Below are 52,983 nucleotides of genomic sequence, written 5' to 3' on the forward strand. Positions count from 1 at the left end.
GCAGCCGACGGCTCACACTGAGCATGGTCAGCACCGCGAGCAGTGTCAGCAGCAGGGTCCCCACGGCGAGATCGAGCCGCAGGGCCTTGGCTATGCCCTTCTGCAGCGCGTCGGTGGAGGTGGCGAGCAGCACATAGGTGCCGTCGGCGAGCCGGGCGCCGGTGGCGCGGTAGGCGGCGCCGTGCACGGTGATGTCGTGCAGCGCCCTGTCGCGGACGAGGGCGCGCGGGTCGTCCACCGCGGCGACCAGTGCGCGCTGGGTGCCGGTCGGCTTGAACCCGCCGATGCTGAGCGGCCGCCCCCGGCCGTCCACCGCCGCGAAGATCGAGTCCGGCTGCGGGGAGCCGTCCGCGCGGGGGGTCAGGTGGTTGCGGACGAAGGACAGCGCGGTCAGCGAGTCGATCTGGTGCAGCGTGAGCTGTGAACCGGTCAGCGAGTCCCGCGTCTTGACCAGCTCCGTGTCGACCTGGTCGATCAGATAGTGCCGCATGCCCATCAGGCTGACGGCGGTCGCCACGATGATGCCCACGGCCAGCAGCGCCACGTTGGCGAGTGTCAGCTTGCCGCGCAGCGAGTGGATCCCGTGGTGGCGGCGGGGACGCCGGATGCCCACCCGGGCCGCGAGGAGGCGATCGGGGACCTTCATGCGAGCCCGTACCCGACACCCCGCCGGGTCTGGATGACCGGTGGTCCGAGGGGTTCGAGCTTGCGCCGCAGATAGCTGATGTAGGTCTCCACGACGGTCGACTCGGCCGAGTGCTCGTACTGCCACACATGCCGCAGGAGTTGCTCCTTGGGCACGATCCGGCCGCCGTTGCGCACCAGGAAGCGCAGCAGCGCGTATTCGGTCGGGGTGAGTTCCACGGTCCGGCCGCCGCGGTGCACGGAGTACGTCGTCTCGTCCAGTTCCAGTTCGCCGTAGCGCAGTGGCGGGCGCTGCGGCAGGACGTCGGCGGGGCGGGTGCGGCGCAGGACGGCGGTGATACGGGCGACGACCTCGTCGATGTTGAACGGCTTGGTGATGTAGTCGTCGCCGAAGCCGAGCGCGCCCACGATCTCCGCGGGCGCGTCCCTGGCGGTGAGGAAGACGACCGCAAGATCGGGCTGCCGCAGGCGCAGTTCACGGCCCAGGGCCCGGCCGTCGCCGTCCGGCAGCATCACGTCGAGGAGGGCCGCGTCGGGGCGGGTGCGCTCGGCGAGCGTGAGCGCCCGGCGGACGGTGCCCGCGGTCATGACCTCGAAGCGGTGGTAACGCAGGGCGATGGCGAGGACGTCCGCGATGCTCGGCTCGTCCTCGACGACGAGGACGGTGGCACCCTCATGAGCGGTCATGCCCCCAGTATCCGCACGTACGTCCCGCCGGGGGCGGCTCCCGTCTTGGAGTTCCTTGAGAGTCATGGCCGGGTCGTTCATCGTGCGAGCACGCCGTTCGATGGTTCTTCCAGGACCTGGGGGACCGACCGACCGACTAAGGAGTGTTGAGCGTGGCGACATTGGCACGGTGGTGCTATCGGCACCGGCTGGTGGTCCTGTTGTTGTGGGTGGGGGCGCTGCTCGGACTGGGGACCGCGGCGACCACCGCGGGCACGGACTACGCGAACGTGTTCTCCCTGCCCGACACGGATTCCAAGCGCGCGTACGACCTGATGGAGAAGGCCTTCCCGGACCGCGCGGGCGACACCGACACGGTGGTGTGGAAGGTCGACGCGGGCACGGTCCGGGACCAGGCCGTACGCTCCCGGATCCAGCCGGTGCTCGAGAAGATCGGCGGGATGAAGGGCGTCGGCGGCGTCACCAGCCCGTACACGGGCGCGCAGGGCGCGGCGCAGATCAGCGAGGACGGGCGGATCGCCTACGCCCAGGTCACCTTCGCCGAGCAGGCCAACGCCGTGCCCAAGGAACTGGTGCAGAGCGTCGTGGACACGGCGCAGGGCGCGGAACGCGCCGGTCTGCGGGTGGACCTGGGCGGCCAGGCGATCCAGCGGGTCCAGGAACCGCCCACCGGGCTCGCCGAGATGGTCGGCATCCTGGCCGCGGCCCTCGTCCTCTTCCTCGCCTTCGGCTCGCTCTTCGCGATGCTGCTCCCGATCGGCATCGCGGTCTTCGGCGTGGGCACCGGACTGTTCTCCACCCAGCTGGTCAGCCATGTCACGGACGTGCCCGACCTGGCCCCGCTGCTCGCCACCCTGATCGGACTCGGCGTCGGCATCGACTACGCGCTGTTCATCGTCACCCGGCACCGGCGCGGCATCCTGCGTGGCGCGGACCCCGAGGAGTCGGCGGTCACGGCGCTCAACACCTCGGGGCGGGCCGTGCTGTTCGCGGGCGGCACGGTGTGCATCGCGCTCGCCGGGATGCTCGTGACCAACCTGCGTTTCCTGGACGGCGTGGTCATCGGCACCTCGCTGACGGTCGTGTTCAGCGTGCTCGCGGCGGTCACCCTGCTGCCCGCGCTGCTCGGCTTCCTCGGCCCCCGGGTGCTCAGCCGCCGGCAGCGGCGCAAGCTGGCCGCCGAGGGAGGCCGTGAGCCGGAGTCCGCGAGCGGCCCGGCCGCGCGCTGGTCGGCGGGCGTGCAGAAACGTCCGCGCACGATCGCCGCGGTGGCCGTGGTCGTCATGGCGGTCCTCGCGCTGCCCGTGCTGTCGCTGCGGCTCGGTGCCACCGACCAGGGCAACAACGACGCGACCACGACGACGAGGAAGGCCTACGACCTGCTCGCGGAGGGCTTCGGCCCCGGCTTCAACGGCCCGCTGCAGGTGGTCTCGTCGGGTGGTGACACGGACGCGCTGGTGCGGAACATCCGCGCGACCGACGGTGTCGCCCAGGTCGCCGCGCTGCCGCCCGCCGGGGGCGTCACGGTGATCCAGGTCGTGCCGACCACCTCGCCGCAGTCCGAGAAGACGGACCAGCTCATCGACGCCCTGCGGGACAAGGCGATCCCCGACGCGGGCGCCCAGGCACACGTGGGCGGTGTGACGGCGATCTCCAAGGACTTCTCCACGGTGACCGGGGACCGTCTCCCGCTCTTCGTCGCGACCATCATCGGCCTCGGCTTCCTGCTCCTGATGGTCGCCTTCCGCTCCCTGGTGGTGCCGCTGACGGCCGCCGTGATGAACCTGATCGCGGCCGCCGCGTCCTTCGGCGTCCTCGTCGCGATCTTCCAGTGGGGCTGGGGCCTGGAGCTGCTGGGCCTCGGCAAACAGGGACCGATCAACGCCTTCCTGCCCGTCATCATGCTCTCGCTGCTCTTCGGCCTGTCGATGGACTACCAGGTGTTCCTGGTGAGCCGGATGCACGAGGAGTGGGTGCACACCAGGGACAACGCGCGGGCGGTGCGCGTCGGTCTCGCGGAGACCAGCCGGGTCATCAACTCCGCGGCCCTGATCATGGTCTGTGTCTTCCTGGCCTTCGTCCTGAGCGGCGACTCGGGGGCGGCGATGGCGGGCGTCGGCCTGGCGGCGGCGGTCGCGCTCGACGCGTTCATCCTCCGTACGGCGCTGGTGCCGGCCGCGATGCATCTGCTCGGCAACTCCAACTGGTGGCTGCCGGCAGGCCTCGACAAGCGGCTTCCGCATCTGGCGGTGGAACCGGCGGAGGAGACGGAGCCGGTGGCGGTGCCCGCGCAGGGAGGAGCGAGCGCCGTCCACGGTTTCGTCCGCGACGCGACGGGCGAACCCCTCGACGGGGCGGTCGTCACGCTGCTCTCCAAGGGCGGGCGCCAGCTTGACCGGGTGACGTCACTGGCCGACGGCTCGTACATCGTCTCGGTGCCGGCCCCGGGGACGTACCTCCTGGCGGCGACGGCACCCTCGTACGCGGCCCGTGCCGGACATGTACTGGTGGGCGGCGAACCGCTGGTGCACGACGTGGAGTTGACCGAGGACGAGGTGGACGCGGTCAACTAGCCGTGAGCTGACCGGCCTTCAGGACCTCGTCGACGTCCAGGGTCACCTTGGCGCCGATCGAGTCGGGCAGCACGGCGAGTTCCCCGGGGGCGTGGACGCGATGACCCGCGTACTCGTCCCCGAGGGGCTCGGTCAGCACGTGGAGCCGCTGGTGCCTGCGGTCGACGATCACATAGACCGGGATCCTCGCCTCGGCGTACGCCGCGACTTCGGTGCGGAGGTCGGTCTGGTAGTTGCTGGAGGTGACCTCAAGGACCAAGCGGAAGCAGTCTGGGTCGTAGCAGTTGTTCTCGACGAGGTGGTCCTCGATGTCGGCGTCGACGACAACGAGATCGGGTACCGCGTAGTCCTCCGAACCGGTCGGGAGCCAGAGACCGACTCCTTCGAGCACCGCGGTCTCGCCGCCGTCAAGTCCGGCGGTCCATGAGCCGGTTCGCCTCCGCGGTCAGCGGACGGTCGCCATGGGGCCGCTCGACGGATGCTGCGGACATCACGTACCTCCTGCGGGCTGGTGTCGAGGACAGCGTCGTAGAGCGGGCGGGCCCCCGGTGTCCGGTTCGCGCCGCCTCACCCGATGGTGATCACTCGGTCCGCCCCTTGACCGCCGGATCGGGGAGCAGCCTCGTCATCCCCGGCAGGAAGTCCGTGAACAGCTCGTGCACCTCGTGGACGAGCGGCCGCAGCACCCGGAAGCGGGCCAGCGAGACCCCTCGGGTGGTGAGCCGGGCGCCGCGCTCGGCGAGCCGGTAGCTGCGCTCGCGTCCCTCCGTGCGGTCGAAGACCCAGTACAGGACGAGCCCCATCTGCGACAGCCACATCAGCTCGGGCAGGACGTCCCGCAGCTCCTCGGGGACCTTCGCCTTCGACCCCGCGAGCACCTTCCGGTGCAGGGCGATGGACTCCTCGCGCGGTCCGGCCGACTCGGGGGAGAAGGGGCTGAGCGGGCTGTCGGGATCGGCCGCGTTCTTGAAGAACTGCGCCGCGAACTCGTGGTACGGCTCCGCCACGTCCAGCCATGCCTTCAGCACGCCCGCGATCCGCGCCTCCAGATCCTTCTCGCGCTCCAGGACCGGCCGGACCGCCACCTGGTGCTCCGCGGCGATCCGGTCGTAGAAGCCCTGGATCAGGTGCTCCTTGCCGGCGAAGTAGTAGTACGCGTTGCCGACCGAGACCCCGGCATCCTTGGCGATGGCCCGCATGGTCGTCTTGTCGTACCCCCGCTCCTGGAACAGCCGGAGAGCCGTTTCCAGGATCAGGGCGCGGGTCTGCTCGCTCTTCGCGGGGCCTTTGTCCGGGCTCTGGTCCGGGCTCTGGTCCGGGCCCTCGGAGTCCTTGCCGGGGCCGGGGTCCTCTGTCGGTGCTGGCACGGTCATGAGCCTAACGAGTGGAACAGGTGCCGCCGGCACAGCCGGGAGGGTTGTACAGCCATCCGATGGTCGGCTCGTACGTCCATCCGTCGCCCCGCTGGTAGGCCTGCCCGCCCCACCCCTCGGCGCGGCGCCGGCCCGCGCGCCACTTGGCGGCGGCGAGCAGCGCGCCCCTCGCGAGCAGGGCGCCCGCCGGGGTGCTCAGCCGGTGCGCGAGCGACCGGTACTCGCGCAGCGCCCACAGGCAGACGACCCAGGCGGCGGCCCCCTGGTAGACCTGGCCGGCGTCGCCCACGACGGTGATCTCGTCGAGGGTGGCCCGGTGGTCGAGCGCGGGGAAGAGTCCCCGGGCCTCGTCGGAGGCGGCCGGTACCAGCCGCAGCGGCACCAGCTGGGGCTGCTTCGCCAGCCAGTCGCGCAGGAAGGCGCAGAGCGAGCACCGCGCGTCGTAGAGAACGGTGAGCCCGCGGACCGGGACGCGCGCGGCGTCCCGGTCCCGGGTGCCCGAGGATGCGGTCACCGGGGTCACACCCCGGCCGCGGGCGCGACCCAGTCCGTCGGTCCGACGGGCGGCAGCTGCTCCCGCTCCATCACGCCCCGCCGCCGGATCCTGTTGAGCACGTACACGTTGCCGAGGTGCATGACACCGAGGACGAGCAGGACGACGCCGAGCTTGGTCGACAGGGCCTCGAAGACCCCGCGGGCGTTCTCGATGTCGTCGTCCCCGTTCAGGTAGAGCGCGACGAAGCCCAGGTTGATCAGGTAGAAGCCCACAACCAGCAGGTGGTTGACGGCTTCGGCGAGCTTCTCGTTCCCGTGCAGCACGTCGGCGAGGAAGATCCGCCCGTTGTGGCTCAGTGTGCGCGCCACCCAGACCGTCAGCGCGATGCTGACCAGCAGATAGATGACGTACGCGACGACCGTGAGGTCCATGTCCCCACCCCTTCTTGAACGCGTTCAAAACGCTGTCGAGTAGGAATGTAGACCTGCTTTTGAACATGTTCAAGTCAGGGGTGGGGATGTGCCCGGCGTCACGCCCGCGATGCCTCCGCGCGCGTTCCGCCGCATGATCCGGACGGCGGCCGTCAGGGGCGGCGGGCGAGTTCGGGCCGCTTGGTGTAGTCCGTGAAGCCGATGACGTTGCCCCAGGGGTCGGCGATCTCGACGGTTCTCCCGGTGGCGACCGTGAACACGGGGGCGAGCGGCCGGATGCCGGCCGCGGTCAGCGCGTCGGCCGTGGCCCGCGCGTCCCGGACCTCCAGCCACACCCGTGCCGAGGCCCATACCGGCGGCCGCGGGCTGAGTTCCTCCTCCAGGCGCAGCAGCAGCCCCGGAGTCTCCTTGCCCACCTTCAGCAGGGCGATGCCGGCCTCGTCGAGCCGGAACGCCACCGGGAACCCGGCCTGTTCGTAGAAGCTCACCGCCGCGCCGAGGTCACCCACCGGCAGCAGTACGTTGTCGAGGCCGAGCAGCTCATGTGACACGTCATCTGACATGCCGTCAGATTAGGTGTTCGTCCGCCTTCGCCCACGGGGGCTGACCGTGCGGGTCACTCATTGAGCGGAGACCGGGCCCGCGGGAGCGTGCCGTCCGTGGCGCGTGTCCCGCGTGGCGCGGACGGGGCGGCGGGGGTGGGCTGCCCGCCGGTCCGCGGACAAACGCACTTCTCCGTACCGGGTTTCCTGCTGCAAGATGGCCTGACCTGTTTTCGACTTTCGTACGAGTCCTCCGCCCCCACGCACGCGCCTACCAGGAGCCAGCACCTTGACCGATCAGCCGCAGCAGCCGCAGCAGCCCCCGAACCAGCCGCCCGGCTACGGCTATCCGCACGCCGGCGCGACTCCGCCCGGCGGCCCCGGCCCGTACGGCCCCGGACCGCAGGGTCCTTACCAGCAGCCGGGGCCGCACGGGTACGCGCAGCCCGGTGGCTACCCGATGGGCGCCCTTCCGCCCGGCACGTACACCGGCGACCCGAACGCGCCCTACGGCTACGACCCCTACGGCCGCCCGTACTCCGACAAGTCGAAGATTGTCGCCGGTGTCCTCCAGCTCACCCTGGGAAGCCTCGGCATCGGGCGCTTCTACATGGGCAGTGTCGGCATCGGCATCGCGCAGCTCTTCACCTGTGGCGGCTTCGGCATATGGGCCCTGATCGACGGGATCATGCTGCTCACGGGCAACAGCGCCACGGACTCCGAGGGCCGGGTCCTGCGTGGCTGATTCCGTCGCGGCGCGCGGGGTCGCGCCGCGGCACCCGGCGGCGGCACCCCTCGCGGTGCTCGCCGCCGGGGCGGCCGGGGCGGGCTATCTGTACGTCACCGATCCGCACCAGCCCGGCCATGTCCTGCCCCGGTGCCCGTTCCGTCTGGTCACCGGGCTGCTCTGTCCGGCCTGCGGCGGTACCCGCATGGTGTACGACCTGATGCACGGTCACCTCGCGGGCGCCTGGCTGGACAACAGGGCGCTGCTGCTCGCCTCGCCGTTCGCCCTCGTACTGCTCGCCCGCTGGGCTTCGGAGGGGCTGCGCGGACGCCGCTGGAGGCCCCAAACGAAGCCGCGCACACAGGCGATGATCCTGCTCGCGGCGGTGGCGTGGACGGTGGCCCGCAACCTCGTCTAGACGCGGGGAGGCGTCGGCGGGTTGATCCCCGGAGGGCGAGTGGCCGGAAAATGATCACGGGATGGGAACGATTGATCCATTTCTCTCCCCTGGAGTTCATTGATCTCCGTACGCTCCCACGGCACAGGGGGGATGACGCGCACGTGATCCGTGGGCGATCTCTGACATGAGGTCCCTCCTGGACTCCGGCCGGAGCACTCTGTTCCGGTTGTATTTCAGCCATCCAGGAGCAGCTCTCATGACCGTCCCCACCCCTGACGCCCCCTTCGGCTACGACCCGCAGGGCCGTCCCTACTCCGACAAGTCCAAGATCATCGCGGGCGTTCTCCAGCTGTTCCTGGGCGGCTTCGGCGCCGGCCGCTTCTACGTCGGCTCCACCGGCGTGGCGCTCGGCCAGCTCTTCACCTGCGGCGGCCTCGGCATCTGGGCCCTGATCGACGCGATCCTGTTCTTCACGAGCAACGACCGCACCGACAAGCAGGGCCGCGTCCTGCGCGGCTGACGGCCCCGCACACCCCGTAGGGCCCCGTTCCCCTCAGGGGGAGCGGGGCCCTACGCGCAGGACCGCACCGCACGTCGCGGAGACGGCGAAGGCCCCGCTCCCCCGGAGGGGAACGGGGCCCGGAGCGCCGTACGGCCGGCTGCGGCGCCGGCCGGAAGGGGCGGGGGTCCGGATCAGAAGCGACGCGTGATCAGCGCGCGCTTGACCTCCTGGATCGCCTTCGTGACCTCGATACCGCGCGGGCAGGCGTCCGTGCAGTTGAACGTGGTGCGGCAGCGCCACACGCCGTCCTTGTCGTTGAGGATCTCCAGACGCTGCTCGCCCGCTTCGTCACGGCTGTCGAAGATGAAGCGGTGCGCGTTCACGATCGCGGCCGGGCCGAAGTACTGGCCGTCGTTCCAGAACACCGGGCAGGACGACGTGCACGCCGCGCACAGGATGCACTTGGTGGTGTCGTCGAAGCGCTCGCGGTCCTCGGCGCTCTGCAGACGCTCGCGCGTCGGCTCGTTGGTGTCCTTCGTGATGAGGAAGGGCATCACGTCGCGGTACGCCTGGAAGAACGGGTCCATGTCGACCACGAGGTCCTTCAGCACCGTCAGGCCCTTGATGGCCTCGACCGTGATCGGCTTGCCGGGGTTGATGTCCTTGATCAGCGTCTTGCAGGCAAGACGGTTCTTGCCGTTGATCCGCATGGCGTCCGAACCGCAGATGCCGTGCGCGCAGGAGCGGCGGAAGGTGAGGGTGCCGTCCTGGTCCCACTTGATCTTGTGCAGCGCGTCGAGGACACGCTCCTTCGGGTCGATCTCCAGCTGGAAGTCTTCCCAGACCGCGTCCGCCGAGACCTCGGGGTTGAAGCGGCGGATGCGGAACGTGGCGGTGATGTACGGCGAGTCGGCGAAGCCCGCCTCGGGCTGGCCGGCGCTGTCCGCCTTGTCGAGGGTCGGGGTAGCCATCAGTACTTACGCTCCATCGGCTGGTAGCGGGTCTGGACGACCGGCTTGTAGTCGAGACGGATGGACTCGGTGCCGTCGTCGCCGACCTCGCGGTACGCCATGGTGTGGCGCATGAAGTTGACGTCGTCGCGGTTCGGGTAGTCCTCGCGGTAGTGACCGCCGCGGGACTCCTTGCGGGCGAGCGCGGAGACGGCCATGACCTCGGCCAGGTCGAGCAGGTTGCCCAGCTCGATGGCCTCGAGGAGGTCCGTGTTGAACCGCCTGCCCTTGTCCTGGATCGAGACGTTCCTGTAGCGCTCGCGCAGCTCCGCGATCTTCTCGACCGCCGTCTTGATCGTCTGCTCGGTGCGGAACACCATCACGTTGGCGTCCATGCACTCCTGCAGTTCGAGGCGGAGAGCCGCGACCCGCTCGGTGCCCGTGGACTCGCGCAGGCGCTCGACCTGGGCCACGACCTTCGAGGCCGGCTCCTCCGGCAGCTCGATGTGGGCATCGACCTTCGCCGAGTACTCCGCGGCGGCGATACCGGCCCGCTTGCCGAACACGTTGATGTCCAGGAGCGAGTTCGTGCCGAGGCGGTTGGCCCCGTGCACGGACACACAGGCGACCTCGCCGGCGGCGTACAGGCCCGGCACGACGGTCGTGTTGTCCGTGAGCACCTCACCCTGGACGTTCGTCGGGATACCGCCCATGGCGTAGTGCGCGGTGGGCTGGATCGGGATCGGGTCCGTGTAGGGCTCGATGCCGAGGTACGTACGGGCGAACTCGGTGATGTCGGGGAGCTTCGCGTCGAGCTGCTCCGGCGGGAGGTGCGTGAGGTCGAGGTAGACGTGGTCGCCCTCGGGACCGCAGCCGCGGCCCTCACGGATCTCCGTGTAGATGGAGCGGGACACGACGTCACGGGACGCGAGGTCCTTCATGACCGGCGCGTACTTCTCCATGAAGCGCTCGCCGTCCTTGTTGCGGAGGATGCCGCCCTCACCGCGGGCGCCCTCCGTCAGCAGGATGCCCATGCGCCAGATGCCGGTCGGGTGGAACTGGAAGAACTCCATGTCCTCCAGCGGCAGCCCGCGCCGGTAGACCGCCGCCTGGCCGTCACCCGTCAGGGTGTGCGCGTTGGACGTCACCTTGAAGAACTTGCCGGTGCCGCCGGACGCGTAGATCACGGACTTCGCCTGGAAGACGTGGATCTCACCGGTCGCGAGTTCGTACGCGACGACACCCGCGGACTTCTTGACGCCGTCGACCTCGACGAGGAGCTGGTCGAGCACGTAGAACTCGTTGAAGAACTCCACGCCCTCCTTGACGCAGTTCTGGTACAGCGTCTGGAGGATCATGTGGCCCGTGCGGTCCGCGGCGTAGCAGGACCGGCGGACCGGGGCCTCGCCGTGGTTGCGCGAGTGACCGCCGAAACGGCGCTGGTCGATCCGGCCCTCGGGCGTCCGGTTGAACGGCAGGCCCATCTTCTCCAGGTCGAGGACCGAGTCGATGGCCTCCTTCGCCAGAATCTCGGCGGCGTCCTGGTCGACCAGGTAGTCACCGCCCTTGACCGTGTCGAAGGTGTGCCACTCCCAGTTGTCCTCCTCCACGTTGGCCAGCGCGGCGGCCATGCCGCCCTGCGCCGCGCCCGTGTGGGAGCGGGTGGGGTAGAGCTTCGTCAGCACGGCGGTGCGGCTGCGCTTCGTCGCCTCGATGGCGGCGCGCATGCCGGCGCCGCCTGCGCCGACGATGACGGTGTCGTACTTGTGGATCTGCATGAGTCGGTTACCTCAGCCCCGTGCCTAGCGGATGTTCGGGTCGAAGGTGAAGATCACCAGCGTGCCCAGCAGGATGGTGAACACCGTCGCGGTGTAGAGCAGGCCCTTGAGCCACAGGCGGGTGTTCGCGCGCTCGGCGTAGTCGTTGATGACCGTGCGCAGGCCGTTGGCGCCGTGCAGCATGGCGAGCCACAGCATCGCGAGGTCCCAGGCCTGCCACCAGGGGGACGCCCAGCGGCCCGCGACGAACGCGAAGCCGATCTTGGAGACTCCGCCGTCGAGGACGAGCTGGATGAGCAGGTGGCCGAGGACCAGGACGACGAGGACGATGCCGGACAGGCGCATGAAGAGCCAGCCGTACATCTCGAAATTGCCGCGTGTCGACTTCGGGGTCTTCTTGGTGCGCTTGCGGGGGGCCTCGATGAGCGGCGCCGGGTTGTCGACGCCGTACGCCGAGTACGCGCCCGCGCCCTCGACGGGGCCGATGCCGGAAGCGGCGGTCTCTGTGGTGGACATCTGCGTCAGCTCCCGAAGACTTCGCGGAATGCGTGCCCGAGGACGGGGTACAGCGCCCCGGCCATCAGCACGACCCAGATTCCGACGACGGACCAGAGCATCTGCTTCTGGTAGCGCGGGCCCTTCGACCAGAAGTCGACGGCGATGACACGCAGGCCGTTGAGCGCGTGGAAGAGGATGGCGGCGACGAGGCCGTACTCCAACAGCGCGACGATCGGATTCTTGTACGTGGACACGACCCTGTCGTAGTCCTCGGGGGAGACACGGACGAGAGCGGTGTCCAGCACGTGTACGAACAGGAAGAAGAAGATGAGGACGCCGGTGACTCGATGAGCCACCCAGGACCACATTCCTTCCCGGCCGCGGTACAGCGTTCCAGCCGGCACGGAAGAACCCTCCGGGAGCGGGGATTGGGGCCTGCCGGCTTCTGTGTCGGTCGGCCCGGCCGGGTACGGTCCACCGGCCCCGGCCATCGTAGCGACGAGTTGTCGGAACGTTTACAGCGGCCCTATCTATGTGATCAAACTGGCAGACAATCAGGCACGGACGGGCTACTGCGGACGCGGTTCGGGGGCCGGAGCGCGGCCGCGTGCCCCGACATTCCCGGGGATGGCGTTCCCGGAGGCGGAGTGTCTGAAGGTGGAGTGTCTGAAGGCGCCGCTCCCGGAAAGGGTGCTCCTGAAGGGCGCTGCTCCTGGAGGTGGCGTTCCTAGAGGGGGCGCTCGCGTACGGGCGGCGCGCTGAAGTGCTGTACCAGGCGGGCCAGGCGGCCTCGGGCCAGGCGGCGCAGTTCGTCCGCCGTCGTCACCCGCTCCTCCTCCCGATCGTTCGTCAATCGTGACCGGATGGCGTCGAGTACCCGGTCGAGGGCTTCTCCGGGGGCGATGCCGTCCAGACAGATGACGAACACATGCCCGAAGCGGCTTTCGTACGCGGCGTGCGCGGCGCTCAGCGCGGTGTGGGCGGCGGAGTAGCCGCCCTCCGGGAGCGGGGTGAGCGACTCGCCGGCCAGCGCCTCGGTGAGGTCGCCGGGCGTGAGGTCGTACGCCGCCTCGTCGGCCGCGGCCAGCAGGGCGTCCAGGTCCGGGTAGGGCCGGTGGGCGGCCAGCCGGTGGGCCCAGCGTGGATTGCGGCAGCACGTGAGCAGGGCGCGCTCGATGTCGTGCGCGGGCGCGTTGTTGAAGTGATGCAGGCGCCCCGGGGACGGTGGCGCGCTCTTCTGTTCGGGTAGGGCGACCTGGCCGGGGAGGCGTGGGAGACGGTGCGCGGGCAGCGTGGGTCCTCGGCGATGGGGTGGCGGCGGGTATGTGCCGTGGCGTCCTGTGGACGTCACGTGTGGTGTGGCAGGGGATGAAGTGAGAAGTGTGCCGCCACGGTATCGACGATTGACGGGAGCTGTCCGTCCGATGCCTGAATTTCACCCGGACGGGAGAGTTTCGGAACGTGCGGTGGACGGTTGTGAAGGAGAAGGGGACCGTGGTTCATGCGGGGGGTGTACGACGTGAGGTGTACGGGGTGCGGGATGCGTACGTGAAGGTGCGGGTCTCGACGGCCGGGGCGCGAGTGTGATCGTGAAGGGCGTGGTGCGGTGAGCACGGGCAGGCGGCGACGGGCGCCGGTGCGGAGCGGGAGGCGGCCGGCGCTGATGGCCGCCGGAGTGGTGGTGGCGGCGGGTGCCGTGGTGGCGGCCGTGGTGCTGTGGCCCTCCGGTGACGGGGAGTCGACCGGGGCGAGCGTCTCCTCGGCGAGCAGGTCCGACGCCGCGAGCCGGTCCTCCGCGTCCGCCTCGCCCACCCGGACCTATCCCCTTTCCCAGGCCCCTCGCACGATCCCCGCCGTGCGGGAGCACACGCCCGCCCGGGGGCCCGGCTGGCGTCCCGCCGCGGGGGGCCGGGTCGTCGTGGACGACGCCGGCCTCGCCGACGAGGGGAAGCTGATGGCGGGGGAACTCGAACTGTCCTACGCGGGGCGGGCACAGGCCCGGGACGGTGATGTCGAACTCGCCCTGAACGGCACGGCCGCCGACCCGGAGTCGTACACCCTGACGGTGCGGAACCGCCGGGTGACCATCTCCGCGCCCGGCCAGGCGGGCGTCTTCTACGGCACGCGCACCCTCAAGCAGGAGGTGCACGGCGGCGGCACCGCGCCGGAGGGAGTCGTACGCGACCGGCCCGCGAAGCCACGCCGCGGGTTCATGCTCGACATCGCCCGCAAGCACTTCACGGCGGCCTGGATCGAGGACCGCGTCCGCGAACTGGGCGATCTGAAGTTCAACGAGCTGGGCCTGCACTTCTCCGACGACCAGGGCTTCCGCATCCAGTCGGACACCCACCCGGAGATCGTGTCCAGGCAGCATCTGTCCAAGACCGAGGTCAAGGACATCGTCGAACTCGCGGCGAGCCGGCACATCCACGTCGTGCCCGAGATCGACTCGCCGGGTCACCTCGGCGCGGTGATCGCCGCCCACCCCGACCTCCAGCTCCGGAACGCCTCGGGGGTCCCCACCCGGGGCGCCGTCGACATCTCCAAGCCCGCGTCGGCGGGCATCGTCGACGACCTGCTCAACGAGTACGCGGGTCTCTTCCCCGGCCCGTACTGGCATCTCGGCGGCGACGAGTACCAGGCGCTGACCGTGGCGAACCCGGCGGCCTCCTATCCGCAGCTGGCCACCGCGGCCAGGAAGCTCTTCGGGGCCGGCGGGAGCGTCGCCGACCTGGCGACCGGCTGGCTCAACGACCGCGCCGCGGTGGTGCGCGGACACGACCGGACCTCGCGGGCCTGGAACGACGGGTTCTTCCGCGGGGGCGGCGTCCAGGCCGCCAAGGACATCGAGGTCGCGTACTGGACCGGGAAGGAGATCGGCGCGCGCCCGCCGGCCGAGTACCTGAGCGCCGGCCGCGAACTCATCAACTACAACGACGAGTTCCTCTACTACGTCCTCGGCGAACCGCAGACCTTCGTCTATCCGACCGGGCGGCGCATCTACGAGCAGTGGACCCCGCTCGTGCTGCGCGGCACCACACCGGTCCCGTCGAGGTACGACGGCCGGATCCTCGGCGGGAGCTTCGCCGTCTGGTGCGATCTCTCGGCCTCGCAGACCCAGGACCAGGTGGCGGCGGGCATCAGGATGCCGTTGCGCGCGACCATCCAGAAACTGTGGGATCCGGGCCGGCCCGCGCTCTCCTGGACCGGCTTCAAGAGCCTCGCGGACCGACTGGGCTGAACCGGCCCCGCCGGGTGGGTCGGACCACTGTCGGCGGCCGCCGCGGGGGCGGCGCAATCGGTTGGACGCCGGGGCCGGATGAACGTATCTTCCGATGGTTCGTGTGCCGGGTGTGCCCTCTGGGGAGGGAGCGCACCCGGCTTCTTGTACCGGTACCGCCTCGCGTGCGTGCCGGAGATCCGGGGGGCTTCATGTCCAGTACACCCATGTCCGGTGCGCCCGTGCCCGTACCCGCGCCCCTGCCGACGGGCATCCCGGTGTTGCCGCACGGTCCCGCCTGGCTGAGGTCGCCGGTCGGCCTCGGAAGGGCCACCGCCGCCCTGCTCGGCCTGGTCATCGCGACCGACCTCTTCGCGATCTGGGCGGACCGCGCGATGTACGACGTGGCGTCCGCGGTGGTGGACGGCCGGACCGGGGAGGACACCCAGCGGACGGCGGACCACGCGGACTCGCTGTACTCCGCGGCCGGGTACGCGCAGACGGGCGCCCTGCTCGCGACCATCGTCGTCTTCCTCGTCTGGTTCCACCGGTCGCGGGTCAACGCCGAGGTGTTCGACCCCTTCGGTCACAGCCAGGGCCGCGGCTGGGCGGTCGGGGGCTGGTTCGTGCCGGTGCTGAACCTGTGGCGCCCGCGCCGGATCATGCTGGACATCTGGGACGCGAGCATCCCGCAGGGCTCCCGGATCTCGCACAGCCTGGTCAACGTCTGGTGGGCGCTGTGGCTGACCTCGCTGGCCGCCGACCGGGTTTCCACGGTGGAGCACCGCGACACCCGGACCGCGCTGGAGGTCCGCCACGCGGCCGGCCAGGCGACGTTCGCGGACGCCGCCGACATCGCCGCCGCCCTGCTGGCGATTCTCGTCGTCCTGCGGCTGACCCGGATGCAGCACGAGAAGGCGCTGCGCGGACCGGCCGCGGCAGCCGTCTGACACCCGCCGGTGGGGACACCGGGGGGAGCGGCACGGGCTGCCGGGTGTATTCCCTCGTGGGTGCGGTGGGTGCGGTGGGTGCGGTGGGTGCGGTGGGTGCGGTGGGCGCCGTGCGCAGGAGCGGGCGTCCCGCTCGCCGTACCGATGGCGGGGGCCACGTCGTTGGCCGAAAATCCGCGCTTTCGCCCCCTGGACGCGCTCGGCGTGGTACCCCTGTGACACTCCCGCTGCTGAGCACGCAGTAAGGGAAAGTGCGGGCTCCGTAAGGGGGAGCGCCCTGTCGAGGGGAGGCGTGATGAGTCTGATGGACCTGATCGCTCAGGCCGACGAGCGTGGCCTGGCGGCCAGCGGGCTGGCTTGTTTGGATCGGTGTGTGCCTCTGCTGGGTGGTGACGACGAGGTTCTGAGACCGCTGTGGTCGAGCCTCGCGGACGGTGGCGCCTGGGGTGAGTACCTCGCACGGGCACGGACCGAGCTGGAGGTCGTCGTTCCCGGACAGGCCGCCGACGGTGACGGCGACGGCGACGGTGACGGTGAGGACGAAGCAGCCGTCCTGGTCCGGCGTATGCTCGCCGCCGCTCCCGACGACCCCTTCGCGCCCGACCTGCGGGAGTGGGCCGACGTGTGTTCGGTGGCGGCCCTGCGGATCCACCGGCTGCTCGACGCGGCCGCCGGTGACGTGGACACGTGCCCGGTCTCGGCGCACCGTGAGGGCCGCATGGACGGCATCTCCCCCCTCGTCGCCGCCGAACTGCGCCGCCAGGTCACCGTCCTGGAGCTGCTGGCGGGCCGGGGCGCGAGCGGACTGCGCCCCGCGCTGGAGGTGTCCACGGAGGGGCGGCGCGTGCTGCGCGCGGTGGTGTCGCGACGGGCCCGAGGACGCGCCTGACGCGGAACCCCGGGACCGGGGCCCGATGTTGGACGGAAGGGCCCGGTCGGCCGTAAACCTGATTCCTGCGGGGTTCCTGTGACTGTCCTGCGCGGGCGGATGGGGGTCCTGGGCCGGTGTCGCGGATGTGCCCGGAACGCGTGACGAATCCCGTCCGCCGGGCGCTTTCCCGAGTGTGAACGCACAGCGAACAACCAGGCCCCAGGCCGCGACGAAGCCCGTGCGCTGGGCGGCGGACGCCGTCGCCACGATGCGTGAGGGCGCCCGGCTGCGCCTCGACTACTCGGCGCAGAGTCTGTGGCGCGTAGACCGGCTGATCGACGAGATACGCCGTGAACGGGCGCCGTACGCCGCCGTGGAGAGCGCGCTGCGCGGCTTCGGCGCGTACGCCGGCGAGGTCGTCGCCCGGTACACCGGCGCGGAGTGGTGGGAGACCGGCGGCGAGCACTGGCTGCGGACCCCCGACGGACGGCTGTGGGACCCGATCGACGAGGCCCGCCGCTGCTACGGGGGCGACGGCTCGCTGCGACTGCTGTGCCGGGAGGCCACCGGGGACAGGGCGCGACGCTGACGGGCTCGTACGGGCCGGCCCGGCGGAACAACCACCGTGGGGGAGGGCCTGACGGCCTGTGACATTTCCGTGCGGGGTGACGCTGATGACCACGGGGACGTCGACACGGCCGGCCGTGTCGCACGGTGCGCATTCAGGCGAACTCGGTATGAACGAGGACAGTGTTGGGCCAGGGAGGGGAATCCCGTCGCGTACAGGTGTACGACGGTGAGCTCGGTGCGGCCGTGGCGCGGGCGCAGGAGGGGGACGAGGCCGCCTTCGCGGTCGCCTACCGGATGGTGCAGCCGGGCCTGCTCGGCTATCTGCGCGGGATCGTCGGGGACGACGCCGAGGACGTGGCGTCGGACGCCTGGCTGGAGATCGCCCGTGACCTCGGACGGTTCCGGGGGGACGGCGCCGGGTTCCGCGGCTGGACCGCGACCATCGCCCGGCACCGCGCGCTCGACCATCTGCGGCGCCAGAAAGTACGGCCCCGGGCCACCCCGCTCGAGAACGAGGCGCTGGAACTGCCCGGCCGGCACAGCACCCACGACCAGGCGCTGGAGAGCCTCGGCACCGAGCGCGCCCTGGAACTGGTCGCGCGGCTGCCCCGCGACCAGGCCGAGGCCGTCCTGCTGCGCGTGGTCGTCGGCCTGGACGGCCCGGCCGCCGCGCGTGTCCTCGGCAAGCGCCCGGGCGCGGTGCGTACCGCGGCCCATCGCGGTCTGAAGCGACTGGCCCAGCAGATCGGCGCCGACGGGACGGACAACGTCACGGGCGAGGGCGAGGGTGAGGGCGGGAGCGCGGACGACGGCGGGACGATCGGCACGGACGACGGCGCGACGGGCGAGGTGACGCCCGAAGGCCGCCGGACGCCGGGGGATTCGGGATGAACGCCAGGAGCGGTCGGTGAGGGGCGGGCGGGTACATGGGTGAACGGCACGCGGACACCGATCCCTTCCTCGGCCCTTCCCCCGGTCTCTCCCTCGACATGCTGCTCGCCGCCGTACGGACCGTTCCCGTCGACCCCGACGCGGAGGGGCGGGCCGTCGCCGCGTACCGGGCCGCGCGGGAGCGGGGGGCGCACGGCGCGCGGACCCGGCGGCGGGACGACTGGACCGACCGGACCGACCGGACCGACTGGGACCCGGACGCCGAGGCGGAGCCGGAGAAGCCGGCGAAGAAGAAGTAGGAGCGGGGGAGCAGTCGGGGCCCGGTCCGCGGCGGGGCCGGGCGTGTCCCACGAGAAGCGGTGGCGGCCTACCGAGGACGGCCGTCCGGAGAGCCGATGGCAACGGCCGGGGCCGCCACCCCCCACAGGAGAGGCCCCGGCCGTCGCGCGGCACGGGCCGCGCGGCGGCCCGTACTCTCTACAGCGCCGCCACTGCGTTTTGTGTCACACCTCGCTCCGTCACGACATAGTTGCAAGTTGTACGGACGTGGACGGGGAGCTGTTTCAGGCCGTAACGTGCCATTCGCGCCGGTGCGCGGAGGACAGGCAACCACAACGGCGAGAGCCCGGTCCGCGAGAGCGGCGCCGGTTCAGGCGCAAAGAGGGGCGCGCGGGTGCTGGGGGACGACGCGGAGCTGACCACCGCGGTGCTTGCGGCGCAGGACGGGGACGAGACCGCGTTCCGGACTGTGTACCGCGCGGTGCACCCACGGCTGCTCGGGTACGTACGGACGCTGGTCGGTGACCCGGACGCGGAGGACGTCACCTCCGAGGCCTGGCTGCAGATCGCCCGCGACCTGGAGAGGTTCAGCGGTGACGCCGACCGCTTCCGCGGGTGGGCGGCCAGGATCGCCCGCAACCGCGCCCTCGACCACATACGCATGCGCGGGCGCCGCCCCGCGATCGGCGGCGACGAGACCGAACTGACCGGCAGGGCCGCCGAGTCGGACACCGCGGGCGAGGCCATCGAGGCGCTGGCCACCGGCAGTACCCTCTCGCTGATAGCCCAGCTCCCGCAGGACCAGGCGGAGGCCGTGGTGCTGCGGGTCGTCGTCGGCCTCGACGCCAAGTCCGCGGCCGAGACCCTCGGCAAGCGGCCCGGAGCCGTCCGCACCGCGGCGCACCGGGGTCTGAAGCGGCTCGCGGAGCTGATCGGCGGCGATCCGGAATCCGCGGTCGCGCTCGGCGCGGTCCCCCCACCAAGAGCGTCGCGCACACGCGCGGTGACGTCCGCCGGTGTGACGCATACGCGTTCGCGGACGCAGAAGGACATGTGATGGCCGACGAGGACTACAGGTGGCTGGACCGCGAGGCCGCGGAGCGTCTGCTGCGCGGCGAGCCGCTGGAGACCATCGACGCCGGCACCAAGGAACGCGTGGAGCGGCTCGCCGAGGCGCTGGCCTCGCTGGTCGTAAAACCCGCTCCGGGTGGTGCCGAACTTCCGGGCGAGGCCGCCGCGTTGGCCGCGTTCCGGGCCGCCCGCGCCGGTCGCGACGCAGTGCCGGTCCAGCTCGCCGCGGGCCGGGACCCACGGGCCGCCGCGCACTCCGCCGACGCCGGTCTGGTCAGTCTGGGCGCCCCCGTTCCGGGCGGTCACCGGGTCCGCTGGGGTCGTCCGGTGCGCTTCGGGCTGGCCGCCGTGCTGGCCGTCGGCATGATCGGCGGGGTCGCCGTCGCCGCCGGAACCGGAGTGCTGCCGACTCCGTTCCGTGACGACAGGCCGCACCCGGCCGCCACGGTTTCCGCGGCGCAGACACCGCAGCACCCGCTGGCCTCGCCGTCGCCGGGGGAGTCGCAGGCCGACGGTTCCGAAGTACCGCTGCCCGGTGCCACGGCGAGCGGGCCGGCCGGTTCCGGCTCCTCCGGCGACGTGGTGGCCGGCGACTCCGCGGGCGGACAGTCCCACTGGTCCGGGCCGGGTCGGCCGGCCCGCTCCCACGAGTGGTGGAGCAGGACGCGCTCGTCCTGCCGGGATGTCCTGGGCGGCAAGAGCCTGGAGGCCGGCCGCAGACGCGTCCTGACGGACGCGGCGGGCGGGGGCGGCCGGGTGAAGACGTTCTGCAAGCGTGTCCTGGGCTGGACGGGAGCAGGTTCCGGCGAGGGCCGGGACGACCGGGGCGGTCAGGGTGACGGGCAGGGCGGCTCCGGCTCCGGTTCCGGTTCCGGCCACGGTTCCGGGCACGGCTCCGGCGGCGGCAGCGAAGGCGGCGACGGCGGAGACGGCGGCGGTCACATGGTCCCGGGCGACAACGGCCACCACCACAGCGGGGTCTTCGCCCCCGCATCGCCGTCGGCCCTGGCACCGGAGCCGCCGCTCAAGTCGGCGCTGTCCTCGGCCGTGCGGGTCGCCGCGCGGGCGGACGACGCGTCGCCGCGTCGGTCGGCCGTCTGAGCAGCTTCCCGGCCATCGGTTCCCGGCCAGGCGGCGGACCCCGCCGTCGGTCACCGGGCGGCGAGGCCTCTTCCCTCACCCGCTCTGAGCTGCGGTTTCGTATTCCTTGGAACTTTCTCCCGCGCCGGTGTGACGTTTTCGGCCGCGTCGACGCAGTACTGATTGAGCCGACTGGTCATCGGCCGTCGCACCGAGCCGGGGTTCCCCCCGTACCCAGGCTCGGTGCACACCGGCGCGGGCGGGACACGTTCCCCCGGTCCCGCCCGCGCCCAGCACACATCGAGAGACCCGCGCACAGGGACCGACCCGCACCGGCCGTCACCAGTAGACGACGACCTTGTCCCCCGTGCGGACCTGCGCGAACAGCGCCGCGATCTTCGCCTCGTCCCGTACGTTGACGCAGCCGTGCGAGGCGCCCGCGTAGCCGCGGGCCGCGAAGTCGGCGGAGTAGTGCACCGCCTGGCCGCCGCTGAAGAACATCGCGTACGGCATGGACGTGTGGTAGATCGTCGACACGTGGTAGCGGGACTTGAAGTTCACGCTGAACACGCCTTCGCGGGTCGGGGTGTACTGCGCGCCGAACCGCACGTCCATCACCGAGACGGTCCTTCCGTCGACCATCCAGCGCAGGGTGCGGCTCGTCTTGCTGACGCACAGCACCCGTCCGGTCAGGCAGCGCGGGTCGGGCGGCGCCGCGGGCCGGCCGCCGAACGCGTACAGCTCCCACCGGGCCGGTTCGCGCGTCATCGACAGCAGCCGCTGCCAGGTCACGGCGTCCAGCTCGCCGGTGCGCGCGAGCCCCCGCTTGCCCTGGAAGCCCCCCACGGCGGTGACGGTCGCGGAGTCGTACGTCCCCGTCGGGCCCTCGAAGAGCCAGGCGAGCTGGCGCAGCCGGGCCTGGACCTCGCGGACGTCCCGGCCGTGGTCGCCGCGGGACCACAGCACCTTGGGAGGCGGTGTCCTGGAAGCGGTCGGGTCCGGCTCCCGGGACGGGGAACCCGGCACGGCGCTCCCCGCACTCGGCTTGGCGTCGTCCGACGCGGCCCCGGAGCCGCTCGTCGCGCCGCTCGTCGCGCCGGTCGTCGCCCTGGCCGGCGTCCGCGTCCCGTGCGCGTCGACGGCCTGGGCCCGGCAGCCGCTCACCGCGATGAGCGCCAGCAGAGCGGCCAGTGATCTTCCCCTGCCCGTGGTGCGCATTCGAACCCCCGTCGTCTCACCCGTCCACCGCACGCCGATGTGCCAGGTATACCCCTGGGAGACACCCTGAGAATGTTCCCCGCGCGTGACCGTTCGTGAACCGCGCGGCATGGTGGAGAGCGAAGGCGTGCGCCACGAGAGGGGAACAGGTACGCGCGCCGGTCTGTGAGCAAGGTCCCAGCCCGGGTCTCTCCACCGGGCGCACGGCCACCACTACAGTCCGTCGCGAGGGTCGGACCTACCAGCGAGTAACCCAGCGGGAGGCACAGCGATGTCGCGCGAGTCGGAGTCCGGACTGCCCATCGAAGCGGTCTACGGACCGGAGGTCCTGAAGGACTGGGACCCGGCGGAGAAGCTGGGCGAACCCGGCGCCTACCCCTTCACCCGCGGCGTGTACCCGTCGATGTACACCGGCCGTCCCTGGACGATGCGCCAGTACGCCGGCTTCGGCACGGCGGTGGAGTCGAACGCGCGGTACAAGCAGCTGATCGCGAACGGCACGACGGGCCTCTCGGTCGCCTTCGACCTGCCCACCCAGATGGGTCACGACTCGGACGCCGCCCTCGCGCACGGCGAGGTCGGCAAGGTCGGCGTCGCGATCGACTCGGTGGAGGACATGCGGATCCTGTTCGGCGGCATCCCGCTGGACAAGGTCTCCACCTCGATGACGATCAACGCCCCCGCGGCGCTGCTGCTGCTCATGTACCAGCTGGTCGGCGAGGAACAGGGTGTCCCGGCCTCGCGGTTGACCGGCACGATCCAGAACGACGTGCTGAAGGAGTACATCGCGCGCGGCACGTACATCTTCCCGCCCAAGCCCTCCCTGCGTCTGATCGCGGACATCTTCAAGTACTGCCGGACCGAGATCCCGAAGTGGAACACCATCTCGATCTCCGGCTACCACATGGCCGAGGCGGGCGCGACCCCCGCGCAGGAGATCGCGTTCACCCTCGCGGACGGCATCGAGTACGTCCGCACCGCGGTGGCGGCCGGCATGGATGTCGACGACTTCGCCCCCCGCCTGTCCTTCTTCTTCGTCGCCCGTACGACGATCCTGGAGGAGGTGGCCAAGTTCCGCGCCGCGCGCCGCGTCTGGGCCCGTGTGATGCGTGAGGAGTTCGGCGCGAAGAACCCCAAGTCGCTGATGCTGCGCTTCCACACGCAGACCGCGGGCGTGCAGCTGACGGCCCAGCAGCCGGAGGTGAACCTGGTGCGCGTCGCCGTCCAGGGCCTGGGCGCGGTCCTCGGCGGCACCCAGTCGCTGCACACCAACTCCTTCGACGAGGCGATCGCGCTGCCGACCGACAAGTCGGCGCGTCTGGCCCTGCGTACCCAGCAGGTGCTCGCCTACGAGACGGACGTCACGGCGACCGTCGACCCCTTCGCGGGCTCGTACGTCATCGAGAAGATGACCGACGACGTCGAGGCGGCCGCCGTGGACCTCATGACGAGGGTCGAGGAGATGGGCGGCGCGGTCAGCGCCATCGAGCACGGCTTCCAGAAGGGCGAGATCGAGCGCAGCGCGTACCGCATCGCGCAGGAGACCGACTCCGGCGAGCGGGTCGTGGTCGGCGTCAACCGTTTCCAGCTCGACGAGGAGGAGCCGTACGAGCCGCTCCGGGTCGACCCGGCCATCGAGGCCCAGCAGGCCGCACGCCTCGCCGGGCTGCGCGCCGGGCGCGACGGGGCGGCGGTCGAGGCGGCGCTCGCCGGCCTGAAGGAGGCGGCCGGGGGCACGGCGAACGTCCTCTACCCGATGAAGGACGCCCTGCGCGCCCGTGCCACGGTCGGCGAGGTGTGCGGCGCGCTGCGCGAGGTCTGGGGGACCTACGTACCGACGGATGCCTTCTGACCTGGGCGATTCCTCCGCACGGGTGATCAGGGGCGGAAGTCGCACGCCCCCGGTTACGTTCATGGAGAGTGACTCCTGAAAAGGAGGATGCCGTGGCCGTACCGCGAGCCCGTCGGCGTCACTCTCGAACCCTCCGTGGACACGCTCCTCGACGGTGACTGAACCGCGGGACGGGCACGCGGGGTGTCGTACCCCCGTGCGACACTCCTCCTCATGCTTGGTGTCATCGACCTCCCCACCTATCTGGCGGGCCTTGTCCTGATCGTTCTGCTCCCCGGGCCGAACTCGCTCTATGTGCTGTCCGTCGCCGCCCGCCGTGGCGTGCGCACCGGGTACAGGGCCGCCGCGGGTGTCTGGTGCGGGGACACGGTGCTGATGACGCTGTCGGCGGCCGGTGTCGCCTCGCTGCTGCAGGGCAACGCCGTGCTGTTCGGGATCGTGAAGTACGCCGGGGCCGGCTATCTGACGTGGCTGGCGTTCGGGATGCTGCGGGCCGCGTGGACGATGTGGCGGACCCGGCGGGAGCGGGTCGAGGAGGAACTTCCCGCGCAGTCCGCGACCGAGGAGCGGCCGTTCCGGCGGGCGCTGGTCATCAGCCTGTTCAACCCGAAGGCGATCCTGTTCTTCGTCGCCTTCTTCGTGCAGTTCGTCGACCCGGGATACGCCTACCCGGCCCTGTCCTTCGTGGTCCTCGGAGCCTTCGCCCAGCTCGCGAGCTTCCTGTACCTCACCGCGCTGATCTTCGGCGGGACGAGGCTCGCGGCGGCCTTCCGGCGGCGCAGGCGGCTGTCCGCGGGCGCCACGACCGCCGCGGGCGCCCTCTTCCTCGGCTTCGCGGTCAAGCTCACGCTCGCCGGCGCCTAGGTCGCTCACGCTCGCCGGCGCCCGGGCCGCGACGGGGGACGCCCCGTCGCGGCCCGGCACGCGCTCCCGTCCCGTCGTCCCGAGGCCGTCCTTCTGACAGCCGGGGCCCTCAGCGGGCGAGGAAGGGGCCGAGCAGTGCGGTGAGTTCGGTGGGGGTGTCCAGTGCGATGAGGTGAGCCGCGGTGGCGAACTCGACCAGGGTGGCGCCGGGGATCTCGGAGGCGTAGCGCCGGCCGATGTCCTGGAAGTCGGCGACGTCGAGCTTGCCGATTCCGACCAGGGTGGGGACCGAGACGGACGCGAGGTCGCCTGTCGCGGTGCCCTGGGAGAACTTCCCGACGACGTCCTGGTTCACCAGCGACGTCCGCAGCGGGCCGCGGAGCCCGTCGGCCAGTCCGGGGGCGACGTCCTCCCATGCGCGGGCCGGCCCGCGCAGCCACATGTCCAGGTTGATACGGACGGCGGCGTCCAGGTCGTCCGCGTCCAGGGCGGCCGTTTCCGCCTCGTCGTACGCGATCATGTCCGCGGACCAGTCGTATCCCGGCCACGGCGCGGCGAACAGCGCCAGGGAGTGCACCCGGTCCGGGTGGGTGAGGGCGAAGTCGACGGCCACGCGGCCGCCCCAGGACGCGCCGACGAGCCGTACACGGTCGTGGCCGAGGTGGTCGAGGAGACGGCGCAGGTCGTCCGCCTCGCTGAACGGGCCGGTCGGCGGCGCGGACTGGCCGAAGCCGCGCAGGTCGTACCGGACGACGGTGTGCCGTTCCGCCAGGGCGGGTACGACCGCGTCCCACATGCGGTGGTCGGCGATGCCGGCGTGCACGAGCACTACGGGCGGTCCGTCGCCGGTGACGACGTAGGAAAGGTGTCCGAGATCATCATCTAGTGTGAGCATCGGCTCGATGGTCGCAGAGTGCCCCCACGGGTGCCACCCGTTTGCGGGGGACGGGAGGACCTGCCGAGTGCGCGCCGCACCGCGGGGCCGCCGCCTGAGCGGGGCGGCCCCGGGCCGGGACCGCGTCAGCTCGTCGCCGCGCGCCGGGCCGTGCGGAGGGCGCGGGTGAGGACGGGCGGCAGCAGGTCGGCGGCGATCCGCCGGGTGCGGTTGCGACGGACGCCCGGCCCCGACGGACGCCCCGAGGAGTCAGCGGGCCCCGCCGCGTCGAGGGCGTTCACGCCGTAGCGGGAGGCCGGGAAGGCCGGGGCCCGCATGTCCTTGGACTTGAGCCGGATGATGCGGTGGCCGGCCGCGTGCTGCACGCTGAGGTGGCAGTCGTCCCGCTCGCGCACCGCGGCCAGCAGCTCCTCCTGGACCGTCTCGGGATCGTCCCAGGTCCCGTACAGCTTCTGTGTGCTGAGACAGATGGGGCGCAGGCCCCGGTTGAGCACGGCCTCCCAGGCGGCTATCGAGACGCCGGGCGTGTGCTCCGAACGGAAGTCGTCCAGGACGACGATGCCGCCGGGCAGCAGTGCGTCGCTGGCCGCGCCGATGTCCCCGTGGACGTGCTCGTACAGGTGGGAGGCGTCGATGTGGACGAACCGGCAGGACCGGGGTTCGACCTCGGCCGGGACCAGTGAGCTGGGGCCCGGCAGGACGCGGGGCAGTTCGTCGTGGAAGGAGAGGTAGTTCTCCTCGAAGACCCGCTGCGTGAGCGCGCTGTAGGACTTCGTCGACTCCGCCCGGTTGGCGCCGTCCGGAGCGTCTCCCTCGAAGAGGTCGCACACCGTGTACCGCTCGCCCTTGCGCAGGTGGTTCCCGAGGAAGATCGCGCTCTTGCCCATGTACACGCCGACCTCCAGCAGGTCGCCCCGTGTTCCGGCGGCCTCCTGCCGGTCCAGGAACCACTTGAAGAGCATCTGGTCGAGAACGGGGAACCACCCGGGGACGTCGTCGAGACGGTGGGGCGGCCGGATCGTGTCTGGTGCGGCGGTCATGAGAGAGGGAGCTCCCTTGCGCGGACGGGGCGAGCAGCGTCCCGGAACCTATGGGACGCCTATGACTCGGTCAATGCCTTTGCGGCGCCTGCCCGTGGCGGTTCCGCCGAACCTGCGGGGAGATGAACAGCGGGCCAACTCCCGCTGTTCCGCGGGTTCTTTCCGGGTGTCCCGGACGGATTCCTACACCCGCGGCTTCGCCAGCGCCGCGCGGAGCTTCGGGGTGAGCCAGTTCTCGACGTAGCGGTTGAGCAGCCAGGCCAGTAGCAGCATCGTCGCGACGGTCAGCGGGAGGGCGCCGTACGACGGGATGTGCAGGGTGCGGTGGTAGGCCTTGATGACGACCCAGCCCAGGTGCTCGTGAACCAGGTAGAAGGGGTACGTCAGGGCGCCCGCGACCGTGAGCCAGCGCCAGTTCGCCCAGTTCAGGTAGCCCAGGGCGATCGCGCCGACGGCGAGGTATCCGAGAGTGACGACCAGGATGATGCCGAACGAGGTGCGGTAGGAGAAGAAGTCCGGGTTCGGCGCGTGCCACAGGCGGTCCACCGCGTAGTGCTGGCCGATCAGCCAGCTCACGCCCACGATGCCCCAGGCGTACGCGTCACGCCGGTTGCGGTGGAGGAGGTAGAGGCCGACACCGCCGATGAAGTACGGGGCGTACTCCGGCATCAGGACGGTGTTCAGGAGCGGTTCGTTCGCCGTCTGGGCGATCGCCGCCGCCAGGGTCCAGCCCGCGCAGAAGAGGATGACGCGCTGACGGTTGGCGCCCGGCAGGACGATGCAGAGCGCGAAGAGCGCGTAGAACCGGACCTCGGCCCACAGCGTCCAGCAGACTCCGAGCACCCGGTCCACACCCAGCGGCTGCTGGAGCATCGTCAGGTTCAGCAGGGCATCGCTCGGCCCGACCGTCTTGTACGCGACCACCGGCAGCGCGAACACGGCCGTCACGATGATCACCGCCGCCCAGTAGGCGGGCAGCAGCCGGGACGCGCGGGACGCGAAGAACGACCGGAGCGGCCGGCCCCAGCCGCTCATGCAGATCACGAAGCCGCTGATCACGAAGAAGATCTGGACGCCGAGACAGCCGTACGCGAAGTACGAGTGCAGGCTGGGGAACTGGTGTTGGGGGGAACTGCCCCAGGCCTGGGTGACCTCGCCGTCGCGGCCCCCGTAGTGGTAGGCCGCCACCATCAGCGCGGCGATCAGCCGCAGTCCGTCCAGGGCGCGCAGACGGGACTCCCGGGGCTTCGCGCGCGAGGGCGGGCGGGTGTCGGGCGCCGGAAGGACGGCGCGGATCGCCGGACCCTCGGACGTCACGCGCGTGTCCTGGGGGGTGTTGGTCACGGAATTCCTCTTCGCGGGCGGTTCATGCTGACGGGTTACACCCAGCACGCTAGTCCGATTCGGAGGAAGCATCCGATTGTCCAGGTGACGATTCCCCGTACGGACGCCATGAGTTCACCCGCCCGTCGCTCACGGTTCCCCAATTCCCCGGCCGCCCCCCATTCACCGATAAAGGACCGGCTCGGCAGGGGGAGGGGACGAACCCGGTCGCAGACGGGCGGACGACTTCGCCGACGGGCGAACGCGAAACGGGCGTGGGGGCCGGTTCGTCGTGAACCGGCCCCCACGCCCGCGGGGATTTCTGGGTGGGACGCTCAGCGCCGTACGGCCCGGCGCAGACTGCGTGCCCGGCGCGCGACCCGGCGGACCGTGGCGTTGCGCGGCAGGAAGGCCAGCTGGGCGGGGACCGCGCCGGGCAGCGCCAGCGAGGTGAGGCGCTTGCGCTTGAAGTACCGCCAGGTGTGGGTGTTCAGGTGCTGCGTCAGATAGCGCTCGGCGGCCGGGCGCAGGTCCGGCAGGATCTTCGGCTGCATCGCGTAGCCCACGGCCCGTACGAGCCCGCTCAGCGCCTCCGTGGTCATGCCCACGCGCTGTTCGGTGACCGCCGACCTGTCGGTCAGTTCCGGCAGCAGGGCGTCCACGATCGTGACCGGGACGCGGTTGCTGTTCTCGTACGGCACCAGCCGGTCCAGCAGCGTGTCGGTGCCGACGCGGGCGACGGGCAGGCCGTAGAGCGCGGACGCGGTGAGCAGCGCGGTGGAGAAGCAGCCGACGACGAGCGCGGGACGCATGCGCTGGTACAGCACCTCGGCGAGCACGGGCGTGTCGAGCACCGTCAGCTCGACGTCGAGCTTCCCCGCCTCCTTCTCCAGGACGCGCGACCAGCGGGCCGGCGCCGTGGGGTGCGGCTTGAACACGACCCGGGTGTGGCCGAGCGCGACGGCGCCCTTGAGCATCCGTACGTGCAGATCCTCCTCCTGCTCGCCGGTGAGGATGCCGAGCGCGGAGAGGTACTGGCCGAGCAGCAGCGCGGGCTCGTCGATCGAGGGGAGTTCGTCGCCGGTGTCGACGAGTTCGGCGAGCACCTTCGAGAACGCGTCCGTCGGAACGATCTCGGGCTCGACGCCGAACTCGGTCAGCAGCAGCGGCGTCAGGCCGGGCACCAGGTCCAGGTGGAGCAGACGGGTCACCCGGGTGCCGACCAGCGGGTCGATCTTGTTGCGGGTGGGGCCGTAGCTCATCAGGCCGTCGGCGTACACGGTGACGGGCGCGCCGGTGAAGATCTGGGCGAGGCCGAGCGCGGGGTTGACCTGGATCGACTCGACGGCGAGCTCGATGTCGTCGTCGCCGAGGTTCCAGGCCAGCCGCAGATGCCGCTCCCACAGGGGCGTGTCGTCGAGGCGCGGGGCCCAGCCGCCGGGGTGGAACGGCGTGATCGTCTCGTTCCACGACAGCACGTCGTCGAAGCGGCCGCGCAGCCGGCCGAAGCCGGGCATCTCGTCCACGGCGGGGGTCGTCTCCGGCGTCGCCGCGTTGTTGGAGACGAGCAGGATGCGGCGGTCGGCGGGGCCGAAGCAGTCGGCGTCCAGGGCCGCGGCGAGCGTCGCGGTCCCGTACAGCGTGGACGCCATGAAGATCTGGGTCGTCACGCTGCCACCCCTGCGCCCGAGGTGGGACGGCGGCGCAGCCGGCGCAGCCGGGTGGCCCGCTGGACGTCCATCGAATCGAGGGCTTCGTCGAGCACGTCCTGAGGCATGCGCTGCAGTGCCGCCGCACTCATAGACTTCAGTTTCCGCGCCACGGGCGGCTCGAACCTTTCCATGGATCCCAGATGGTGGGAAATAATCGCGCAGTACGTGCGCACGGCTTTGGGCAGCAGTCTCGACGCGTCGGGATCCTCGGCGGTCTCCGCCACGACCTGGTCGAACGCGCGGATGAAGTCCAGCTGGCGCACGTCCCCGATCTGGGTGAGGGAGGAGGCGACACCACGTCGGTAGAACACGCCGAGCAGGCTCACCGCGGCGAAGGACTCGGCCTCGCGGTGCAGTTTCCAGATCCACGGACGGTCCTCGGCCGTACGCAGTCCGTGAGTGAAGTGCAGCAGTCCGCGGTCGACCAGGCGGCGGTGGTAGATGCCCGCCCAGGCGTACGCGTAGTCGACGGAGGTGGACCGGTCGGAGGGCAGTATGGCGTCACGGGGGTTCATCACGACGCCCCGGCGGCCGTGCGGGACCCGGTGGATGGTGCGGGCCCGCGCGGTGCACTGGACATGGTCCGTACGGACGAAGTCGCAGCCCAGACCCTCGATGGCGGTGACGAGTTGCTCGTAGTAACCGGGGGCGAGCCAGTCGTCCCCGTCGAGGAACGTGAGGTACTCGCCGCGCGCGGCGTCGATGCCCGTGTTGCGCGCGGTCGCCAGCCCTCCGTTCTTCTCATGTCTGACATGCACCGCGCCCGGGAGCTCGCGCTCCGCGCGCGCGAGAATCTCCGGTGTCTCGTCGCTCGAACAGTCGTCGACGAGAATGAATTCGAAGTCCTCGCGCACGTTCGCACGCAGGCTCTTCAGGGTGTCGGGTGCGTATTGCTGCACGTTGTAGAACGGCACGATGACGGAGAGCTTGACCACCCACGTGACGTTAGGGGGCGGTCCGGCATTCGTCTTGGCCGTTGGTGAGATGTCAGGTGAACGACGCGTGGCGAAGCAGTGAACCAGGCTGATTTCTCGACGGTTCGCTGCCTGATTCGCCATTCGTCGATGTGCTGTTAACCGTTTGTTGTATTCAGGTTGGGCCGTTACTCGGAATGGCTTCCTAGCGTCTTGGACGTGCCAGCAAGTACCAGGAAGTCCCTGCGGGTCGCCGTTCTCGCGGATTCCGACACACGGTGGAAATGGGGTTCGCTCACCGCGAACCGCATATCACCTACTGAAACGTCCAATACGGACATTCAGGATTCGGATCTCCGCCTCGACGGCTATCTCCTGCGTGGCCGTGCCACCCCCACCGCCCGCCAGCTCGAAGAGGTCGGCGTCCGCGCGGATTCCCTCCGCGAAGTGACCGCCGTCGAATTCCTGCGCGCCATGGAGCGGGAGCGGTACGACGTCCTGGTCCTCGCCCTCGTCGGGGGCGCCGTCCAGGCGGTCCTGCACGGCCTGGCCCACCTCTGGGACGGGCGCGAGGAGCGGCCCGTGGTCGTCACCGGCTATGTCGGTGTCGTCTACGAGAAGCTCGCCGACGGCCTGCTGCTGCGGCACGGCGCGGACCTGGTCCTCGCGAACTCCCGCCAGGACGCGGACCGCTTCCGGGACGTGTACGAGGGAGTGGGCGCCGACGCCTCGTCCGTGACGGAGGTGGCGCTGCCCTTCCTCGGCGGGGCCGCCTACAGCAAGAACGACCCGTACACGGTCGTCTTCGCCGCCCAGCCCTCCGTACCGGAGAGCCGCAAGGACCGCACCTACGTGCTGGACCGGCTGATCGCCCACGCCCGTCTGCACCCCGACCGCGAGGTGCTGCTGAAGCTGCGCTCCAAGCCGGGCGAGCACACCACGCACATCGAGGAGCTGCCCTACCAGAAGCTGGCGCAGAAGACCGATCTGCCCGCCAACTTCCGCCTGGTGTACGGCCACATGGGAGAGGTGCTCGACCGCACCGACCTGCTGGTCACCATCAGCTCCACGGCGGCCCTGGAGTCCCTGCACCGCCGTATCCCCACCGTCGTCCTCAGCGACCTCGGGGTGCGCGAGTCGCTCGGCAACCACCACTTCGTGGGCTCCGGCTGCCTCGCCTCCTGGGACCAGCTCGACGCCGGACACCAGCCGGCGCCCGATCCGGCGTGGGTGGCCCGGCAGGGGGTGGCCGCCGACGGCTCGTACGAGACGGCCTTCGACGAGGCACGCACCCGCATCGCCGAACTGCTCGCGGGTCCCGGGATGCCGCCCCTGGCCCCCTACTACACACCGGTCACCGCACCCGGTTACCTCCCCGGGCTCCTCGCCCGCCACCACCTGGCCCCGGACGGCAGCCCGCTGCCCGGCGCCCCCACGGCCGACAAGGAGCCCAGCCCCGTCCGGCAGATCGTGCGCCGGGCGGCCCGCGGTGCCTACCGCCACGGAGTGCAGCGCGTGGCTCCGGTGATCCGGCGGATGGGGGAGCTGTGACCGCCGCCGATCCCTTCAGCCTTCCTCGTCAAGGAGAACAGCGCATGACCAACTCGGAAGCGGGCCGACCAACGCCGGTGCGCCGCGTGCTCGCGGTGATCCCCGCGCGTGGCGGCTCCAAGGGTGTCCCCGCGAAGAACCTCCTCCCCGTCGGCGGAGTACCGCTGGTGGCCCGCGCGGTGCGCGAGTGCCGCGCCGCCCGCCTGGTGACGGACGTCGTCGTCTCCACCGACGACCAGGCCATCGCGGCCGCCGCCCGCCAGGCCGGCGCCGAGGTCGTCCTGCGTCCCGCCGCCATCGCCGGTGACACCGCCACCTCCGAGGCCGCCGTCCTGCACGCCATGGACGCGCACGAGGCGCTGCACGGCTCCCCGGTCGACGTGGTGCTGCTCGTCCAGTGCACCAGCCCGTTCATCGTCCGCGAGGACGTGGACGGCGTCGTCGGCGCGATCGTCGCGAACGGCGCGGACACGGCACTGACCGTGGCCCCCTTCCACGGCTTCGTGTGGCGCGACGGGGACGACGAGCCCGCCGTCCCGGTGGCGTCCGACGCCGAGCGTGCCGCCGTCGCGGGCGGCACCGACACCCTGGTCACGGACACCGGCACCAGCGGCGGCTACGGCGTCAACCACGACAAGTCCTTCCGCCCGCGCCGGCAGGACCGCCCCCAGGACCTCCTGGAGACCGGTGCCGTCTACGCCATGGAGGCCGCCGGCTTCCGCGTCGCGAAGCACCGCTTCTTCGGCCGCACCGAACTCGTGCGCACCGACCCGGCCCGCGTGCTGGAGATCGACGACCCGCACGACCTCGCCCGCGCCCGCGCCCTCGCGCCGCTCTTCGACGCGAACAGGCCCGGCTCCCTCCCGACCGCCGAAGACATCGACGCGGTCGTCCTCGACTTCGACGGCACCCAGACCGACGACAGGGTGCTGATCGACTCCGACGGACGGGAGTTCGTCTCCGTGCACCGCGGGGACGGACTCGGTATCGCCGCCCTCCGCAAAAGCGGACTGACGATGCTGATCCTGTCCTCGGAACAGAACCCGGTCGTCGCCGCCCGGGCCCGGAAGCTCAAGATTCCGGTCCTGCACGGCATCGACCGGAAAGACCTCGCACTGAAGCAGTGGTGCGAGGAGCAGGGCATCGCGCCTGAGCGCGTGCTCTACGTCGGCAACGACGTCAACGACCTCCCGTGCTTCGCCCTCGTGGGCTGGCCCGTGGCGGTCGCGAGCGCCCACGACGTCGTGCGCGGCGCCGCACGCGCGGTCACCACCGTCCCCGGCGGCGACGGCGCGATCCGAGAGATCGCCAGCTGGATCCTCGGCCCTTCTCTCGACTCCCTCGACAAGTAAGGAACGTCTCACCATGAGCAACTCCCGTCTGCGCACCTTCGGTTCGAAGACCGCCGGCCCCGGCCACCCCGTCTACGTCGTCGGCGAGATCGGCATCAACCACAACGGCGAGCTCGAGAACGCCTTCAAGCTGATCGACGCCGCCGCCGAGGCCGGCTGCGACGCCGTCAAGTTCCAGAAGCGCACCCCGGAGATCTGCACCCCGCGCGACCAGTGGGACATCGAGCGGGACACCCCCTGGGGCCGGATGACCTACATCGACTACCGCCACCGCGTGGAGTTCGGTGAGGACGAGTACCGTCAGATCGACGAGTACGCGAAGAGCAAGAACATCGACTGGTTCGCCTCCCCGTGGGACACCGAGGCCGTCGCCTTCCTGGAGAAGTTCGACGTCCCGGCCCACAAGGTCGCCTCCGCCTCGCTGACCGACGACGAGCTGCTGCGCGCCCTGCGCGCCACGGGCCGCACGGTCATCCTCTCCACCGGCATGTCGACGCCGAAGCAGATCCGCCACGCGGTCGAGGTCCTCGGCAGCGACAACATCCTGATGTGCCACGCCACGTCGACCTACCCGGCGCAGGCCGAGGAGCTCAACCTCCGCGTCATCAACACCCTCCAGGCCGAGTACCCGAACGTTCCGATCGGCTACTCCGGCCACGAGACGGGCCTGCAGACCACGCTCGCCGCGGTCGCCCTGGGCGCCACCTTCGTCGAGCGTCACATCACCCTGGACCGCGCGATGTGGGGCTCCGACCAGGCCGCCTCCGTCGAGCCGCAGGGCCTCACCCGCCTCGTCCGTGACATCCGCACCATCGAGGCCTCCCTCGGTGACGGTGTCAAGAAGGTCTACGAGTCCGAGCTCGGCCCGATGAAGAAGCTGCGCCGCGTCACCGGCGTCGTCGCCGAGTCGGAGATCGCCGCCGCCGCGGGCGAGCCGGTCTCGGTCTGAACTCCCTGATTTCCTTACGACGGGACGGTCGTACGCCGATGAGCCCCCGCGCCGGTACCCCCGGCCCCCACACGCTGGCCTTCGTCGAGAGCCCGGTACAGCTCCTGAACGTGCTGGAGTGGGCGCATGTCCACGCCCTGCACGCGACGGAGGCCGGCGACCGGGCACCCGGCGCGGGACCGGACGGTTCGTCCGTCCGGCCCGCCGGCGCGGGGCTCACCCTCGTCGTCCTCTCTCCCAACGACCCGATGACCCGCGGCCAGTTGCGCCGTATGGCCGAACTGGCCCGTGACGAGGGTTACCAGGTCCGCTGGGAGGAGGCGCGTGGTGGCACCACGGCCCCCTTCCACACGATCGGCGGCCTGGCCCCGCTGCTGCGCAGGGCCCACCGCATCGTCATGGGAGACCCGTTCTCCCGTTACGTGCAGCTCCTGCTGACGATCACGAAGGCACGCGACCTGGTGGTCGTGGACGACGGCACGGCCACGATGGAGTTCGTCGCCCAGCTTGCCCGCGGTGAACGCCTGGTGCGCTGGCACCGGCGCGGGGGCCGTCCCGACGCCCGCGACGTGCTGTTCGCCCCGATCTCCTCGTCGGCCCGCCGCCGGCTCACCCCGAGTGAGGGGCGGCGGGTGGAGGTCTTCTCCTCCATGCCGATCGACTCGGCGCCGGACGGCGTCACCATCACCGCCAACGACTTCTCCTGGACCCGCGCCCGCTTCGGGCCGCCCCGGATCACCAAGGGCGCGGACCTGGTCGGCACCTCCCTGGTCGAGACGGGCGTGGTGGACCCCGACCGCTATCTGGAGGCGGTCCGTTCCCTCGCCAAGACCCACGGCGCGACCCGCTACTTCGCCCACCGCCGTGAGAGCACCGACAAGCTCCACCGGCTGGCCGTCGAGACGGGGCTGGAGATCGTCCGCCCCGACCTCCCCCTCGAACTCATCGCCCGCCGCGGCCCCATCGGCCGCACGATCCTGAGCTTCCCCTCGACCGTCGTGCACACGCTGCCGCTGGCGCTGGTGGGAACCGACGTCCGGGTCGCCGTCTGCGACATCGACCCGTCCTGGCTGACGGAGACGGCTTCCCCACGCGCCCAGGGGTTCCTGTCGGGCGTCACCGGCACGGCCCGGGACGTGCACCGGCTGTCCTCGGTCGCGACGGCGTAGGGGAACCGCCGGCGCCGCGCGTGCCGCCCGCTCACGGCCTGGGCCTCACGGCCTCGGGGGCGGACACCGGTCGGCCTCCGGCACCGTGCGGCGGTGCCCCCTCGTAGGGGTGGCGCGCCCGGTGCCACCCGGTGGACGGCGATGACCGTCCCCCGTTCACCGACGCCCGGCCACTCCCGGCGGATCCCGGCCGGATCCCGCCCCGCCCCGCCCAGATTCTGGGCGGGGCGTTCGGCGTTGAGCCGGTCACGGCCGACGGGACGAGGGGCACTTTCGGCCACAACCTCGGTGATACCGGGACGGTGAATCCCACAAGCCCCGCATTCGGGACAGCGCACACCGCCGCACAGGTTCTCGCGCACTTCTCCACACCCACTGCACCGAACAGACACCGGCTGTTCGCGATTCGTCCATGGACCGCGCGTTGGACCGACACGATCCAGCCATTGAATCTCCCCGCACGGCACCAATCGGTCGCCGCACGCCTGTTCCGTTTACGCAGTGGGGGGACCACACGTGGCGTCCGCGCACGCGGAGTCCGACAGACCGGATTCCGACACACCCGCACCCAGGCGGCCGCCCGCCGCCCGTGGGCTCGGTGACCGGATCTTCCGGTATCAACTGACGGCCAGTGGCGTCGTCGTTCTCGCCATCATGGCGGGAGTCGGCCTCTTCCTGCTGCTGAGGGCCGGTCAGGCGCTCAAGGCCACCGGCTTCTCCTTTCTCACCACCGCCGCATGGCAGCCGGACGTCCACCACTTCGGTATCGCGGCCGTGCTCACCGGCACCCTGCTGATCGCCGGCGTCGCGGTGACGCTCTCCGTGCCGCTGGCCGTGGGAACCGCGCTGTTCATCTCCGACGTGGCCCCGCGCAAGCTGCGCCGCACGCTGGTGACGATGGTCGACCTGATGGCGGCCGTACCGTCGGTGGTCTACGGACTGTGGGGCCTGTTCTTCCTCCAGCAGCACGTGATCGGACTGTCGCGCTGGCTGTCCAGCTGGCTCGGCTGGATCCCCCTGTTCACGGTGGACGGCGCCCAGCCGGGCGAACCGCTCGCCTCGGACAGCGTCTACACCGCCTCCACCTTCGTCGCCGGGATCGTCGTCGCGCTGATGGTCGCGCCGATCCAGTGCTCGGTGATGCGCGAGGTCTTCGCGCAGGCCCCGGCGGGCGAACGCGAGGGCGCCTACGCGCTCGGCGCCACCCGCTGGGGAATGATCCGCGCGGTCGTCCTGCCCTACGGCAAGGCCGGCATCATCGGCGGCACCATGCTGGGCCTCGGCCGGGCACTCGGCGAGACGATCGCGGTCTACCTGATCATCTCGCCGGTCTTCACCATCCAGCCGCACATCCTGCAGACCGGCTCGAACTCGGTCTCCTCGCTGATCGCCCTGCACTACGGCGACGCCTCCACCTTCGGCATGTCGGCGCTCATGGCAGCGGGCCTGGCGCTGTTCCTGCTCACCCTGGCGGTCAACTTCACCGCCTCCTCGGTCGTGGCCCGCTCCCGGTCCGGCGCACAGAGCGAGGCATGAGATGACCGTCCTGGAACAGATTCCCGTCCCGGCCGCCGCCCCGTCGGCAGCCACCCCTCCGGCCCCCGCGCCGGAGCCCGTACCGCCCGCCGACCGGCCGCGCCGTATCGGCGGCCTCAGCCGCCCGGGCGTGCTGTCGCTCACCGGCGCCGCCGCCTCCGCGTTGTGCACGACCATCCTGCTGTACGGCGAACTCGCCCCGTTCTCCGGCGCGTTGGGCTTCACCCTCACCGCCTACCTGCTCTTCCTCTCGATCTACGCGGTGTTGACAGGATTCGAAGAAGACCGGCAGGCCGTACGCGACCGGGTCATGACCGTCGTGCTGTGGACCGCGGCCACGCTGCTGTTCTCGGCGCTCGTCCTCGTCGTCGGCTTCACCGCCTGGCGCGGCCGGGAAGCGCTGCCGCACGGCAACTTCTTCACCGAGGACATGCAGGCGACGGGCCCTCTCGACCCGCTGACCAGCGGCGGCATCGCCCACGCGATGGTCGGCACCCTCGTCATGACCGCCATCGCGCTCGCGATCACCATCCCGCTGGGCCTGGCCTGCGCGGTCTACCTGAACCAGCTCCCGGGCCGCTTCTCCCGCTTCGTGCGCACCATCGTCGAGGCGATGACCGCGCTGCCCTCGATCGTCGCCGGCCTGATGGTCTACGCCGTCTGGATCCTCGGCCTCGGCATGCAGAAGTCGGGGCTCGCGGCGGGCTTCGCGATCAGCGTGATGATGCTGCCGATCGTGATCCGCGCCGCTGACGTGGTGCTCCGGCTGGTGCCGGGGAACCTGACCGAGGCGGCGGAGGCGCTCGGCGCACCGCGCTGGCGCACCGTCTGGCACGTCGTCCTGCCCACCGCCCGGTCCGGACTCGCCACGGCCGTCATCCTCGGCACCGCGCGCGGCATCGGCGAGACCTCTCCCGTCCTGCTGACCGCCGGCTTCACGGCGTCGCTCAACACCGACCCCACCAGCGGGCCGATGGTGTCCCTGCCGCTGGCCGTCTTCAACTTCGTCAAGTCGCCCCAGCCGACCATGATCGCCCGCGGTTTCGGCGCGGCGGCCGTCCTCATGGCCCTGGTCCTGGTGCTCTTCGTGATCGCCCGCGTGATCGGTGGCCGCGGCCCCGGCCACCAGACCAAGCGGCAGGCCCGCCGCACCGCCCGCGCCTCACGGCAGGACCTGGCGCGCTTCGACGAACTGCACGCCCCCGGCCTCTCCCTGTTCCAGGCCGAAACCCCTGCCGAAGCGTCCGCCACGGCCGACCCCACCGCCTCCGGAGAGAACGACTGATGCGCAGCCACCTCACCCACGTCTCCCGGCGCCTGCGCGCGCTGGGGACCCTGGGCGCCCTGTTCGCCGTGATCACCGGACTGCTCGCCGGGCTCGGGGCGGCACCCGCCGCGGCCGAGAGCTACACCCCGGTCGCCGGAGCCGGTTCCACCTGGGCCGAGAACGCCATCGACCAGTGGCGCAAGGCCGTCAACCAGTACGGCATGCGGATCAGCTTCGCCGGTACCGGTTCCTCCGACGGCCGCCGCCAGTTCCTCAGCAACACCGTCGACTTCGCGGTCTCCGACATCCCCTTCCAGACCCACCCGACCGACGGCTCGGCCGCCGAACGCCCGTCGGCCGGCAGCTACGCCTACATGCCGATCGTGGCCGGCGGCACCGCGTTCATGTACCACCTGACCGTCAACGGCAAGCGGGTCACCAACCTCCGCCTCTCCGGAGACGTCGTCACCAAGATCTTCACCGGCGTCATCAAGACCTGGGACGACCCGGTGATCAAGGCCGACAACCCGGGGCTCCAGCTGCCGCACCGCCCCGTCGTGCCCGTCGTCCGCTCCGACGGCTCCGGCTCCACCGCCCAGTTCACGATGTGGATGGCCGCCCAGCACAAGTCGCTGTGGCAGGCGTACTGCGGCAGGGTCGGCCGCTCCGGGGCCTGCGGGCAGACCTCGTACTACCCGACCGTCCCCGGCATGATCGCCCAGTCCGGCGACCCGGGCGTGGCGGGCTACGTCGCCCAGAACTACGGCGAGGGCGCCATCGGCTACGTCAACTACTCGTACGCCATCAACGAGGGCTATCCGGTCGCCAAGGTCCTCAACCACGCCGGCTACTACACCGAACCGACCCCGAAGAACGTCGCCGTCTCGCTCCTCAAGGCGAGGATCAACACGAACAAGCAGTCCGCCGACTACCTCACCCAGCAGCTCGACGGCGTCTACAACGACGCCGACAAGCGCAACTACCCGCTCTCCAGCTACTCGTACATGATCCTGCCGCTGCGGGTGCAGGGCATCTTCACCAAGGCCAAGGGCAAGACACTCGGCGCGTTCTCCTACTACTTCATGTGCCAGGGCCAGCAGCAGATGCCCAAGCTCGGCTACTCGCCCCTGCCCATCAACCTGGTGCAGGCGGGCTTCGACCAGATCCGCCGCATCCCGGGTGTGCAGACCAAGAACATCAACATCAAGGGCTGCAACAACCCGACCTTCTCCTCCGACGGCCACAACAAGCTCGCCGAGACCGCCCCCTACCCCGCCGCCTGCGACAAGAAGGGCGCCTCGGCCTGCAACACCGGCAGCGGCGGCGCCAAGTCGGGCGGCGGCTCGGGGGGTTCGGGATCGACGGGCGGTACGAGCGGCGGCGGAACGTCGGGCGGTTCCGCGAACGGCGGTACGGACGGCGGTACGAACGGCGGTAGTCCGGGCAGCGGCGGCGGCACGGGCGGCTCGGCGGGCGGCAGCGCACAACCCGTCGTCGACCCCGACACCGGCCAGACCCTGGCACCCGGCACCGCCACCGGCGGCGGATCGGGCACGGGCGGCGGCACCGCGGTGGACGGCACCATCGCCCTCGCCCAGCCGATCGCCGTGGCCGGACACAGCGGCTGGACCGGCACCCAGACCCTGATGCTCCTCGCCGTGGCCCTGGTGCTCGGACTGCTGCTCCTGCCGTCCCTCGTCTCGCGGGCGATGGCCGGGCGCGCCGCGAGCGGCGGGAACGGCCGGAAGAGCGACACGGAGAACCTCACGGACGGGGGCGCGTGATGAAGCGCATACGCAACCTGCTGGTGCGGCTCGTCGCCGGCACCGCCGTGGGCGCCCTCGCCGGCCTCGCGGTCGCCCAGGCCGCACCGTCCGCCACCGCCGCGACCCCGGCCGCCTCCGCCGTCACCGTCGCCGGCCGCGGCGAGTTCAAGGACATGAGGTTCACGGTCAGCCAGACCAAGCACCTCACCAGCCAGGCGGTCACCGTCTCCTGGTCCGGCGGCGCCCCGTCCGCCCTCGCGGGCACGCTGTTCAACACCGACTTCGTGCAGATCATGCAGTGCTGGGGCGACGACGACGGCAGCGTCCCGGGCAACCCGGGCCCGTCGCGCACCCAGTGCCAGTACGGCGCCTCCCCGACCACCGACCGGGGCAACTGGCCGGGCAACGAGTACGACGACACCCGCAAGATCTTCTACAGCGCCGACCCCACCAACTACGGCCAGGACGACCGCTACGGCGCCGGCGGCGTCTCCGGACAGGGCGAGGTGCCCTTCAAGTCCGTCGACGGCACGCTGATCACCTCCGGTACCCAGAACAACGCCCTGTACAGCCGCAACACCACCAACGAGGTCGACTTCGCCCGCACCGGCGCCGACGGCAAGGGCCAGGAGTTCTTCGAGGTGCAGACCGCCAACGAGGCGCCGCACCTGGGATGCGGCGTCCCGGTCACGGCGGGCGGCCGTACGACGCCGCGCTCCTGCTGGCTGGTGATCGTCCCGCAGGGCCACCTCGACCTCGACGGCAAGCCGTACGCCGACACCAGCCAGGTCAACGCCGGCTCCCCGGTCTCCTCCACCAACTGGAAGAACCGCGTCGCCGTCAAGCTCGACTTCAACTCGGTCGGCACCAACTGCGCGCTCGGCTCCGACGAACGCGCCACCACCGGCAGCGAACTCGCCGCCGACGCCATGAACAGCTGGCAGGCGGCCCTCTGCCCGACCGGCAAGGTGTTCGGCTACACCGAACTCGGTGAGCCCGACACCCGTTCCCGCCTCGCCGGCGACGGCACCTCCGGACTCGCCTTCACCACCCGTGCCCTCGGCGCGGACCCCGGCACCACCGCCCCGACGGACAGCACCGTCTACGCGCCCACCGCGCTCTCGGGCACCGTCATCGGCTTCACCATCGAACGCAGACCCAGGGCAGGAGCCTCCGAAGCGACCCGCCGCCTCGCCGGAACCAAGGTCGACTCCATCGACCTCACACCCCGGCTGGTCGCCAAGCTGCTCACCGAGTCCTACCGCAACTCCCCCTGGGGAGCGGTCCTCGGCTCCACCGTCGCCAAGGGCTACGGCTGGGCGAAGAGCAACCCGGCCGGCCTGGCGAGCGACCCCGAGTTCCTCGCGCTCAACCCCGAGTTCGCGGAACTGTCCGTCCCCGAGACCCCGGCCACCGACACCGACCTGCTCACCTCGCTCGGCCGCACCGACTCGGCCCGCGCGGTCTGGCAGTGGATCATCTCCGACAAGGAGGCCCGCGGCTTCCTCGCGGGGGTGTCCGACGACTGGGGCATGCGCGTCAACCCGTACTTCAGCACCAACGCGGACCTGAACCCGACCGGTTTCCCCTTCGACCCGGCGGCCACCGACACGTATCCCAAGAGCGACCCCTGGTGCACGGTCCCGCCGAACTCCGGCGCCACCAAGGACAACCAGCAGTGCATGATCGACTTCCACCCGTATGTGACGGACATGCACTCCGGCGCCCTGCACACCCGTCGCGCCGACAGCCTGTGGAAGGCGACCTGGGACCCGCTGGCCAGCCCGCCCGCGTACAAGAGCCCCGGCCCGCAGACGGTGGGCTCCCGGTTCGTGATCACGGTCACGGACGCGGCCTCCGCCGTCCGCTACGGCCTGCAGACCGCCCGGCTGCGCAACACGGCCGGCACGTTCGTCGCGCCCACGACCGCGTCCCTCACCGCCGCCGCGTCCTCCGCGTCCGGCGCCCACGCGGCCGAGATCACCCCCGCCAAGGCCACCGCCAAGGGCGCGTACCCGCTCGCGCAGCTCGTGTACGCGGCGGTACGCCCGGCCAAGCTCGACGCGGCCGCCCGTAAGGACTACGCGGCCCTGCTCACCTACGTGGCAGGCGCCGGGCAGGCGCCGGGAGCCGACCCGGGCCTGCTCCCGGCCGGCTACGCCCCGCTGTCCAAGGCGCAGCGCGCGAAGACGACCCACGCCGCCGACGCCCTCGTCCACTACACCGGGCCGTCCGCCACCGACGGCGGGTCCTCCGGAACGTCCGGCGGTTCGGGCGGCGGCACCGGCGGCACCGGGGGCACGGACGACTCCGGCGGCACCACGACCGGGGGCGGCACCGGCACCGCGCCCGACTCCGGCGCTGCGGCGTCCGGTGGCGGGAGCGCGAGCCCCACGCCCAGCGGCGCGCCCTCGTACGACGGTGGGAAGGCCGTCGAGACCACGGCTCAGGGCACCACGCCGGCCGACCCCGCGAACTCGCTCCGCTACGCCGTCCCGGTCGGCGCCGCACTCGGCGCCGTGGCCGGTCTCGGCGCGCCCTTCGCGGGCGGCGGCAGGCTGCGCTTCCCGCTGCGCGTGCCGCTGCCCGGCGGCCGCGCCCTGACGATCCCCGCCCCGGTCCTCCCGGAACGGCTGCGCGCGCTGCTGCCGCCGAGACGGGGCTGAGCCCCGTGCCCCGTCCCCCCGGAGCCGCCACTTCCGGGCGGGAAGGCCGGGACCCCCGAGCGGGGGCCCACGGACGAGGAGCGGGGCACACCGGGCCGGAGCGTCCGACCGGTCGGGCCGCGGCCCCTGGCAGTCGGGGCCGGGCCCTGCGGGGCCCACACCCCCGCACCACGGGGCCGGGCCTGCCGGGCTGAGGCCCTCCGAGGAGAGGGCCCGGTCCGCCGGGTCCGCGCCTCACGGCGACGGAGCCCGGGTCCACCCGGACCAGGGCTCCCCACAGACCGCCGTCCGCCCCGAAAGGCAGTCGGGGCGGACGGCATGACCCCCCACCCTGCCAGATCCACCACGCAGAACCGCCGTACAACCGACGAACCACACAGGAGAACCTCGATGCGCACAATGCGCCTCACCGCGGCCATGGTCGCCGCAGCCGTGGTGTCCGGCACGCTGGCTCTCGCGAGCCCGGCCTCCGCCGACCCCACCCCCGCCGGGACCTTCCGCCAGCTTGTCGGCGTGGGTTCCGACACCACCCAGGACGTCCTCAACGCCCTCGCCGGCGACACCGTCAACGGCAAGAGCTACGCCGACACCGCCGTGAAGGCCGGCGACGCGGGCCTCGCCTCGTACGACGCGTTCGCCCCCGCCGGCGCCGCCACCACCATCCAGACCCGCCCCGGCGGCCCGGCCTTCCTGCGCCCCAACGGGTCCGGCCCGGGCCGCGCCGCCCTCAGCATGTCGCTGACGGGTGACAAGTTCCCGAACGCGACCGGTGTCTCCGTCAAGGGACAGGTCGACTTCGCCCGCTCCTCCGGCGGTCCGAGCACCTCCGGCACCACCCTCACCTACATCCCGTTCGCCCGGGACGCGGTGGGCGTCGCCGTGCGCGGCTCGGCCCTCGACACCCTGACGGTCGACCAGCTCCACGACATCTACACCGCCGGCGACACCCGCCTGAAGGTGCTGAACGGCCAGACCCTGCACGCGGTCCTCCCGCAGGCCGGCTCCGGCACCCGCAAGTTCTTCCTCGCGGCGATCGGCCTCACCGAGACCACGGTCTCCTCGGAGATCCCGACCGTCCAGGAGAACCAGGCCAACGCCGCGCTCACCGAGGACGGCGCGCTCGTGCCGTTCTCCGTGGGCAGCTGGATCGCCCAGAACAACGGCATCGCCCCCGACTACAGCAAGGCCGCGGTCGCCGCCGGCGCGCACCTGGCCGGCGTCCAGCTGCCCGGTGACACCGGTGTCTCCAGCCCGGTGACGACGGTGAACGGCAAGCTCACCCCGGTCGCCGGCTACTTCGAGAACGCGACCTTCGGCCGCGACGTCTACAACGTCGTCCCGAGCCGCGCGATCGACCCCGCGGGCATCTTCTTCGACAAGGCCGTGTACGACGTCTTCGTCACCAGCGGCACCCACGAGGCGGCCCTCGCCTCCGACACCGCCGAGAAGGTCATCGCCGACTTCGGCTTCCTGAACGAGACCTACAACGGCTCGGTCAACCCGGCCAGGCACGCCAAGCTCGGCGGCCTGGAGGTGTCGAGCATCGACGTCAACACGCCGAGCGCGCCCGCGCTGAAGGCCACCCCCGGCGACGCGAGCCTGAAGCTGACCTGGACCGCGCCCACCCCCGCGCCCGCGCTGCCCGTCACCGACTACCGGGTCACGCTGACCGGTTCGGACGGCGCCGTCGTGGCCGTCAAGGACGTCCCGGCCACCACCACGTCGTACAGCTTCACCGGCCTGGCCCTCGGCACCTACACGGCCTCGGTCTCCGCCGCCAACCTCAACGGCACGGGCTCCGCCGCCTCCTGGACCGGCGCCGTCCAGTACACGAGCTCCGTGAAGGCCACCGCCGCCACGACCGCGTACGGCAAGACCCCCAAGGTCGTCGTCGCCGTCACCGGTTCGCGCGGCGTCGTCCCGAGCGGCAAGGTGACCGTCAAGGACGGCTCCACCACGCTCGGCACCGGCAACCTGGACAGCTCCGGCAAGGTCAGCATCGGCCTGTCCAACCACCTCAAGGTGGCCACGCACAACCTGTCGGTGTCCTACGGCGGCAGCAGCAAGCTCAACACGTCGTCCACGACCGCCAAGCTGACGATCACCAAGGCGACGGCGTCCGTGAGCACCACCGCGCCCGCCTCGGTCAGCCACAACAGCCGCGCCAAGGTCAGCGTGAAGGTCACCACGACCGGCACCACCCCCACCGGCACGGTCCGCGTCTACGAGGGCTCGCGCGTGATCGCCACCGGCACGCTGAGCGGCGGCAAGCTCACCCTCACGCTGCCGAAGCTGAGCCGCGGCAAGCACACCATGCACGTGTGGTACGTCGGCTCCTCGACGGTGAACTCGAAGAACGGCGCGAACTTCACCATCAAGTCCACCTGACGTACGACCCGCCGGGGAGACCGCGACCGCGGTCTCCCCGGCGGTCCCACCGACGAAGCCATGGAAGGAGACGCGTCGCCGTGACGGTCGCCGTACAGACCACGCTCACCACCCCCGCGCCGCGGCTGGGCGTTCGAGGCGTCACCGCCGTCCGGCACCTCGCCCGGGGCGGCCTGCTCACCCTCGCCGCCCTGCTGCTCGGCCTCACCGCGCAGCTGCTGCTCGTCAGCGGCATCCAGGAACGGGCCGCGCAGCACGCCTCGTACGACGCACTGCGCACCCGACTCGCCCTCGGTACCGCCCCGGTGGCCCAGACCGACCAGCAGGGCGACCTGCTCGCACCGGGCACCCCGGTCGCGCTCATCGACATCCCCGCCGCCCACATCCACCAGGTCGTCCTGGAGGGCACCGACTCCGGCGTCCTCACCGACGGCCCCGGCCACCGCCGGGACACCCCGCTGCCCGGACAGTCCGGCACCAGCGTGCTGATGGGCCGCGCGGCCGCGTACGGGGGGCCCTTCGGCAGCCTCGACGAGCTCGCCGCGGGCGACACGTTCACCGTGACCACCGGCCAGGGCAAGGCGAGGTACCAGGTTCTCGGCGTACGACGGGCCGGCGACCCGGCCGCCACCCCCGTGGCCTCCGGCAAGGGCCGCCTGGTCCTCGTCACGGCCACCGGCCCGCACTTCATGCCCGGCGGGGTGCTGCGCGTCGACGCCGACCTGATCTCCACGGCCGCCCAGACCCCGGCGGCCGTCATCCGCTCCGGCACGCTCCCGGAGTCCGAACAGCCCCTCGCCCACCCCTCCGGCGTGCCGTGGCCGCTGGTCATGTGGCTCCAGGCACTGGTGGCCGTCGCCGTCGCCGCGGTGTGGACCTGGCACCGCTGGGGCCGGCACCAGACGTGGATCGTGTTCGCACCGGTCGTCGCGGTCCTGGGCCTCGAGGTCGCCGTCCGCACCACCGAACTGCTCCCGAACCTGACGTGACCCGCCCGCCCGCCCGACGGCTCGTCCGCGTGCCTGCCCGACCGACCGACCGCTCGACCCGACCCCGCCATGAGGTGCCCGACGTGACCGATGCGATTGCCGCGCCTGACAGCGCCGCACCCGAGACCACCCCGACCCGCACCACCGTGGCCGACACCGTGCTGCTGCCGCCGATCCCGGCCGCGGCGCCCCCGGCGTCCGCACCGGGCGCCCCCGCGCCCGCGACGCTCGAGGCACGGTCCGTCTCGGCCTGGTTCGGCAGCCACCAGGTACTGCAACGGGTCTCCCTCACCATGCCCGCCGGGCAGGTCACCGCCCTGATCGGCCCCTCCGGCTGCGGCAAGTCGACCTTCCTGCGCACGCTCAACCGGATGCACGAGCTGATCCCCGCGGCCGCGATGGGCGGCGAGGTGCTCTTCGACGGCGAGGACATCTACGCCCCCGAGCGCCGCCTGACCGACGCCCGCCGCAGGATCGGCATGGTCTTCCAGAAGCCCAATCCGTTCCCCGCCATGTCGATCTACGACAACGTGGTGGCGGGCCTGCGTCTGACGGGCACCCGCGTCGGCCGCCGCGAGAAGGATGAGCTGGTCGAGGAGAGCCTGACCAGGGCGGGCCTGTGGAAAGAGGTACGGGACCGGCTCCGCCAGCCCGGCGGCGCGCTCTCCGGCGGCCAGCAGCAGCGTCTGTGCATCGCCCGCGCCCTGGCCGTGCGTCCCCAGGTGCTGTTGATGGACGAACCGTGCTCGGCGCTCGACCCCACGTCCACCCGCCGGGTCGAGGAGACCATCCACGAACTCGCGGGCCAGGTGACCGTCGTGATCGTCACCCACAACATGCAGCAGGCGGCCCGCGTCTCCCAGCAGTGCGCGTTCTTCCTCGCCGAGCAGGGCACCCCCGGCGGCATCGTCGAACACGGCGACACCGAACACATCTTCGGCACTCCTGAGGACCAGCGCACGGCGGACTACGTGGCGGGCCGCTTCGGCTGACATCCCCGGCCGGCATGGAGACCGGACGCCACTGTTCTCACCGCGCTCGCGGCGACACCCGTACCGAACACGGTGACGGCCGCCGCGGGCGCGACGTCGTTCCCGGCGACCCCGTCGGTCCCGGCGGCCACATGTGACCTCGTCGGTCCCGGCGGCCACGGTGACCTCGTCGGTCCCGGCGGCCACGGCACGCCCGGCGACCACCGAACTGGCCTCGAACACGGCCCTGTACGCCGACCCGGCCTGGACGGAGGGCGTCGACTGGGGCAGTGAGGCGGGTGGGTCGGGCGTGAGTTGTTAGGGTCACCCATACGCACACACGAGTTGACGGACTGACGCGACGGGGGTCGGCGTGAGTGACCGCACGGACCATCAGGGCGGCCCAAGGGATCTGCGGGCCTCCCACGAGGATCTGACGAAGCTGGCCGGCGACCTCGGCGACATGCGGGACCACCTGGACCGACAAGCCAGGCGCATGGACGCGATCGTCGACCGCGTCGAGGCGGGCTGGCGGGGCCAGGCGGCGACGGCGTACCGGGAGTTCCACCGGGCGGCGACCGAGGACACGGTGCGCATCCGCGAAGTGATGAACCACCTGGAACAGGCCGTGCGGCTGAGCCGGGACGGCTTCACCGAACAGGAACTGGCCGTGGTCGAGCAGATGCGCCGGATCCGGGTGGACATGGGCAGCGAGGTCGACCGCCTCTCCACGCCCAACCCGGACACCGCGTCGCCGACCCCGCCCGCGCGCCCGGGCAGCGGCCTGGACGCCCTCTGACCTCGCACGGACCACGAAGCACCGTTCACGCACGGGGGAGCCATGCAGCCCGGAGATGCCGACGACGACCACATAGCCGTCTCCTTCACCACCCTTCACGAGGCGGCCGCCGAGCTCGAGGACGTCCTCAGGAAGCTCAACAGCCGACTGGACGACCTCTACGACCGCGCCGTCCCCGTCGTTCTGTCCTGGGAAGGCGAGGCCCGAGAGGTCTTCGTCGACAAACTCGACGAGTGGGACCGCTCGGCCCAGGACCTGCAGGCGGCCCAGAAATGGCTGCACACGTACGTGACCACCGGCCACACCAACTACGCGGCGGCACACCGGGCGGTGCTGCGGGGTTGGGGGGCGGGTTGATGACCCACCGTCCCAGCGATGCCGAACGCAAACAGGAACGGGACCAGTTGCAGCCGTCGCCTCCCGGCGGCGGCGGTGGGTTCGACGTGCAGCCACCGCACCTGTACTACTCGTCCGCGGTGGTGCGTGACGGACAGTTCGACTACGACAAGGGCGCCACCCAACTGGTCGAGGCGCTCAATCAGTACAGCCAGTCGGCGGGGAAAGGGTGGGGTCCCGACTCCTTCGCCGACGTCTACACGCGAATCACCGAGAAGTTCATCAGGACCTGGGCAACCAGCGTGGTGAGCGTCGGTGGTGTCGCGGTCGGGCTGACGGTGACGGCCAACAACTACCGGGCGGCGGACTGGTTCGCGCGCGGAATGCAGGGGCCACCGCCACGCCGCATACCCCCGGCCGTCATCGACAAGGAGCCCGACTACGGCAGGATCAACGGCATCAGGTGGACCGGTACGGGCGAGGACGCCGACTCCTCGGCCATCTCCGGGGCGCTCGGCGAGATTCCGGACTTTCTCGCGGACGTCATCCGGCCGGCCATCGAGTACGGGCTCAACCTTGGCAAGACCCACGAGATCACTCCGGGCGCTCGCGAGGGCGACCTGAAGGGGATGGCTACCGCGTGGCGCCAGGCCGGGAGCACGGCCTTGGCAGCGGGCGACAGCTTCACGTCCGCCATCAGCTATCTGACCGACCCTCAGGGAAATAGTGAGTGGCAGGGGGCGATGAAGTCGTTCTGCCAGGTGATCTGGGGGACCACCGCCTGGGGCCGCAACCGTGACGCGCGGGGCAGTATCGCCCAGCAGGGCGGTCGCGGCTGGAAGACCTCGGGGACCGTGCCACCTGCCCAGCGCCGCCCGATTCTGGAAGTCCTGCACCACACCGCCGACACCATCCAGAAGACCTGCGACGAGCTCGCCCAGGTGGCGAGGACCTGCCGTGAGACCACCACCAACCTGGCCAGGACGGCGGCGAAGGGGATGGTGGCGGACCTGACGACCGGGCTTGACCCGCTGGAGCTGCTCGAACTCGCCGGCAGCGCCATGTTCGGCAAGTTGGTCATGACCTTCCGCCAGCACATGGACCGGGTGGCCGCGGACCAGGCCGTCGGGATCTACCAGCAGAAGTTCAGTGACGCGGCCGGCGCACTCCTCGAGCTGGAGTGGGAACTGGACGAGGCGCTCAGAAGCGCGCCCACGTTCAGAGCCGAGGAGGCCAGAGCCGAAGCCTTCGGTGGCCGTTCGATGAACGAGTTCAAGAACGAGCACAAGCTGCTGAACGGGAAGAACCCGTTCCCGTACAAGTACACGATCGATCTGGCGATGGCCGAGGATCTGGGCGGCGGTCACACCATCGACAAGCACGTCGGCAAGACTGACGCCCAACTCCTGCAGCGGTTGCGCGACCAGGCCAAGGGGAACGGCGAGCCGAAGATCCCGGCGGCATCGAGTTTTGTCGACCTGGCTTCGGCCCAGAAGTACACGCAGTACTGCATCCGGCAGAAGAGCGGCGACATCGACGCGTGGTTGGCGACCGGGCCGCCTCCCCACCCGCCGAGCAAGGTGTTCGAGGTCAGCGCGGTGGGTCCGGCCGCGAACAGTCCACTGTCCGTGGCCCCGGTGACCGGGCGCACCTCCAGGGTGGTCAACGGCCGGGCGACCCCGGTGGTCGACGCGCACGGTGTTGCCACCCGCCTCAAATACGACCCCGGTCTCCATCCGCCCTTCGTGGTGGTCACCTCCATGCCCGAGTAGGGCCCGATCAGGCCCGCATAGGCTGCTCCCTCGCCCTGTGCCCTCACCGAACACGACCGTCAAAAGGAGCCGCGATGCCGACGCTGGACGCCGGGACCTGGGCCGAGGCGCTCAGCATGTACGAGCGGCGCTACTCGTACGTGTTGGTGGGACCCCGTGCACACCAGGACTGGGTGCGGGACGCCGCGGCAGTCATGCGCCGGGAGGTGGCGGATCCGAGGTCCTGGAGATGGCTCGACGCCGACGAGGGCGAGGAGGAGCGCCTGGAGGACACGTTCTTCCCCTTCGTCCCGCCACCTGCCGATCCTCAAGGCGTGGCGGCGTGGCGGCGTGGTCTGTGGACGGTTCCCCGGATGTCGGTGGAGAGGTTGCTCGTCGTGCTGTCCACGACGTGGCTGAGTGTTCCCAAGGAACGTGCCCGCAACGGCTTCGAGGCCCGGCGGGCGGAACTCGAGCGGAAGGCACGGGTGATCCTGTCCCGCTTTCCGGAAGGGACCTCCTTCTACACGAATGCCGGTCACCCGAGCGCGAGCCCCGGCGGCGATGTCAATGCTCCGGACTTCTACGAGGCGATCACTGGCTGCACGCCCGTCTCCCAGTACGATTGGGATCTTGGTCTGATCGCGGTGACCGACACGGAGATCGGTCTCTTCTGGTCCTTCGACGCGACGTGAAGACGCCGCATGGAGATCCGCGATGACGGGACTCCGCAACGCATCAGGGGAAGCGGCATCGCCGTCGACCACGCCCCCGGCAGTCCCGGGCCCCGGCTCGCCGCCCGCGCGATCGTCCGTCCCGGGGACGACACCTGCCCCTTCTCCCGGTTCGCTCAAGGACCCCCAGGGCAAGGACGTCTCGCAGCAGGACACCGGCTCGGCGCGGCGCCGGCGCTCGGAGGAACTGGCGGCGATGAAGCCCGCCGCGCCGGGCAGCGCCATCGGCTTCGACGTCCAGCCGCAGCACGTGTACTACGCCTCCAACGTGCTGCGCAACGCCCAGTACGACTTCGCGGACCGGGCCAGGAGCCTCGTCGACACTCTGGACGGGTACCCGCACGCGGCGGGGTGCGGGACCGGCCCGGAGGCCTTCGCGAAGGCGTACGCCGAGACCGCCGCTCTCTTCCTGGAGGTGTGGGACAGGGCCACGGAGGGCGTCGGCGGCGCTGCCGTGGGCCTCACGGTGACGGCCAACAACTACGCGGAAGCCGAGCACGCCACCAACGTCCTGACCCCGGCCGTGGTGAAGAAGAGCCCACCGGCCGTCCTCAAGAAGTCCGGCGCGGGCGGCCCCGTCGCCGAACTCGGCTGGGGCGGCGCGCCCGCCGACGACGGCTGGGGCAACGCGATCGTCGACGACGTCTCCGGAGTGGTGAGCTGGGCCGGAGACCACATCCTGCGCCCGGTCCTCAAGTACGTGCTGCAGCACGGGAAGGTCGCCGACATCACGCCCGGCGGCGACGACGTCGACCTTCCCAAGATCGCGCAGGCTTGGCGCCAGGCCTGTACGGATGCCAGGAAGTCCGCGGCCGCCTTCGACGACGCGATCGCCTACATCACCAATACCGCGCCGGGCCACGACGAGTGGCAGAGCGCGATGAAGCAGTTCTGCTCGGCGATCTGGGGAACGTCGGACTGGGGGAAGGAGCACCACGGCTACAAGTGGGCCCACAAGGAAGGGCAGCAGCCCGCGCTGGATGTCCTCCAGGACACCGCACGTGCTGTCGCGACCGCGTGCGACGGGGCCGGCGCCGAGGTGACGAAGATCAGGTCCACGATCACTGATGTCTACAAGGACGCCGCACTGAAGACCTTCGCCGCGAAAGGGGTCATGGATGCGCTGGAGAAGCTCGGTGAACTCCCTGGGTTGGCAGCGGAGTTCGTTTCCAACATCGACACGGGACGCCTCAATCATGCCGTCGACTCCTACAACACCGGGATGCACGGCCATGGGGACGACCTGACCCGTCTCAAGGCAATGCCACTTAGCTTGTGATGATCATGGTGTGGCTGCCGGAATGTTGTAGATCTTGATGGTTGGCGGTCCGTCGTGTCGGGTGCCGTGGTCAGTCGGCTTCTTGGTGCGATAGCGGCTGCGTAGCGCCTTCTTGACCACGCGGGGGTAACTGCGGTTTCTGCGCGCCGAGTTGAGGTTGCGGCGGGTGGTGATGTCACGCTTGAAGGTGGCGAGTGGGTCACTGGGGCGGGCAGGGGGGGAAAGCCGCCGGGTCGGCGACCTGGCGGCGGACGAGACGCACGGTGCGCAGGAATTTGACCCGGTCAGGATCGATGTCGGCCTCGGTCGCGGCCCGGCAGATCAGGGAGACGATCGCGTAGTGCGCGAGCAGATATCCATAGAGCTCCTGTCGCACCATGTCCGGACTGCGCGAGCGCAGGATCTGTGCGGGTCCCCTCAGGTAGCGCTTGATCTGCGAGAACCCCGTTTCGTGTTCCCAGCGCTCATGGTAGGCGGCGGCAAGTCGGGCCGCCTCGGCCCGCCCGGGGTCAAGGAGTGTGGTGATCAGGCAGACCGTCTCGCGCTCAGCGTCCACTCCCCGGTCAGTGACCTCGTACTCCACCACCCGCACGATCCGCGCCAGGGCCGGATCAGTAACGCTGCCGGCCGCGGCCGTCTCCAGCAACCGCTGACGCGCCCCGGCCCGCACCGACCGGTCGTGCACGACCGAGAGGTACGAACCGTCGGCCAGGGTGGCCAGGACCGGGAGCCGCAGCTGGGTGGAGACTCTCCACAACATCTGAGCGCCAGTGTCCGAAGCGGCTGTCCAGCCGGCGAAGTTGTAGAAGTTGCGGTCGGCCAGCACCAGCATGTCCGGCTCCAGACGCGGGAACAGGCGCCTGGCCAGGGCCTGTTCGGGCGTCCGGATCCCGTCCATCTCCGCGTCCAGGTGCGCATGCGATCCGCATTCGGTCAGCGTCACCATGCGCACCTGCGGAAACGCCGAGGCGTAGTTCCCCGAACCGCTGACGCCGAAAGCCTCACGGTTGCCCGGGCTGTCCGGTGCCTCCCGGACCACGCCGTCGATCGCCGCCAGACGGCAGCCCGCCAGCCAGGCGCCCCGTGTCATCGGCTCCGCCACCGGCCGCGCGACCTGCGCGAAGATCT

The 52,983-nt window shown here is 71.1% G+C and carries 50 protein-coding genes (1 of these 50 only partly in view); 31 read left to right on the forward strand and 19 right to left on the reverse strand.

What is annotated here, in order from left to right:
* On the reverse strand, nucleotides 1-646 hold the start of the coding sequence (locus ABZV34_RS14555) for a HAMP domain-containing sensor histidine kinase (RefSeq protein WP_356275089.1). Its footprint begins 824 nt before the window's first position; the window shows 646 of its 1,470 coding nt (coding positions 1-646); the start codon lies at nucleotides 644-646; its stop codon lies off the left edge, out of view.
* Nucleotides 643-1,332, reverse strand: a complete 690-nt coding sequence (locus ABZV34_RS14560) for a response regulator transcription factor (RefSeq protein ID WP_356275092.1) — start codon at nucleotides 1,330-1,332, stop codon at nucleotides 643-645. Before ABZV34_RS14560 ends, ABZV34_RS14555 begins: the two co-directional genes overlap by 4 nt.
* Before the next feature lie 161 nt (nucleotides 1,333-1,493).
* Here ABZV34_RS14560 and ABZV34_RS14565 point away from each other — a divergent pair, with 161 nt between their 5' ends.
* On the forward strand, nucleotides 1,494-3,905 hold the full coding sequence (locus ABZV34_RS14565; RefSeq protein WP_356275245.1) for an MMPL family transporter: 2,412 nt from the start codon (nucleotides 1,494-1,496) through the stop codon (nucleotides 3,903-3,905).
* On the opposite strand, the gene ABZV34_RS14570 is transcribed toward ABZV34_RS14565, so the two are convergent.
* From ABZV34_RS14570 to ABZV34_RS14590, 5 genes are all read right to left on the reverse strand, one after another.
* Nucleotides 3,898-4,296, reverse strand: a complete 399-nt coding sequence (locus ABZV34_RS14570) for a Uma2 family endonuclease (protein ID WP_356275095.1) — start codon at nucleotides 4,294-4,296, stop codon at nucleotides 3,898-3,900. The two genes, ABZV34_RS14565 and ABZV34_RS14570, sit on opposite strands and share 8 nt — an antisense overlap.
* Nucleotides 4,297-4,486: 190 nt before the next feature.
* Nucleotides 4,487-5,161, reverse strand: a complete 675-nt coding sequence (locus ABZV34_RS14575) for a TetR family transcriptional regulator (RefSeq protein ID WP_356275248.1) — start codon at nucleotides 5,159-5,161, stop codon at nucleotides 4,487-4,489.
* 121 nt (nucleotides 5,162-5,282) lie between these two features.
* Nucleotides 5,283-5,801 carry a DCC1-like thiol-disulfide oxidoreductase family protein gene (locus ABZV34_RS14580; RefSeq protein WP_356275098.1) on the reverse strand — a complete coding sequence of 173 codons (519 nt, stop codon included), beginning with the start codon at nucleotides 5,799-5,801 and terminating at the stop codon, nucleotides 5,283-5,285.
* Nucleotides 5,798-6,205: a hypothetical protein gene (locus ABZV34_RS14585; RefSeq protein ID WP_356275101.1), complete on the reverse strand. Its 408-nt coding sequence runs from the start codon at nucleotides 6,203-6,205 to the stop codon at nucleotides 5,798-5,800. The genes ABZV34_RS14580 and ABZV34_RS14585 overlap by 4 nt, the downstream gene beginning before the upstream one ends.
* 152 nt (nucleotides 6,206-6,357) lie before the next feature.
* A complete protein-coding gene (locus ABZV34_RS14590; RefSeq protein ID WP_356275104.1) occupies nucleotides 6,358-6,768 on the reverse strand; it encodes a VOC family protein in 411 nt (136 codons plus the stop codon).
* Between the two features lie 268 nt (nucleotides 6,769-7,036).
* Between ABZV34_RS14590 and ABZV34_RS14595 the strand changes: the two genes are divergently transcribed.
* The 3 genes from ABZV34_RS14595 to ABZV34_RS14605 all read left to right on the forward strand — a co-directional run bounded on the left by ABZV34_RS14595 (nucleotide 7,037) and on the right by ABZV34_RS14605 (nucleotide 8,394).
* Entirely contained in the window at nucleotides 7,037-7,492 is a 456-nt protein-coding gene (locus tag ABZV34_RS14595) for a TM2 domain-containing protein (protein ID WP_356275107.1), read from the forward strand.
* The gene (locus ABZV34_RS14600; protein ID WP_356275110.1) at nucleotides 7,485-7,892 is read left to right on the forward strand and encodes a DUF2752 domain-containing protein; all 408 of its coding nucleotides are present in this window, start codon (nucleotides 7,485-7,487) and stop codon (nucleotides 7,890-7,892) included. The genes ABZV34_RS14595 and ABZV34_RS14600 overlap by 8 nt, the downstream gene beginning before the upstream one ends.
* A gap of 238 nt (nucleotides 7,893-8,130) precedes the next feature.
* Entirely contained in the window at nucleotides 8,131-8,394 is a 264-nt protein-coding gene (locus ABZV34_RS14605) for a TM2 domain-containing protein (protein ID WP_356275113.1), read from the forward strand.
* Between the two features lie 173 nt (nucleotides 8,395-8,567).
* Here the strand turns inward: ABZV34_RS14605 and ABZV34_RS14610 are convergent, their stop codons facing one another.
* The 5 genes from ABZV34_RS14610 to ABZV34_RS14630 form a co-directional block, all read right to left on the reverse strand.
* Nucleotides 8,568-9,347 carry a succinate dehydrogenase iron-sulfur subunit gene (locus tag ABZV34_RS14610; RefSeq protein WP_356275116.1) on the reverse strand — a complete coding sequence of 260 codons (780 nt, stop codon included), beginning with the start codon at nucleotides 9,345-9,347 and terminating at the stop codon, nucleotides 8,568-8,570.
* Nucleotides 9,347-11,104, reverse strand: a complete 1,758-nt coding sequence (gene sdhA, locus ABZV34_RS14615; RefSeq protein WP_356275118.1) for a succinate dehydrogenase flavoprotein subunit — start codon at nucleotides 11,102-11,104, stop codon at nucleotides 9,347-9,349. Before sdhA ends, ABZV34_RS14610 begins: the two co-directional genes overlap by 1 nt.
* Before the next feature lie 24 nt (nucleotides 11,105-11,128).
* Entirely contained in the window at nucleotides 11,129-11,620 is a 492-nt protein-coding gene (locus ABZV34_RS14620) for a succinate dehydrogenase hydrophobic membrane anchor subunit (RefSeq protein WP_168529850.1), read from the reverse strand.
* 5 nt (nucleotides 11,621-11,625) lie between these two features.
* Nucleotides 11,626-12,006 (reverse strand): succinate dehydrogenase, cytochrome b556 subunit, encoded by a 381-nt coding sequence (sdhC, locus tag ABZV34_RS14625; protein WP_356275121.1) that lies wholly within the window; start codon nucleotides 12,004-12,006, stop codon nucleotides 11,626-11,628.
* Between the two features lie 323 nt (nucleotides 12,007-12,329).
* Complete coding sequence (locus ABZV34_RS14630; protein ID WP_356275124.1) at nucleotides 12,330-12,953, reverse strand: 2-oxo-4-hydroxy-4-carboxy-5-ureidoimidazoline decarboxylase; 624 nt, start codon at nucleotides 12,951-12,953, stop codon at nucleotides 12,330-12,332.
* 312 nt (nucleotides 12,954-13,265) lie between these two features.
* Here ABZV34_RS14630 and ABZV34_RS14635 point away from each other — a divergent pair, with 312 nt between their 5' ends.
* From ABZV34_RS14635 to ABZV34_RS14670, 8 genes are all read left to right on the forward strand, one after another.
* Nucleotides 13,266-14,843: a glycoside hydrolase family 20 protein gene (locus tag ABZV34_RS14635; protein ID WP_356275127.1), complete on the forward strand. Its 1,578-nt coding sequence runs from the start codon at nucleotides 13,266-13,268 to the stop codon at nucleotides 14,841-14,843.
* A 191-nt stretch (nucleotides 14,844-15,034) separates the two neighbouring features.
* Nucleotides 15,035-15,772, forward strand: a complete 738-nt coding sequence (locus ABZV34_RS14640; protein ID WP_356275130.1) for a DUF4328 domain-containing protein — start codon at nucleotides 15,035-15,037, stop codon at nucleotides 15,770-15,772.
* A gap of 295 nt (nucleotides 15,773-16,067) precedes the next feature.
* Nucleotides 16,068-16,661 (forward strand): hypothetical protein, encoded by a 594-nt coding sequence (locus tag ABZV34_RS14645; RefSeq protein ID WP_356275133.1) that lies wholly within the window; start codon nucleotides 16,068-16,070, stop codon nucleotides 16,659-16,661.
* A gap of 175 nt (nucleotides 16,662-16,836) precedes the next feature.
* On the forward strand, nucleotides 16,837-17,232 hold the full coding sequence (locus tag ABZV34_RS14650) for a hypothetical protein (RefSeq protein ID WP_356275136.1): 396 nt from the start codon (nucleotides 16,837-16,839) through the stop codon (nucleotides 17,230-17,232).
* Between the two features lie 164 nt (nucleotides 17,233-17,396).
* The gene (locus ABZV34_RS14655; RefSeq protein WP_356275251.1) at nucleotides 17,397-18,104 is read left to right on the forward strand and encodes an RNA polymerase sigma factor; all 708 of its coding nucleotides are present in this window, start codon (nucleotides 17,397-17,399) and stop codon (nucleotides 18,102-18,104) included.
* A gap of 35 nt (nucleotides 18,105-18,139) precedes the next feature.
* Nucleotides 18,140-18,403, forward strand: a complete 264-nt coding sequence (locus tag ABZV34_RS14660) for a hypothetical protein (RefSeq protein WP_356275139.1) — start codon at nucleotides 18,140-18,142, stop codon at nucleotides 18,401-18,403.
* 374 nt (nucleotides 18,404-18,777) lie between these two features.
* Nucleotides 18,778-19,440: an RNA polymerase sigma factor gene (locus ABZV34_RS14665; RefSeq protein ID WP_356275142.1), complete on the forward strand. Its 663-nt coding sequence runs from the start codon at nucleotides 18,778-18,780 to the stop codon at nucleotides 19,438-19,440.
* Entirely contained in the window at nucleotides 19,440-20,555 is a 1,116-nt protein-coding gene (locus tag ABZV34_RS14670) for a hypothetical protein (RefSeq protein WP_356275145.1), read from the forward strand. Before ABZV34_RS14665 ends, ABZV34_RS14670 begins: the two co-directional genes overlap by 1 nt.
* Nucleotides 20,556-20,873: 318 nt before the next feature.
* On the opposite strand, the gene ABZV34_RS14675 is transcribed toward ABZV34_RS14670, so the two are convergent.
* Nucleotides 20,874-21,752 carry a L,D-transpeptidase family protein gene (locus tag ABZV34_RS14675; RefSeq protein WP_356275147.1) on the reverse strand — a complete coding sequence of 293 codons (879 nt, stop codon included), beginning with the start codon at nucleotides 21,750-21,752 and terminating at the stop codon, nucleotides 20,874-20,876.
* A 271-nt stretch (nucleotides 21,753-22,023) separates the two neighbouring features.
* Between ABZV34_RS14675 and ABZV34_RS14680 the strand changes: the two genes are divergently transcribed.
* Entirely contained in the window at nucleotides 22,024-23,604 is a 1,581-nt protein-coding gene (locus ABZV34_RS14680; RefSeq protein WP_356275150.1) for a methylmalonyl-CoA mutase family protein, read from the forward strand.
* Nucleotides 23,605-23,817: 213 nt separating this feature from the next.
* Entirely contained in the window at nucleotides 23,818-24,468 is a 651-nt protein-coding gene (gene leuE / locus ABZV34_RS14685; RefSeq protein WP_356275153.1) for a leucine efflux protein LeuE, read from the forward strand.
* A 109-nt stretch (nucleotides 24,469-24,577) separates the two neighbouring features.
* On the opposite strand, the gene ABZV34_RS14690 is transcribed toward leuE, so the two are convergent.
* The 5 genes from ABZV34_RS14690 to ABZV34_RS14710 all read right to left on the reverse strand — a co-directional run bounded on the left by ABZV34_RS14690 (nucleotide 24,578) and on the right by ABZV34_RS14710 (nucleotide 30,373).
* Nucleotides 24,578-25,363 (reverse strand): alpha/beta fold hydrolase, encoded by a 786-nt coding sequence (locus ABZV34_RS14690; RefSeq protein ID WP_356275156.1) that lies wholly within the window; start codon nucleotides 25,361-25,363, stop codon nucleotides 24,578-24,580.
* A 125-nt stretch (nucleotides 25,364-25,488) separates the two neighbouring features.
* Complete coding sequence (locus ABZV34_RS14695) at nucleotides 25,489-26,403, reverse strand: class I SAM-dependent methyltransferase (RefSeq protein WP_356275159.1); 915 nt, start codon at nucleotides 26,401-26,403, stop codon at nucleotides 25,489-25,491.
* 183 nt (nucleotides 26,404-26,586) lie between these two features.
* Complete coding sequence (locus tag ABZV34_RS14700) at nucleotides 26,587-27,699, reverse strand: acyltransferase (protein ID WP_356275254.1); 1,113 nt, start codon at nucleotides 27,697-27,699, stop codon at nucleotides 26,587-26,589.
* Between the two features lie 362 nt (nucleotides 27,700-28,061).
* Nucleotides 28,062-29,396, reverse strand: coding sequence for a polysialyltransferase family glycosyltransferase (locus ABZV34_RS14705; protein WP_356275162.1), 1,335 nt, complete (start codon nucleotides 29,394-29,396; stop codon nucleotides 28,062-28,064).
* The gene (locus tag ABZV34_RS14710; protein ID WP_356275165.1) at nucleotides 29,393-30,373 is read right to left on the reverse strand and encodes a glycosyltransferase family 2 protein; all 981 of its coding nucleotides are present in this window, start codon (nucleotides 30,371-30,373) and stop codon (nucleotides 29,393-29,395) included. Before ABZV34_RS14710 ends, ABZV34_RS14705 begins: the two co-directional genes overlap by 4 nt.
* A gap of 198 nt (nucleotides 30,374-30,571) precedes the next feature.
* Between ABZV34_RS14710 and ABZV34_RS14715 the strand changes: the two genes are divergently transcribed.
* The 17 genes from ABZV34_RS14715 to ABZV34_RS14795 all read left to right on the forward strand — a co-directional run bounded on the left by ABZV34_RS14715 (nucleotide 30,572) and on the right by ABZV34_RS14795 (nucleotide 51,855).
* Nucleotides 30,572-31,903, forward strand: coding sequence for a DUF6716 putative glycosyltransferase (locus ABZV34_RS14715; protein ID WP_356275168.1), 1,332 nt, complete (start codon nucleotides 30,572-30,574; stop codon nucleotides 31,901-31,903).
* A gap of 44 nt (nucleotides 31,904-31,947) precedes the next feature.
* A complete protein-coding gene (locus tag ABZV34_RS14720) occupies nucleotides 31,948-33,255 on the forward strand; it encodes an N-acylneuraminate cytidylyltransferase (RefSeq protein WP_356275171.1) in 1,308 nt (435 codons plus the stop codon).
* A gap of 13 nt (nucleotides 33,256-33,268) precedes the next feature.
* The gene (locus ABZV34_RS14725; RefSeq protein WP_356275174.1) at nucleotides 33,269-34,204 is read left to right on the forward strand and encodes an N-acetylneuraminate synthase family protein; all 936 of its coding nucleotides are present in this window, start codon (nucleotides 33,269-33,271) and stop codon (nucleotides 34,202-34,204) included.
* Between the two features lie 38 nt (nucleotides 34,205-34,242).
* Nucleotides 34,243-35,373, forward strand: coding sequence for a hypothetical protein (locus ABZV34_RS14730; protein ID WP_356275177.1), 1,131 nt, complete (start codon nucleotides 34,243-34,245; stop codon nucleotides 35,371-35,373).
* A gap of 516 nt (nucleotides 35,374-35,889) precedes the next feature.
* On the forward strand, nucleotides 35,890-36,909 hold the full coding sequence (gene pstC, locus ABZV34_RS14735) for a phosphate ABC transporter permease subunit PstC (RefSeq protein ID WP_356275180.1): 1,020 nt from the start codon (nucleotides 35,890-35,892) through the stop codon (nucleotides 36,907-36,909).
* Between the two features lies 1 nt (nucleotide 36,910).
* Nucleotides 36,911-38,194: a phosphate ABC transporter permease PstA gene (gene pstA, locus ABZV34_RS14740; RefSeq protein WP_356275183.1), complete on the forward strand. Its 1,284-nt coding sequence runs from the start codon at nucleotides 36,911-36,913 to the stop codon at nucleotides 38,192-38,194.
* The gene (locus ABZV34_RS14745; protein WP_356275185.1) at nucleotides 38,194-39,960 is read left to right on the forward strand and encodes a phosphate ABC transporter substrate-binding protein PstS; all 1,767 of its coding nucleotides are present in this window, start codon (nucleotides 38,194-38,196) and stop codon (nucleotides 39,958-39,960) included. Before pstA ends, ABZV34_RS14745 begins: the two co-directional genes overlap by 1 nt.
* The gene (locus ABZV34_RS14750; RefSeq protein WP_356275188.1) at nucleotides 39,957-42,608 is read left to right on the forward strand and encodes a hypothetical protein; all 2,652 of its coding nucleotides are present in this window, start codon (nucleotides 39,957-39,959) and stop codon (nucleotides 42,606-42,608) included. Before ABZV34_RS14745 ends, ABZV34_RS14750 begins: the two co-directional genes overlap by 4 nt.
* Nucleotides 42,609-42,998: 390 nt before the next feature.
* Complete coding sequence (locus tag ABZV34_RS14755; RefSeq protein WP_356275191.1) at nucleotides 42,999-44,996, forward strand: Ig-like domain repeat protein; 1,998 nt, start codon at nucleotides 42,999-43,001, stop codon at nucleotides 44,994-44,996.
* An 80-nt stretch (nucleotides 44,997-45,076) separates the two neighbouring features.
* Nucleotides 45,077-45,985, forward strand: a complete 909-nt coding sequence (locus tag ABZV34_RS14760) for a sortase (RefSeq protein ID WP_356275194.1) — start codon at nucleotides 45,077-45,079, stop codon at nucleotides 45,983-45,985.
* A gap of 173 nt (nucleotides 45,986-46,158) precedes the next feature.
* Nucleotides 46,159-46,977: a phosphate ABC transporter ATP-binding protein PstB gene (gene pstB, locus ABZV34_RS14765; protein WP_356275257.1), complete on the forward strand. Its 819-nt coding sequence runs from the start codon at nucleotides 46,159-46,161 to the stop codon at nucleotides 46,975-46,977.
* A gap of 133 nt (nucleotides 46,978-47,110) precedes the next feature.
* The gene (locus ABZV34_RS14770) at nucleotides 47,111-47,278 is read left to right on the forward strand and encodes a hypothetical protein (RefSeq protein ID WP_356275197.1); all 168 of its coding nucleotides are present in this window, start codon (nucleotides 47,111-47,113) and stop codon (nucleotides 47,276-47,278) included.
* Between the two features lie 51 nt (nucleotides 47,279-47,329).
* The gene (locus ABZV34_RS14775; protein ID WP_356275200.1) at nucleotides 47,330-47,755 is read left to right on the forward strand and encodes a WXG100 family type VII secretion target; all 426 of its coding nucleotides are present in this window, start codon (nucleotides 47,330-47,332) and stop codon (nucleotides 47,753-47,755) included.
* A 42-nt stretch (nucleotides 47,756-47,797) separates the two neighbouring features.
* A complete protein-coding gene (locus ABZV34_RS14780) occupies nucleotides 47,798-48,112 on the forward strand; it encodes a WXG100 family type VII secretion target (RefSeq protein ID WP_356275203.1) in 315 nt (104 codons plus the stop codon).
* A complete protein-coding gene (locus ABZV34_RS14785) occupies nucleotides 48,112-49,863 on the forward strand; it encodes an RNase A-like domain-containing protein (RefSeq protein WP_356275206.1) in 1,752 nt (583 codons plus the stop codon). Before ABZV34_RS14780 ends, ABZV34_RS14785 begins: the two co-directional genes overlap by 1 nt.
* Nucleotides 49,864-49,937: 74 nt before the next feature.
* Complete coding sequence (locus tag ABZV34_RS14790; protein WP_356275209.1) at nucleotides 49,938-50,537, forward strand: hypothetical protein; 600 nt, start codon at nucleotides 49,938-49,940, stop codon at nucleotides 50,535-50,537.
* 22 nt (nucleotides 50,538-50,559) lie between these two features.
* Nucleotides 50,560-51,855: a hypothetical protein gene (locus tag ABZV34_RS14795; RefSeq protein ID WP_356275212.1), complete on the forward strand. Its 1,296-nt coding sequence runs from the start codon at nucleotides 50,560-50,562 to the stop codon at nucleotides 51,853-51,855.
* Between the two features lie 199 nt (nucleotides 51,856-52,054).
* On the opposite strand, the gene ABZV34_RS14800 is transcribed toward ABZV34_RS14795, so the two are convergent.
* The coding region (locus ABZV34_RS14800) for an IS4 family transposase (RefSeq protein ID WP_356275215.1) at nucleotides 52,055-52,983 on the reverse strand (929 nt) is incomplete at its 5' end.

This window comes from Streptomyces sp. NPDC005195, from assembly GCF_040608315.1.
GTDB classification, from domain to species: Bacteria; Actinomycetota; Actinomycetes; order Streptomycetales; family Streptomycetaceae; genus Streptomyces; species Streptomyces kaempferi.

Excerpts from the sequence above, each read along its gene's own strand:
- ABZV34_RS14560 (WP_356275092.1), bottom strand. The coding sequence starts at position 1,332 with ATGACCGCTCATGAGGGTGCCACCGTCCTCGTCGTCGAGGACGAGCCG.
- ABZV34_RS14585 (WP_356275101.1), bottom strand. The coding sequence starts at position 6,205 with ATGGACCTCACGGTCGTCGCGTACGTCATCTATCTGCTGGTCAGCATC.
- ABZV34_RS14590 (WP_356275104.1), bottom strand. The coding sequence starts at position 6,768 with ATGTCAGATGACGTGTCACATGAGCTGCTCGGCCTCGACAACGTACTG.
- ABZV34_RS14605 (WP_356275113.1), top strand. The coding sequence starts at position 8,131 with ATGACCGTCCCCACCCCTGACGCCCCCTTCGGCTACGACCCGCAGGGC.
- ABZV34_RS14610 (WP_356275116.1), bottom strand. The coding sequence starts at position 9,347 with ATGGCTACCCCGACCCTCGACAAGGCGGACAGCGCCGGCCAGCCCGAG.
- sdhA (WP_356275118.1), bottom strand. The coding sequence starts at position 11,104 with ATGCAGATCCACAAGTACGACACCGTCATCGTCGGCGCAGGCGGCGCC.
- ABZV34_RS14620 (WP_168529850.1), bottom strand. The coding sequence starts at position 11,620 with ATGTCCACCACAGAGACCGCCGCTTCCGGCATCGGCCCCGTCGAGGGC.
- ABZV34_RS14635 (WP_356275127.1), top strand. The coding sequence starts at position 13,266 with ATGGCCGCCGGAGTGGTGGTGGCGGCGGGTGCCGTGGTGGCGGCCGTG.
- ABZV34_RS14640 (WP_356275130.1), top strand. The coding sequence starts at position 15,035 with ATGTCCAGTACACCCATGTCCGGTGCGCCCGTGCCCGTACCCGCGCCC.
- ABZV34_RS14645 (WP_356275133.1), top strand. The coding sequence starts at position 16,068 with ATGAGTCTGATGGACCTGATCGCTCAGGCCGACGAGCGTGGCCTGGCG.
- ABZV34_RS14660 (WP_356275139.1), top strand. The coding sequence starts at position 18,140 with ATGGGTGAACGGCACGCGGACACCGATCCCTTCCTCGGCCCTTCCCCC.
- ABZV34_RS14670 (WP_356275145.1), top strand. The coding sequence starts at position 19,440 with ATGGCCGACGAGGACTACAGGTGGCTGGACCGCGAGGCCGCGGAGCGT.
- ABZV34_RS14675 (WP_356275147.1), bottom strand. The coding sequence starts at position 21,752 with ATGCGCACCACGGGCAGGGGAAGATCACTGGCCGCTCTGCTGGCGCTC.
- ABZV34_RS14680 (WP_356275150.1), top strand. The coding sequence starts at position 22,024 with ATGTCGCGCGAGTCGGAGTCCGGACTGCCCATCGAAGCGGTCTACGGA.
- leuE (WP_356275153.1), top strand. The coding sequence starts at position 23,818 with ATGCTTGGTGTCATCGACCTCCCCACCTATCTGGCGGGCCTTGTCCTG.
- ABZV34_RS14690 (WP_356275156.1), bottom strand. The coding sequence starts at position 25,363 with ATGCTCACACTAGATGATGATCTCGGACACCTTTCCTACGTCGTCACC.
- ABZV34_RS14695 (WP_356275159.1), bottom strand. The coding sequence starts at position 26,403 with ATGACCGCCGCACCAGACACGATCCGGCCGCCCCACCGTCTCGACGAC.
- ABZV34_RS14720 (WP_356275171.1), top strand. The coding sequence starts at position 31,948 with ATGACCAACTCGGAAGCGGGCCGACCAACGCCGGTGCGCCGCGTGCTC.
- ABZV34_RS14725 (WP_356275174.1), top strand. The coding sequence starts at position 33,269 with ATGAGCAACTCCCGTCTGCGCACCTTCGGTTCGAAGACCGCCGGCCCC.
- ABZV34_RS14730 (WP_356275177.1), top strand. The coding sequence starts at position 34,243 with ATGAGCCCCCGCGCCGGTACCCCCGGCCCCCACACGCTGGCCTTCGTC.
- pstA (WP_356275183.1), top strand. The coding sequence starts at position 36,911 with ATGACCGTCCTGGAACAGATTCCCGTCCCGGCCGCCGCCCCGTCGGCA.
- ABZV34_RS14745 (WP_356275185.1), top strand. The coding sequence starts at position 38,194 with ATGCGCAGCCACCTCACCCACGTCTCCCGGCGCCTGCGCGCGCTGGGG.
- ABZV34_RS14755 (WP_356275191.1), top strand. The coding sequence starts at position 42,999 with ATGCGCACAATGCGCCTCACCGCGGCCATGGTCGCCGCAGCCGTGGTG.
- ABZV34_RS14780 (WP_356275203.1), top strand. The coding sequence starts at position 47,798 with ATGCAGCCCGGAGATGCCGACGACGACCACATAGCCGTCTCCTTCACC.
- ABZV34_RS14785 (WP_356275206.1), top strand. The coding sequence starts at position 48,112 with ATGACCCACCGTCCCAGCGATGCCGAACGCAAACAGGAACGGGACCAG.
- ABZV34_RS14790 (WP_356275209.1), top strand. The coding sequence starts at position 49,938 with ATGCCGACGCTGGACGCCGGGACCTGGGCCGAGGCGCTCAGCATGTAC.
- ABZV34_RS14795 (WP_356275212.1), top strand. The coding sequence starts at position 50,560 with ATGACGGGACTCCGCAACGCATCAGGGGAAGCGGCATCGCCGTCGACC.